The organism is Rheinheimera riviphila (assembly GCF_004005945.1).
GTDB lineage: Bacteria > Pseudomonadota > Gammaproteobacteria > Enterobacterales > Alteromonadaceae > Pararheinheimera > Pararheinheimera riviphila.
Map to the genome: position 1 here is coordinate 57,672 of NZ_SACS01000001.1, position 57,671 is coordinate 115,342.

Genomic DNA, 57,671 nt, shown 5'->3' on the forward strand with positions numbered 1-57,671 from the left:
CAGGGTTTTACTTACACTGAAAAAAACAATGCACTGGCGGTTTCAGGTCAACTAAGTTTGGCGGGTAAAAACTTCCCGCTCGAGCAAGCCCGAGCTGGTTATGATTTCTCGGCTGGATTTATGCGCCGGCAGACTAATTGGCGCTGGGCGTCGATCAATTCGGTGCATGAAGGCAAAGCCTTTGGCCTGAATCTGGCGGCCGGTGTCAATGAAACCGGCCTCTGTGAAAATGCGATGTGGTTTGATGGGGATATTCAACATCTAAGCCCGGCACAGTTCAGGTTTGACCGCTATAACCAACAGAGTCGCTGGCAGGTAAGCACTTTATGTGATGAACTGGAGCTTGAATTCACGCCGTTGTTTTGCCGGCAGGAAAAAGTGCAGGCGGGTTTACTGGCCAGTAATTTCCGTCAATATGTCGGGCATTATCAAGGTGAAATTCGCTTGCGTGATGGCCAGGTGCTAAAGCTCAACCAATGCCTGGGTTTGGCGGAAGATCATTACGCCAAATGGTAATAGATTCAACCTAACTTATTGTTTAATATATTTTTAACCCGAATAATTACAAGGAGTAGCCGATGAAAATATCAACCCGTGCCGGAATCAGCAGCAAGACTGCACTATTGCCAGTTGCCGCTGTGTTTGCCCTGCTGCTCAGTGGCTGTTCACCAAAAGAAGTCGGCGATGTCAGTCTCGGCCTTTTTACCACCAAAGATATTAAAATTCAGACCTTTAACGACCCGGCCATTGCTGGTGTGACCTGCCATATCAGCCATGTTGAAGCCAATCTCGATTTAGCTGATCCATCTGATATGGCGATAGCCTGCCGCCAGACCGGCGAAATCACTGCCGCGATGCTGAGTAAAATTGATAAATCCAAATCCGGGGAAGTGATTTTTTCCACTTCAAAAAGCATCTTGTTTAAGCACCTGAAAATTCGTCGGATTTTTGATGCTGACAATAAAACTTTGGTGTATTTGTCTTATTCCACCAAAGAAAGTGCCGGTAGTGACAAACACTCGCTGACCACGGTACCGCTGTGGGGCAGTCAGGCGTGGCAAGAGCTGGAGCAGGCGACAGCCGTCACCAAATAACAGCCTGTTTTCACTGGTTCCGACGGCCGCAGGCTCAAACGACGAATGAGCTAAACACAACCTACAAAAAAGCCGGTATTGCTTGCGCGCTACCGGCTTTTTTCATTCATCGACGACCCAATTACAACTTGTAAATATTGTCGGCAGCGTCGCGGTCAATCAGCTTAATCAACGGATCTACCCCAACAAACTTCGCCTCTTTACTGACAATAATCTCCAGTTTGTTTTCGCCACTTTTCAGCAGATGTTTCTGGTTATACAGCTGCTTCGGCTGCTCGGCGAACTCATCCGGGTCTTGATCAAACACCCCAATGTCAATCAGTTCCGACAAGGGTTGTTCAGTTTCGACACCTTTACCATCGGCGGTCAGTTTCGCCGCATGAATGGTCAGCGTCAGTTTCAGCTGGCCGTCCGACAACTCCTCGCGCTTCACGTCTTTTAGGCGCAAATCAAATAGCGTGATATTGACAAACAAATCGTCAATAAAGGCCTGATCCTGCGCGTTGACACCGGCTTTTAAGTGGCGAACCAAATCCAACGTGGTTGGATAAGGCGTTTGTTTATACTGGAATTCCTGCAAAAAGTTTTTGAGGTTCTGGTCCAGCACCGTAACGCCCAACCGGTCTTTCAGTGACATCATCACCACTGAGCCTTTGCGGTAATGGATATAACCCTGATTTTCAGCACGTAACAATGGCATTTCTTCCACTTGCTCGCCGCCCCGATCCCGCAGGTAACGGTCCAGCTCATACTTCAGGAATTTACGCAGTTTTACTTCGCCATACTTGCGTTCCATCACCCGTAGCGCGCTGTATTGCGCCAGCGTTTCCGGAATGACTGCACTACCCTGCACATTAGCGCTGCCGACCTGATGACCCCACCACTGATGCGCCATTTCATGTGCGGTCACGTAATAAGGCATGTCAATTTCGTCGTCATCGCGCAAATCGCTGATAAAGCCAATTTGCTCGGAAAAAGGCACGGTATTGGCAAAAGCCTGGGCAAAACTGCGATAACCAGGGAACTCGATGATCCGTAACTGCCGATGCTGGTAAGGGCCAAAAGCACTGTTAAAGTAGTCAAGCGAGTCTTTGAGCGACATCAGCATCCGGTCGACGTTCCAGTGGTGATCCGGATGGTAATACACTTCCATCGACACGCCCTGATACAGCTCTTTTTTCACCGCCAGCCTTGCAGATAAGAATGAATAGAAGTTAAACATCGGCTTATCCATCTTGTAATGGAAATATTTCCTGCCATTTTCCAGCCATTCTTTTTGCAGATAACCTGGCGCAATCGCGATTTGATCCGGTGCTGTCGACACCGTCATTTCGAACTGAATAAAGTCTTCGCCACGGCCAAAACCGCTTTCGTTATAGCGACTGCTGTCTTCAAGTTTAAAAGCACGCTGCACTGGCGCTAAGTCACGTTTGCTGCGCTCATGTCGTGCCTGTAACTCCATGCCAGGCTGATAACCAAACTGCGGCAACAACTCAGAATTGTTGATAAAAGTGCCGTTTTCGACCAAAGCAGTATCAACATTACTATCCACAAAACCCGGAGTCTGCCGTACTAAACTGATCTCAACGTTTGTCACAGCCCCCGGCGCCAATGGCGTCGCAAATTCCAGCCAGGCGGTATTAAATCGAGTGTCCACCGCCGACAAAGTTCCGCCCGGCACTTTAATCGTGACGTCACGGCTATATTGCGGCAAATGTACCAACATTTTGCTGATAGGCAGGCTGAACTTGTTGCTCATTTGCTGCACCACCGTCGCCCGCACCAGCCGTTGTTCCGGTACGATATCGACAGTGGCTTTAACATCAGTCGCGACCAGAATTGGGTCGTCCTGATGTTTTTTCAGCATTTTCTCGTAATCGGCCTGAATATCCATTTGCTGTTCAGCAGTCGAAAACTGGTTTAACACCCTGGTGTTGTAGTAAATCCAGCTACCGGTTCCGACAAACATCACTAAGCCCAGCGCCATCGCCAACTGACCTTTGCGGCCAATTTGATAACGGAATAACCGGCCACGGGTTTGCAGACTTTGCGCCGGTCCGCGCTGATAAAAGCCATAACCCAACACAAACAAGCCCAGTACCAGCCCGGCCCAGTACAGCATGTACCAACTATGGCTTTCTAAGGTCCAACCAAAGCGGTTTAAATCAGAAAATGGTGCCGAGGGTGAGAAGCCAAAATGGTACATCCGATGACTAAAACCCCAGGAATCCAGCACCAGGGTGGTGACAAAATACACCACAAAAATCAGCATCCCGACGTATTTATTTGGGCTCAGCACCTGAATCACAAAGGCAAGAACCACCAGCATCATCGACGGCAATAGCTGGAAATAACCAAGTCGGATCAGATACTGACTGATATCCAGCGTCTGCATGCCATTCAGTAGTTGGTAGCTCAGCGTGGTTAGCATAAAGACGCCATACAGCACCGCCATCAACAACCAGACCGCCGTCAGTTTGGATAACCAAAACACCATATTTGACACCGGCAGACTGTCGACGATGTCGCCAATACCGGCAGAACGTTCACGCCAGACCACCTCGGCACAATAATAAATGGTGATGATGATAAACAATAAACCGGTTGATTCGGTGATCACGTCCACCATGGTTTGAGTCAAAGGCCAATCGGCAGTACCGTAAAATCCTTGTGGATCAATCAGCGGTGCAATCAGATTAAAAATGCAGAACAAACCGAGAATAATAAACGGCATGCTGAAAAATACCTGACGCATTTCAAAGCCGGTACGCAGTACAAACTGTTGCCAGAACGAGGATTGTCCGGCGGCAGTTTTCAGCACCGACAATGCAAATTCCGGCGCCACCAGCGCTGCTTTAGCTTTTTTGCCAGCCGCTTTAGCCGCCAGCGTTAATTGGCCAAACATCCCGCCAAAAGCCACTATCAGCACTACACCAACACTGATCCAAATCAGCCGGTTGTAGAGCACAACACCGCTGAAACTCATCAACTGGCTGTTTTTGTCGTGGATAGTCCAATAACGGGCCACGTCGGCAAAGGTGCGCAGGCCAAACGGGTCCAATAATGCCGCCAAAGTACGGTAAGCAGGTTCACGACTGAAATTACCGGCGATCACATAAAGCACAAATACCGCCACGGCCACCAGATACATCGCCATCATCGAACGGAATTTGTTGGCAATGGCAAAAAACAGCGCCGACAACACAAACAAGGTCGGCAGCGAAAACATCAAAAATGCCTGGATATAATACGCCAAAACCGTTGGACCAAAGCGTTCCTGATCGACCCATGGCATTAGCGATCCAATCAAAGTCCCCAGCGGCACAAAAGCAAATACCAACGCGACGACAGCATAAGAACCGATAAACCGACCCAGTTGATATTGCCAGCTGACCAGCGGTTTGCTGTACACCAGCTCCTCCATTTGACTGGCATTGTTGCGAAGTGCGGTACTGCCGACAAAGTTCACCACCAGAAACATCGAAAAAATCGACATCACCAGCAATGTCTGACTAATGGCAAAAGGGCCATTACCCCAGACTTCACCACCACCGCCGATCTGCACAGATTCGGAGGAAGCAGCAAAAAACGTCATTAAAAAGAACAACAGGGACGTCACATAAAACGATGGCTGGCGCAGGTAATAACGCCATTCAAAGCGGATAAGTTGCCAAAGCATGGTGAATTCCTCAGGCTGACTGCCGCTGACGTGAATTAAACAAGGTGGAGAAATACACGTCTTCCAGCCCGGCCGGCGTCGCGTCAAACCCTTGCGGTTGCGATATGGCGAACACGTTCAGCACAGTGCGACCTGCAAACAAGCGTTTGGAAATCACTGGTAATTGTTGCTCCAGCTCAACCGCTTCCGCTTGCGACACCGTTTTACTCCAGACCTGGCCTTGCAGCTCGTCTACCAGTTTTAATGGCTCGCCTTGTAGTAAAATTTGCCCACCGGCCAACACGGCCATTTGAGGACAAAGTTCAGCCACGTCATCAACGATATGGGTGGATAAAATAATCACTTTTTCTTCGCCCAGACTCACCAGTAAATTGTGAAATCTGTTGCGTTCTTCCGGATCCAGACCGGCGGTAGGTTCATCGACGATCAACAGTTTCGGATCGCCCAGCAACGCCTGCGCGATACCAAAACGCTGGCGCATCCCACCAGAGAAGCTGCTGACCGCTTTGTCTTTATGTTGAAATAAGTTGGTATGGGCCAATAACGCATTCACCGTTTCATGACGGGATTTTTTCTCAGCTAAGCCTTTAAGCACCGCCAGATGATCAAGTAAATCAAAAGCGCTGATCCTTGGATAAACATTAAAATCTTGTGGCAGATAACCCAGAGTGCGGCGCAGCGCATTCGGGTTTTGTAACACATCAATACCATCAAAATTGATGGTGCCGGTATCGGCGCTTTGTAAGGTGGCGATGGTGCGCATCAGGCTGGATTTACCGGCGCCATTCGGGCCTAACAGCCCGTACATGCCTTTGGGAATATTCAGGCTGACATCGGCCAATGCTTTAACGCCATTGCCGTAAGTTTTCGATAGGTTTTTGATTTCTAACATGCTTCTTCCTGGCTGCTGTTTGAAGTGATGACAAAAAATATGCTGTATGGTCAAAAATGCCGACCGCAACTCGCGCACAAGTCACGACTGAATTTCACCTGATAGCAGAATGCCAGAGCGGCGTGAAATCACCAAAGCAAAATATTTACAAAGTATTTCAGTTTGTTTCAAAAGTGGCAGTCTTTGCTTGAGTCAAGACCCGGAGCGCGATTAAGATACTTTGCAAACACAAGGGGTGCGAATGACCAAGCCACTGATTTTATTGATAGAAGACAATCGAGAAGTACGACTGAGTGCGCGTTTTATTCTTGAGGATCATGGCTTTAGCATCACGGAGCTGGAAAGCCCGACACAGGCAATTGAGTATCTACAAACGCAGTCTGCTGCTTTAATTTTGCTTGATATGAATTTTGCGCTGGATACCACTTCAGGCGAAGAAGGATTACGTTTTCTACGCTGGTTGCAACAGCAGCCGCACAATATTCCGGTCGTCGCGATGACGGCTTGGTCCAATACACAGCTTGTAGTGCAGGCAATGCAGCTAGGCGCTGGCGACTTTATCGAAAAACCCTGGCAAAACCAGCGCTTGGTGCAAGTGATTTCGCAGCAGCTTAAGCTCAAAGAATTGCAGCAAAAAAACCAGCAGTTAAGCTCAGCCCTTCACGATAACGAACCCGAGTTGGTGTGGCAAAGTGCCACCATGCAACGGCTGATGCAGCAATTACAGGCCGTAGCCACCAGCGACGCTCATATTCTGCTGACCGGTGAAAATGGCACTGGCAAAAGTCAGCTGGCGCAGTTTATTCATCGCCATTCTGGCCGCAAAGCTGCGCCTTTAATCAGCGTCAATATGGGGGCCATTCCGGAAACCTTGTTTGAAAGTGAGATGTTCGGCCATAAAAAAGGGGCGTTTACTGACGCCAAAGAACAGCGCATTGGCCGTTTTACGCTGGCACAAGGTGGCTCGTTATTTCTGGACGAAATCGCCAGTTTGCCGTTGCCACAACAAGCCAAATTATTACGGGTGCTGGAATCGGGGCATTACGAAGTGCTGGGTTCTAGTGTCACTGAACAAAGTGATGTACGGTTACTGAGCGCCAGTAATGGCAACTTCACGCAGCTCATCAGCGATGGGTTGTTTCGACAAGATTTGTACTACCGTTTGAATACACTGGAGTTTCGGGTGCCGGCACTACGGGAACGGCCGGAGGATATTGTGCCGCTGGTGCGGTTTTTCCTGCAAAAGCATGGCCTGCGTTATCAGAAAACGGCGTTGCGGTTATCGCCTGCCGCCGAAAAACAACTGCAAGCCTATGGCTGGCCCGGCAATATCCGCGAATTAAGCCATCTGATCGAACGCGCGGTGTTGTTGTGTCAGGATACGGTGATTGAACCTGCGGATCTGGCGTTGCCAAAGCAGGTGAGTGCAATGTCCGCGAACGAACACGATACGCAGCAACTGCCGATGATGACGTTGGAACAAGCAGAATTACAGTTGGTTCGCCAGGCTTTAGGTCACTGTCAGGGCAATAAACAAAAAACCGCTGATCTGCTGGGTATTACTAAATCGTCCTTGTATCGCAGACTGGAAAAGTATGGCCTGGAGCAATATGGCGCCGAGTGATATGGACAAGAGTAAAATGGCCAAGAGCTTTAAAACTTTGTCTTTTCACTCGCTGGAAGCCAGCAGCCGATGGCACTCTTTGCTACTGCTGGTGGTAAGCTGCTCGCTGGCGTTGCTGGCAAGTTGGACCTGGCCGCACTGGTGGATTTGGCTCGCGGCAACCCTGCTGCTGTTTCTGCTCAATCGCCAGCAATATCTAGCCCGAAAACGCTTATTAGCCGCCTTTAATCGCGCCAGCGTACAGCTGGAAGCCTTGCAGAATCAGGATTACAGCTTACAGGCCAAACCAGCGTTTCAAACTGGCATCGCCGCGACTTTTCAAAGTCAATTGCAACAACTTGGCGAGCAATTGCAACAACGGAAAAGTTTTTTCGATGAACAGCAGTTTTTACTGTACCGGCTGATCGACCAGCTGAATACACCGATCTTAGTCTTTGATCACAAACAACAACTTAGCTACGCCAACAGTGAATTTAACCATTTATTTGGCCGACCTTGGCAGAGTTTGCGCCATGCCTCGGCGGCGTTACTGGGGCTTTCCAGCGAACCGAACTGGCATTTTGTTGACCAAAGCCGCCAACGACAATGGCAAATCCGCCATAGCCGTTTTTTGGACCAAGGTCAGCGCCATCAATTATTGGTGTTTATCAATATTCAGGCGGCACTACGCGAAACCGAACTACAGGCCTGGCAACAGCTGATCCGGGTGCTCAGTCATGAAATTCGTAACTCGTTAACACCGGTGTTGGCGTTATCTGAGTATCTGAAAAGCAAACTGCCGGCTGGGCGGGAACAGGAAGCTCTGGACGTCATTAGCCAGCGCAGCCAACACTTGCAAGATTTTGTTGGCCGTTATAGCGAGCTGAACAAACCGCTACTAGTCCAGCTCCAGCAGCTGCAGGCCAGCCGATTGGTGACGGCATTGCAATTGTTATTCAAGGAACAGCAGCTCCAAGCAAAAGGCGAAGACTTGGAGTTTTGCAGCGATGGCATGCTGCTGCAACAGGTGCTGATTAATCTGCTGAAAAACGCTATTGAAGCCGGTAGCCCAAGCGGCACTATTGAGCTGTCGTTCCGCCAGCTAGATAGCAGTATTGAAATCTGTCTGCTGGATCAAGGACAGGGTATTGCCAATCCACAAGATTTATTCGTCCCCTTTTATAGTACTAAACCAACTGGTCAAGGCATTGGGTTAGTGCTATGTCAGCAAATCATCGAACAAATCGGCGGCCAATTGCACCTTAGTAACAGAACCGACGGCAAAACCGGCGCCTGCGCCCGGATCTTGCTTTCGCGTCCGGTTTCGGATTAGGCCGTCCGAAATCGGACGGTTCGGCACTTCACCATGAAGCCAACCCGAATATACCCTTAAATATCAATGAATTAACTTATGGCATAAGCCTTGCTATTTTTAGTGAGTTAGCGAGAACGCAGTGTTCTGACCATTGTTTCAAACGCCAGAGTCAGACTGCGCATTGATTTTCTATTTAGAAATAAAGGTTTAACCAGATGGACGTACAAAAAACCAAAGCAACATCAGCCTGGAAAAAGCCATGGGTGTTGCTGGTCGCCGCAGGCTCGCTGGTGCTGGTTGGCACTTTAGTCGCATCCCCTACCCACCGCTACAAAATTGAAAAATCCCAACTGTTATTTGGTGAAGTCAAACGCGGTGATTTACAGGTAACGGTCGATGGTTATGGTGTACTGCGCTCAGACAAGCAAAAGCTAATCAGTGCGTTGTCAGCTGCGACTGTCGAAGAAGTAGTGTTAAAACCAGGCGCTGTCGTCAAAGCGGACGATGTGATTTTGCGGTTGAGCGACCCGGAATTGCTACAAGATATCGAAGCCGCCAGTATGGCGACCAGTCAGGAGCGCGCCAATTTACGCCGCCAACAACTGACCAATCAACGCGAATATCTGACCGAAGAAGGCCGTTTTGCTGAACTCAACGCCAACTATCAGATGGTTGCCCTGCGCCATACCGCGGAGGAAGATATGGCGAAAAAAGGCATTGTGTCGCAACTGAGTTTTCAAACCACGGTGCTGCAAAAAGCCCAACTGGCAGAGCAAGTCACACTGCAAAAAAACCGGTTAAAACAGTTACAGTTGGTGAATCAGGAAGCGCTGACCATTTCGCAGGAGCAACTGAATCAGGCGATTGCCCGCGAGTCACAACTACGGCAACGGCTGGAACGGCTGACGGTACGTGCCGGTATTGCAGGTGTGTTACAGCGGCTGCCGGTTGAGCTTGGCCAAAGCGTCACCGCCGGGCAGGAACTGGCGCTGGTCGGCAGTACCGCCGATTTAGTCGCGTTGGTGCGGGTGTCGCAAAGTAAAGCTGAACAAATTCAACCGGGGCAAAAAGCCCGCATTAATACCAGACGCGAACAAGCCGACGCTATTGTCAGCCGGGTCACGCCACAAGTGGTTGAAGGCACCATCGAAGTAGAACTGCAGTTCACCGAAGCAGTGCCGACCTCCGCGCGGCCGGAACTAAACATCGACGCGCAGATTTTCACGGCAGCGCTCAGCGATACGCTGTACGTCGAGCGGCCGGTCAATTTACAAAGCCACAGCGCCGGTTCGTTATTTAAGCTTTCCGCTGATGGCCAGAATTTAACTGCCACTTCACTGCAATTTGGCGAAGAAGCCGGTCGTTTTTTACAAATCCAGCAAGGTGCTGCGGTGGGTGAACAGCTGGTGCTGTCCGATATGACGCTGTACCGCGATGCTGACAGCATCCATCTGTTGCAATAATTTGCTTCACATTTTCCAAAGGAATGATCATGCGCGAACAAAAAATCAATATGCAAGGCATCACCAAAGTCTACGCCACTGACGAAATGGAAACCCATGCTTTGCGCGGTATCGATTTGGCGATTTATGCCGGCGATTTTGTGTCGATTTGCGGCCCGTCCGGCTGTGGTAAATCCACTTTATTGTCCTTGTTGGGACTGCTGGATATGCCAAGCGGTGGCAGTTATCAGATTGAAGGTAAAGAAGTCAGTGGTCTTAGCCTTAGCGAAGCGGCCTATATCCGCAATGAAAAAATTGGTTTTATCTTTCAGTCATTTAACTTAATTGACGAACTGACAGTGTTTGACAATGTGGCTTTGCCTTTACGTTATCGCCGCCAAACTGTGCCTAAAGCCGAGCTGGAAGCGCGGGTGATGGCCTGCCTGAAAACCGTGGATATGACACATAGAGCCGGCCATCGACCAAACCAGCTTTCGGGTGGTCAGCAACAACGCATTGCCATCGCCCGCGCGTTGGTCGGCTCGCCTGCCCTGCTACTGGTCGATGAACCAACCGGTAACCTCGATTCCAGAAATGGCGACGCGGTGATGGATATGTTGTGTGAGCTCAATAATAACGGCACCACGCTGTGTATGGTGACGCACGACCCACGTTACGCCGATATGGCCAGTCGTAAATTGCATTTACTGGATGGTCGCATTCTGGATGCCGATGGCACGCCGTTACAGCAAACTTCACGGCCTGAACCAACGATCCCGCCATTACTGCAGGTCGCACCATGATTGTCGGCTATCACCTATGGCTGCTGCATAGCCTGTTATTGCCAACAGTGTTGCTGGCTGCGGCGATGTTGTGGCCGACGCCAAATGATCTATACCCAAAATCATTGAAGATTCGGGTAGGCGACGAAGGAGCGAGACCCCAGGAGCATAGTAGTCCTATGTGACTGGGGCGAGCGACTGAAGACAACAACCCCGAATATTCAAGGATGAAGGGTATAAACGAAACTGAGATTTTGACAAAAGGATGAACCAATGATGTCCATCTATACATTACAAGGACAATAAGATGCTGCGTTTTTCACTTTATCCCTGGTTTCAGACGGCATCACTTTTGCTGCGCCGCCAGCAGTTGTATGCGCTGACCATTATTTTAACCCTTGGCCTGACGCTAGGTGCATTGGTTGCCACTTTTAATCTGAATTATCAGCTATTTATGGCACCGTTACCCTACCCAGATGCCGAGCGGCTGCAGTTAGTGCGCGGTAGTCAATGGCAGCAAGACAAACAGGTCGCCGCCGAATGGCTGCCGGCGCAAGGGCAGCTGGATGTTTACCGCCAAAACTGGCCGGAAGTAGAAAGCAAAGCGCTGCACAATATCGGGATTGATGTAGCACAAAATCTGCCCGGCAACCCGTCCTTTAACGTCGGTTATATCACCCCGGAATTTTTGCCGATGTTTGACGCGCCACTGGCGCTTGGCCGCCACTTCAGCCCAAATGAAGGGTTGGACAGCCAGGTGCCGGTAGCGGTGCTGAGTTATCAGGTCTGGCAACAGCATTTTGCGGGCGATCCGGCGGTGCTTGGCAAAACCCTGCAATTTCGCGGCGTGTCTTTTACCGTGGTTGGCGTGCTCGCTGAGCGTTTTGTCGAGCCGGTATTGGCCGCGCCTGGCTGGTCGACCGATCTTTGGCTTAGCTACGACTTTCACGATGTCGGTACGCCCAACTGGAGTTTTAGCAGCAATCAAATCCATCTGCTACTGAAACTCAAAGCTGACGCCAATCCACAGCAACTAGCACATAGTTTTGAACAATGGGCGGCACCGGAATTTGCAGCAGCCAATCAGAGCAACGCTTTTCTGAAAAATAGCACTGTGCGCTGGCGTCTTGAGCCGGTGCGCAGCCGGATTTTGGGCGACGCTGCAGGTCTTAGTCTGAGCTTATTGGCGGGCAGTTTACTGCTGTGCGCTATTGCCATTGCCAATATTGCCAATCTGGTGCTTGGACGGGCGATGGCGCAGCAAAGATCACTGACTATACGCATTGCGCTGGGTGCGCGTGCGTCGCATCTGTTTCGCCAATATTTGCTGGAATTTTCAGTGCTGGCCATTCCGGCTTTGCTGCTGTGCCTGAGTGTGGCAGAGGCTTGTTATCAGAGTTTACAGGCAGGTTATGCCGGGCCTTTGCCACGGTTGCAGGAACTAGGCAGTGGCACTTTCAGTGTGCTATTTGCGATTGGCCTGTTGATTGTACTTTGCCTGACGCTGGCGCTGTGGCTGACCCGACAGCTGAATTACCGCCAGCTGCAACAAAGTCTGCAGCAAAGTGGTAAAGGTTCGGCAGTGCAAGTATCCGGACGCACCCGCCAATTGCTATTGATGTCGCAAACGCTGTTTTGTTTGGTCACGTTGATTTATTGCAGCCAGATTTTTGTGCAGGCGCTGGCCAAATTACGCCAGCCGTCCGGGCTTGATTTACAAACCTATCAGGTGGCACTGACCCAAGGATCGTTACTGGCAAGTTCGCAAAATGAAGAGCGTCGGCAGTTGTTTGTACAAGCCGCTGAAGCGGTAAAAGCGCAAAGCAACGCACAACTGGTTGGTATCGGTGGTTACCCGCCAATCTCCTTCTGGCAAGCCGGGTTTCCCATGACATCGGTCAGCCAGCACGCCGATCAATCCGCACCTGCCCCAACTTATCGGTATAACGGTGACGCTGCATATCTGACTGCACTCGGACTTACCTTGCAAAGTGGCGAGACATTCAGTCCGCAACAAGTACAAAATCAGGAAAGCGTGGTGTTGATCAGCCAAAGTCTGGCCCGGCGGCTGGCGGCAGATTTGAGTACAGGTGTGAGTGCTGGTGTTGATACCACAGGCAATGATCCCATTCGTACCATGCTGGACAAACCGTTGTACCTGCGCGGCGCCACCTCGCCAAGCCGGATCATTGGTGTAGTCAGCGATCTAACCCTGCCCGGTCAAGCCGATAGCGCCGCGGTTTACACCCCAGCGACACCAACAGCCTTTCCACATTTGCTGGTCAGGTTGCCCGATGGCCAAAGCCTCAGCCGTGAGCTGGTGAATCAGGCGTTGGCGCAAGTGCATCCACAACTCAAAGTTTTCCGTTTTCACGCCAGTGCTGAAATTTTTGCCAGCCATACCCAGGATGCCAAAGTGGCAACAGTGGTCACCGCCGGTTTGTCGTTACTGGCGTTAGCACTGGCTGGCCTTGGCATTTTTGCGGTTATTCGCACGCAAATTCAGTTACGCCAATATGAACTAGCAGTGCGCCAATCACTGGGTGCACGGCCGAAGCATTTGCTGCAGCTAACGTTACTAGACAGTTTAAAGCCTTTGTTATGGGCGGTGTTGGTGCTGGTTGTTAGTTATAGCGCTTTGCAACTGAGTCTGAATTTTGGGTGGGTCTTTGGTTTTGCAGAGCAGCTAAAAATAGCCCCGCTGAATGCGATATTAGCGCTATTGACGGTGCTGCTGCTCACAACGCTGATTGTTGTTGGCTGCATGCGGCCGTTATTAACCCGGCCGGTGGTTCACGCATTGCGTGGTTCGACTATGTAACCAGTGCTGAAAGTGCGAAGTCGTCTGACCAACGACTTCGTGAAAATTGCCCCAGCCAAAACTTATGCATAGAATGGACATAATCAAAACAAGGAAATTAAAGCAAGGAAATCAAGCTGATGAATGATTGCGTTTTCAAATTTTCACTGCATATTGGGAAGACTCTTCCCCGGCGCAGTCTAATGATGCTGGTCGTTGGTAGCTTGTGGCTAACTGGTTGCAGCCAAACAAATACCGTCAATACCTTATCAACTGTGCAACAACCACTGACTGCCGATGGCCGCTTTAAAAATCTCTATCCGGGTGAAAAAAGCTATCCGCTTACTTGTCAGCAGGATTGTTATTTACCGCAGGCAACCTTGTCTTGTAAGACCGATGCTCCGGCCGAACAATGCCGTTATACCGGGCCGCAACAATGGCCGGAACTTGATACCGGTTTTACCCTAAGGTGGCTTGGCCACGCCAGTTTTCAAATTCAGACCCGCGATGGCCAGCAGTTATTGCTGGATCCTGTTTTAGAGCAATTTGATTGGCCGGTGAACTGGGCGTTTTGGCTGAGTGAAGGTTTTAACCGGCAGCTGCCAGCAGCTTTATCAGAGCAAGAGCTGGCCGCCACTGACGCGGTGTTGTATTCGCATATTCATTACGATCATTTAAATAAATCAGATATCAGACGCTTAGGTGCCAAGCCGCACTATCTGGTGCCGCTGGCAGTGGCAGAGCATTTGCCACAACAACAGCTGCAGATCACCGAAATGGCCTGGTATAGCCAAATGCAACTTGGCGCGTTAAAAGTGCATGCGCTGCCGGCACATCACTTCAGTAACCGCATCTGGGTGCCGTTTTTATATGAAGATTTCGGTGACAGTTCCTGGAATGGCTGGCTGCTGGAATTCAACGGTAAAAAGTTATTTTTCGCCGGAGATACCGGTTATTCGCAACACTTTGCCGATATCCAACAGAAATATGGCGACATCGATATCTGTTTGTTACCCATCGCGTCTTACCATCACGACACCGATGGCGACTGGTATCGGTATGTCCACAACACACCCGAAGATGCGCTCAGTGCGGCCGTAGATTTGGGCTGTAAAGTGATGATCCCCTGGGGGTATGGCAACGCTAGCTGGAAAATGGGCGATCACAGCAGCCATGCTCCGCTTCAGCGATTGCTCACGATGCAGCAGCGCCTACAAGGTCAACCACAAGGCCTGGTGCCGCTGTTGATCCTTAATGAAGGCGACAAGGTAAAACTCTAGCGTAATGTTAACTCAGCCCCCATATTTTACAACTGTGCCCATTGTCGCAACAGATTGTGATAGTGGCCGGTCAGGCTGAGCACTTCGGTGCTGTCGCCGACTTGCTGGCGCAGCGCTTGAATAGTGCGATCCAGTTCAAATAACATCGCACGTTGTTGATCGTCTTTCACCATACTCTGGGTCCAGAAAAAGCTGCAAACCCGCTCGCCGCGTGTCACAGGTTTCACTTGGTGCAGGCTGCTTGATGGATAGACAATTAAATCACCGGCCGGAAGTTTCACTTCGTGTGCGCCATAAGTGTCCAGCACCTGTAACTCACCGCCGTCATAATCGTCAGGCTCAGTCAGAAACAAGGTTGACGAGACATCAGTGCGCAAACTTAAGGTGCTGCCGGGTAAAATCCGGATCGCGCCATCGACGTGCAAACCATAATGCTCCCCGCCGCTATAACTGTTAAACAGCGGCGGTACGGTGCGATATGGCAGCGCAACCGCTAAAAACTGTGGATGTTGATAGAGCTTTTGCAGAATATATTCGCCAAGCTGGCGTGCCAACGGACTATCGACCGGCAGCTGACGATTTTGCTTCACTTGCGCACCTTGTGGCCCGACCGTCGCCCGGCCATCGCCCCATTCGCCCGCCGCCAGCAATTGGCGCATCTGACTGACTTCGGCTTTGCTCAGAAATTCCGGAATTTGTAACATCATAAAAGATCGGCCTTTTTATTCGAAAGAAGCACAAGTACAACCACCTATCGCCAATGTAGAGCATGTCGAGGATGTTCAAATACACAGAAACCAAAAAGCCGGGATCAAGGTTTTCCCTGATCCCGGCACTGCGAACGCTGAGGCGTAAAACCCCACAGTCCGGCGCTTAGCGCGCTAGATTTACATCCACTCCTTAGAACGCAACATTCACACCCAGTTTGGCCGAGCGTGGGGTGCCCTGATGGAAACGTGAGCCGCCATTGTTCAGACTGCCAATATATTCTTCATCCAACAGGTTATACAGGTTAAATTGCACTGTCACTTCCGGCGTCACCGCATAAGATGCCATCGCGTCAACCACCCAATAATCAGGTACTTGCAGCACTGAACTGGTAGCAGGATTCAGGTTGGTGGTATTAGAGCGAGCGACCGAATCCATGTAACGGACACCACCACCGATGCTGAAATTATGCTGACGGTAAGTACTCCACAGCGTGAAGGTCGTTTTTGGTGTCCACTGGATCACGGCGCCATCAGTCGGTGACGTCGCAAACCGGGCGCCACGGGTGATTTTTGGATCCAACAACGCCAGACCAGCACTCAGTTCCAGGCTATCAAGCGGCATGCCAACTAACCCCAGCTCCACACCTTTGACGGTTTTTTCACCGATAGGCACATAAGTATTGACGTCGTCGCGCACCAGCTCGTTTTTATTGACGCTTTTAAAGACTGCGGCGGTCGCAAACAGTTTTTCGTTGCGCAAATTCCACTTGGTGCCAAGTTCCAGATTGCTGCCTTTTTGCGGTTCCAATGCCGGGTTATTCTGGTTGGTAGCAGAACTGCTGAGCTGGAAGCTGGTGCCACCTGGTGGTAATTGGGATGTCGCGTAACTTAAATACACCGAACCATCTTTGTTCGGTTTGTAGTTAGTGCCAATTTTGTAGCTTAACAGGTTGTCAGAAGCCTGTTCATGGCTACCAATTTTGGTGCCGACCGGTACCGTTTGCGGTGTAGCAACAGCCTGCAGGGTAATGTTATCGGTGGTGGTATTGTAATGCTCGGCCCGAACGCCCGCGGTTAATTGCCATTGTGCATTCAAATCAATGGTATCCATCGCATAAATGGCAGCGGTATCGGTCGAACCTTCAGCTTTGGCGCCAGTTAACACCACCGGAGCAAACACATCGGCAGTCGATGGGTTATACAAATTCGCAGCAACCTGCGTCACCCCGGTTGGCATACCTTTGGTGTAATTCAGCTGACTTTCGTAACTGAACTCAACGCCGGAAGCCACAGTGTGCTGCAGACCACCGACGTTGAAGCTTGCCTTCAGATTCGTTTGGTTAATTAAAATCTGGTTTTTCTGATCTTTGCCCTGACGTGAACGGGCAACCGTCCAGGTCGCAGGATCATTTTTGGTCGCAGCCGGGAAAGCCAGCGCGTTGACACCGGTTAACACATAATCCTGTGTCGCCACGCCATAACGTGAGGTGTTGGTTAAGGTCACGTTTTCAGTGAAATCGTGTTCTACACGTAGTGTCAGCATATCCGCCAGCACATGGTCATAATCGGCAGCTGAACCATAAAAATTGCTGCGATCCACCGCGGTTAAAGCCGGACCACCGCCTTGTGGGAAAGCGGCAGCATAAGTGCTGCTGTAAAAACCTTCCTCGCCAACTGTAGGTAAACCGCCATCCTGAATATTATCTTGTTGCATATGTAACAGGTTTAACACAGTACGGGTTTGGGTGTTGATGCCAAAAGCCAGTGAAGCGGCCAGACCGGTGCTGTTGTTTTCAACCACATCACGGTTTGGCACACCGCTGTCCTGACGCATTACGTTCACCCGAATGGCGGCGTTTTCGATCGCCAGACTACGGTTGACGTCGGCAGTCACCCGTTTATGTGAGCCAGAGCCAATAGTCGCAGTACCGGTGCTGGAATCTTCCAGACTAGCCATTTTTGTACCCATGTTGACATAACCAGACGAGCTGCTGCGGCCGTTATCAACGCCAGCCGGGCCTTTGGCGATTTCAACCATATCGGTGTTAAACACATCGCGGCTGATGGTCCCTAAATCGCGGATGCTATCGACATAGATGCTGCCCTGCGTATCAAAACCACGCATAAAAATGGAATCGCCGGTCGCGGTATTACCGTTTTCACCCATCAGCATGGTGATGCCCGGTGTGTTACGCAAAGTGTCGCTTAAGCTGACGGCAGCCTGTTGTTGGAACAGTTCTTTTTTAACCACCACGATGGTTTGTGGGGTATCCACCAGCGCCTGAGTCTGTTTTGGCGAACTGGCTTTTTTGGCGATAAATTCAGGCTCGATGCTATCGGCCTTTACTTCAACTTCAGCCAGCTTACCGGCTTTGGTGGTGTCATTGCTTTGTGCTGCCATCGACATTGCCGGAATGGCCAGCAGTAACGCCGAAGCCAGTGCAGTCTTGGTCATAGAATGTTTTTTCGCCTGAATAAACGCCATGTTGCCTTTTCCTTGAATAAGTTGACGTCAATACAGGACGCCGGTTTGTCTGGTCGGGAGACGATGAAAATCGCGGCGGATCTTATCGATAACCATTCGCATATGCAAATGATTTTCATTTGTGGGGAAAAATAACACATGACTTCAGGTTGCTGTCAGCAGGGTTCATCGAAAAATTACCAAGTGTGGATAAAGGGGAAAATCAAAACATCGCGGCGCGTAATGGCGGTCTCCGCTCAGACAAGTAACAATCAGGGCGATTTAGTGGCTTTTGCAGAGGGTAAAAACTGAGTCTTGTGGCGTTGCAATTGTTGATTAAATTTTTGAATTAACTTGCGGTTTTTTGGATTGGCTAAAAACACCAGGTGCAGACTTTTATGCTCACGCAGGCTTTGACTAAATTGCACCTTACCCGCGGCAGCGGCTTTCACATCGGCGTCATACTTCAGCAGATACTGCAGCACCCGTTTGTCGATAACCGCCGCATCCAGCTCACCACGCGCCACCTGTAATACATTGTCTTTATCGGTGCTGTTTATTTTCGGTCGCAATGTATTCGCCGCAATTAACCGGTCGAGCTCGGTCATGTTCAGATAATCCTGCACCACGCCAAAGCGGTAGTTGGCCAGCGCCAGAAAGTTGGTCAGTAGCAGAGGTTTTTCCACTGACTCGACCAAACCAAGCTCGCTGTAGCCAATAGCACCGGATAATAATAACTTCGGGTCTTGCAGCGGATATTCCGGATAATAAGCCAGATGCCCGTTCACCCCGCTGACCACCTGATTGACCGCATTAGTCCAGGGCAAAAAATCGACCTGCAGCTGGTAGCCAATTTCGGCAAACACCTGTCGCAGCAGATCGGTGGTTTCGCCACCTTCGGGCAACCCAGCGCCGGTATAAGGCGCCCAGTCGAGACTGGTAAGCCGCATTATTTCCCCGGTCGCAGCGCCTTTGTTCGCGGACGTACTGTGTTTAGAAAGTTGATCGGGCGCAGCCAGACTCATGGTGCTACTCAGCCCAAGCAGTACTATCAATATTGACCTTCGCCACACCAGCTGCACCCGTCTCATGTTGCCAGATGGCCTCCTTTTTTGGCTTGCATCATTGGCGCCAGCCTGGTGAATACTGTAATAGCTGGCGTAAATCACCAATTTTAGCTGCGCAATTTCGCCAGTTGATTGTCAATTTCGGTGGTGATCTGTTCGATCGCCTGGCTGATATTCAAATTCGTGCCGGACAGCTGATTCAAATCACGGGTCGCATCATCAATGGCGGTAATGTTGCGGTTAATTTCTTCGCTGACCTGATTTTGCTCTTCTGCCGCTGCAGCCACCTGAAAGGCGTTGTCGGCGATGGTTGAAATACCGGCGGTAGCTGCTGACAGCTGGGTATAGGAACTTTCGGCTTCCACCAGGGTGGTGCTGACTTTGTTGGTATTGGCAGTGATTTGACTGACGGTATTCGCCACTTGTTGTTGCAAGCCATGAATAAGATTTTTAATTTCATCAGTCGAGCTGTGCGTACGCGCCGCTAAAGATCGCACTTCATCGGCGACTACCGCAAAACCACGGCCTTGCTCGCCGGCCCTTGCGGCTTCAATTGCGGCGTTCAGTGCCAGCAGATTGGTTTGCTCGGCAATCGCCTGAATGGTTTCGATAATGCCGTTAATTTGTTGACTGCTGTTGGACACGGTTTGCACCGCCTGTCGGGTTTGTTCAAATTCACCAGCGACATTTTTAAAAGCGCCGACCGTATTTTGAAACAGCTGATTAGCAGCGGTTAAAGCGGCTAATGAGCTCTGCGCGCCCTCAGCGGTACGACCGGCTAAACTGGCGACTTCATGGGCTGTTGCAGTCATCTGGTGCATGGCAGAAGCGACATTCTGTACTTCAGCCGCCTGTAAATTGGTGGCCTGATTAGTCTGGCCGCTGACGCCAACCAACTGCTGACATTGTTGCTGTAACTGACCGGAGTTTTGTTTCAGCGCCAGGATCATTTGCCGCAGTTTGGCGGTAAAGGCATTAAAACCTTCCGCCATATCCCGTAATTCCTGGTCGCGACTGCTGGCCAATTGCCGGGTTAAATCGCCTTCTGATCCCGCCAGTTCTTTCATCAACTGGCTCATATCAACAATCGGCTGCGTTGCTGATTTTAACCAAACCGCGGTCAGCAACACAAAACCTGCCAGCAGCACTAAGCCCAAGATAATCATCTGCGCTGTGGTCGCCGCTGCATCTTCAGACAACTGCGCCGACAGCTGATTCGCCACGCTCAGCGCAACCTCTTTGGGCACCGCAATCACCACTTGCCAGTCGGCGTTGGCAGCTTCAACACTTAATTTGCGGCTGATCACAAAATCCTGCTGATAGGTCGATAACTGCGCCTGATGGTCGGCCAGATGGCGGCTGAAGTCGCGATCCAAATCAGGCAGCGGCTGGCCAAGTTTGTCCGGAAAACTGTTACTGGCCAGCAGCAAACCAAATTTACTGACCAGGTAAATCCGCGCTTTGCCATCGTAAAGATGCTCGGCTTGTTTCTGTAACAAGGTTTGCAGTACTGGCAGATTCATATCGACCCCAGAGACACCTCGAAATTCGCCTGCTGCCAGCACCGGATAGACCAAGGACGTCAACAGCACTGAATTGCCTGGTGTTATTTCCCATAAATAGGGTTCCATCAAACAAGGTTTTTTCTGATCGCGGCTGCATAAATACCACTCCGCTTCACGGATGCCATGCTGATTTTTTTTATCGGCATACTTCACCGCCGGATCCGGTACCTGCACAAATTTCACGCCACCGTTTTCGCGCACCCAATAAACTTCCATGCTGCCGGTTTTGGAACTGTGCGACTGCGCCAGCGAAAAATTGCTGTCGGCATTGTCATAACCATTCGGCTCAAACTGACCAAACAACGAGCTGATGCCACTGTTGGCACTTAACAGTTCACCGGCCATTTGCTGCACTTGCTCGCGACTGTACGGCGGTTGTTTGCTGCCATGGGCGGTGGCACTCAGCACGGCCGAGAAGTATTTGGCGAGGTCAAAGTTTCGGTTGATCAGCGCTTCTGTTTCAAAGGCGATCGCCGCCGCAGCTTCGTTTAAGGTTTGCTCGGCTTGTTGCTGCATCGACTTACTGAGTGCGGTGGTGGCGGAATCGTTATTGCGACTCATCGAATACCAGCCAACGCCAGTCATCACACTGATACTAATGGCAACAAACAGTGCCACGCCAAAGGTTAACTTAAATCGCAGAGAGCTTAATTGCATCAAAATACCTGCCTATACGTCATTAATTTTTATGAATATTCAGAACTGAAAAGTCCGCGCCACTGATAACGATATTTTGGCATCACCATAAAATGGCAACGAATAATCGGTATCATCAAAGGCCAAAGTCCAGTTAAAACCCAAGCCACTGACCAGATAAGCAATCCGCCAATGATGGTAAGTGCCGTCGGTATCACGCAGGAATTTGTCCGTTTGGGTCGAGGTTGAGCGATCGGCAGTCAGCAATAAACTGCCGTTTTCATGTAGCGGAATGGTATGAAATAACGCCACGATATAATGACCACCGCCAGCACCAAAATAGTCGGACGCGTACCAATAACCAAGTTTAGTATTGTGATAAGTCAACTTGACGTACGCTTCGGGGAAATTAAACGCCTCACTATTGGCGTTGCTGTCGCCATGGTAGGTGTATTGCGCCACACCGACATCAATCAGCCAGTCGTCATTAAGCTGGTGCCAGTAACCAACAGTGGCGTCAAATTCGAGATCGGTACCGGGTGAAAACTTAATATTCGACGCCCAAAGCCCGGCATACCAGCCATCGCCACTACTCCAATCCAGACTGGGCTGCAGCGCCGGGTCGTGGTCGGTTAAAGTAATACCGTTAAACAAATAATTCGAAGTGTAAGTGACGGTTGAGCTGACATCAGCCTGGCAATGTACTGAAATCAGAGAACAAAATGCAAAAAGGACAGTGGCGGGATGTCGCAGCATCAATTTTCTCCGGAAGGAAGTGACAACAGAACAGCAGACTAAAGGTATAGCAGGGGAAAACCGGTATTAGCCAGTGAAGCGGGAAAATAAACGGGATTGATGTCAGCTAAATATCTGAATTAGAAACAAAACCAAGATCGACCGTAGGGCATCACTCATCGCGACAGGTACGCCGGACGATGAGTTGACGCTACTCGGCTTGATGGCGGACTACCTCCGGTGAGTCCGCCCTACTTTTCCCCTTAAAATTAAGAGGTTCCGTAGGGCGCTACTCACCGCGTCAGGTACGCCGAATGACGCTACTCACCGCGTCAGCGGTAATACGCCGAATAACGCCACTAACCACATCAACAACAATTAGCTACCCTGTTTATCGGTATGACGCATATGCGGGAACAAAATCACGTCGCGGATGCTTGGCGCGTTAGCCAGTAACATCACCAGGCGATCAATCCCAATACCCTGGCCTGCGGTTGGTGGTAAACCGTGTTCCAGTGCAGTGACGTAATCTTCGTCATAGAACATCGCTTCATCATCACCAGCGGCTTTTTGGGCTACTTGCTCATGGAAGCGTGCAGCTTGATCTTCAGCGTCATTTAACTCGCTAAAACCATTGCCTAATTCACGGCCGCCGATGAAAAATTCAAAGCGGTCAGTGATTTCCGGATTGTGGTCGTTACGACGGGCCAATGGCGAAATCTCAGCCGGGTATTCAGTGATAAAAGTGGGTTGTAACAGCTTGGTTTCGACCAATTCGTCAAACACTTCCATCAGAATACGGCCGTGGCCATAGTTGGCTTTGACTTCAATGCCAAGCGATTTAGCAAATGCCGCCACTGCTTCGCGCGTGGTTAATTGCTCAATCTTCACTTCCGGGTTGTAGTGCAGAATTGATTCCGTCACTGACATCCGCGCAAACGGCTGGCCAAAATCAAAGGTATGACCCTGATACGGCACTTCGGTTGTACCCAACACCGACAACGCCAGACCGCGGAATAACTCTTCAGTTAAGTCCATCAGGTCGTTGTAATCGGCATAAGCCCAATAGAATTCCAGCATGGTAAATTCTGGGTTGTGACGGGTTGAAACACCTTCATTACGGAAGTTACGGTTCAGCTCAAACACTTTTTCAAACCCACCAACCACCAGCCGCTTTAAGTACAGCTCTGGCGCAATACGCAGGAACATTTGCATATCCAGCGCATTGTGGTGCGTTTCAAACGGACGGGCCGAAGCGCCACCCGGAATACTTTGCAGCATTGGGGTTTCGACTTCTAAAAAGCCTTTGCTGTTAAAAAACTGGCGAATATAAGCCACGGTTTTGGAACGGATTAAAAAGGTTTTGCGCGACTCGTCGTTGACGATTAAATCTAAATAACGCTGACGATAACAAGCTTCCTGATCGGTTAAACCGTGGAACTTGTCCGGCAGTGGCCGTAAGGCTTTGGTCAGTAAACGGATTTCGTCTAACCATACTGTTAACTCACCAGTCTGGGTTTTAAACAGGGTACCGCTACCACCAACGATATCGCCTAAGTCCCACTTTTTAAAACCTTCGTTGTAGACGTTTTCCGGCAGGCTATCGCGCGCCACGTACAACTGCAATTTGCCGCCAACATCCTGAATGGTGGTGAAACTGGCTTTACCCATAATGCGACGCAGCATCATCCGGCCAGCCACAGTCACCCGGACTTTTTTCTCTTCCAGTTCTTCTTTGGTCAGATGCTCATACTCTGCATGGATCTGATCCGAAATGGCATCACGGCGAAAGTCATTTGGAAAGGCATTGCCAAGTTCACGCAACCCAGCCAGCTTATGTTTACGCTCAGCAATCAGTTTATTGACGTCCTGGTGTTCTTCAAGAGGAGTATTCTGTTCTGACATAATAAGTTCCTGATTTTAAGCGAAAATTACAAACCGGCTTTTAAGCTGGCTTCAATAAATTTGTCGAGGTCACCGTCCAATACCGACTGGGTATTGCGGGTTTCCACGCCGGTGCGCAAATCTTTGATCCGCGAGTCATCCAGCACATAAGAGCGGATTTGACTGCCCCAGCCGATATCCGACTTGGTATCTTCCAGCGCTTGTTTTTCGGCGTTTTGTTTTTGTAATTCAAACTCATACAGCTTGGCGCGCAGTTGCTTATAAGCATTGTCGCGGTTTTTATGCTGCGAGCGGTCGTTCTGACACTGCACCACAATATTGGTCGGTAAGTGAGTGATCCGTACCGCAGAGTCGGTTCTGTTCACGTGCTGACCACCGGCGCCTGATGCGCGATAGGTATCAATCCGTAAATCGGCAGGATTGATATCAATTTCGATATCGTCGTCCACTTCAGGGGAGACAAACACTGACGCGAAAGATGTGTGGCGGCGGTTACCCGAGTCAAACGGGCTTTTGCGCACTAAGCGGTGGACGCCGGTTTCAGTGCGTAACCAGCCGTAAGCATATTCACCGGTAAATTTGATGGTACAACCTTTGATACCGGCGACGTCGCCGTCAGTGACTTCGTATAGTTCAGGTTTAAAGCCTTTGGCATCACCCCAACGCAGGTACATCCGCATCAGCATGCTGGCCCAGTCCTGCGCTTCAGTACCGCCGGAGCCGGACTGAATATCCAGGTAACAATCGCTTGGATCGCTTTGGCCGGAAAACATCCGGCGGAATTCCAGTTTAGCCAGTTGTGCTTCTAAATCAGCGAGTTCGGTTTGCGCTTCAACAAAGGTATCTTCGTCTTCGGCTTCAACGGCGAGTTCAACCAAACCGGCCACATCTTCGAGGCCTTGATCCAGTTTATCGATGGTATTAACGATTTGCTCCAGCGCCGAACGCTCCTTGCCTAAGGCCTGGGCTTTTTCCGGATTGTTCCAGACATTGGAGTCTTCGAGCTCGCGGGAAACTTCTTCTAACTTTTCTTTCTTGGCATCGTAGTCAAAGATACCCCCGAAGCACATTAGTGCGTTCAGCTAAGTCTTTGATACTGTTATAAACTGGATTGACTTCAAACATGATTTTTAATGGCGCCTTAAAAATAAGGCGGCAATTGTAGCAAAATTTCAGCAGCAGGTGCAGCCTTTTCCTGCCGGTAGACGTCCGGATCGCCGATGAAATTTATCGCGTTGCGGTAGCTCGTTAAGACAACAACGGAAATTGCACATAAAAACAAGCGCCTTGCCCTGGCACCGAATCAAAACCAATGCTGCCCTGCATCGATTCGGTCAGTTGTTTTGACAATGCCAGCCCCAGCCCGGTGCCGCCTTTTTGCCTGGCGTCACTGCTGTCGGCCTGCGAAAACCTCTGAAAAATAAGCGGTTTAAACTCATCAGGAATTCCCGGACCTTGATCCTGCACCATAATTTTCAGCCGTTGCTGTTGGCGCTGCAACAGAATTTGTACCGTACTTTGTGGCGGGGAAAACTTCACCGCATTAGAAATTAAATTCGCCATGATCTGGGCAAAACGTAATTTATCAATTTGAACGTGCCACAACTCAGCGCCGGCGTCCGCCGACAGTTGCAAGGTGACCGCGCGCTGGTGCCCATAATGGAGATTGTCGGCGACGCATTGTTCGACCAGCGCCAACAGCGGCTCCGACTGCAATTCAAACTGCATCATGCCCGCCGACAACTTTTCGATATCGAGTAAGTCGTTGATAAGACTGGTAAGCCGCTGACAATTGTTATTCGCCAGCTGCAGCATGTGCTGCACCTGCGTCGGTAATTCGCCTAACACACCGGACGACACCAATCCCAGCGCACCACTGATTGAGGTTAACGGGGTACGTAGTTCATGGCTGACGGTCGACACAAATTCCCGTTTTAACTGCTCCAGCTGCTGTCGTTCGGTAATATCCTGCGCTGAGGCATACACTTTGCTAGTGGCCGGATCGCGGATCGACGACCATTGCAACGTCAGATAATGGCCGTCTTTGTGCCGGTAACGATTGATAAATCCTGAAGCGGCCTGACCTTGCTGCATTTCAGTGACCACATCTTCAGTTGGTTCTAAATCGGCCGGATGAATAAATTGGGTAAAAGGCCGGCTTAGTAACTCGGCTTCGCTGTAGCCGGTGATCCGGCAAAACGCCGCATTCACCCGTTCGAAATAATTTTGATCGTTGGCGATACACAGTACATCACGCGATAAAGTGAAAAACTGCTGTAACTCGCAGCGCAGTTGTTGTTGCGCCGTCACATCCTGCACTGAACCGATCAATCTGGCGGCGGAATCACCTACCGAAGTGGTCCATTTCGCCACTTCATGAACCCAGCGGATACTGCCATCGGGCAACACAATCCGGTGCATCACATTGTGCTCACCGCCTGCTTCTGCCAGCGCTTCACTTTGCCTGACCAGAGCCCGGTCTTCCGGATGGAGCTGTTGATAAAATAGAGTTCTGCTCGGCGAAAAATTGGCTGCAGAGACGCCAAAAATTTCGTACACCATTGGCGACCACCAAAGTTCATCGCTTCCCATATTGGCTTCCCAAAAACCAATCCGGGCATGACGGCTGGCCATTTCCTGCCGCTCCAGTAACAGCTGATAATCCCGTTGCAACGCCAGATGCTGGCTAAAGGTGTGCACGGTACTGGCCACCGATGCCATTGCCGTAACAAAATGCTGCTCATCAATGCTCCACTGCCGTGGCGTACTGACCTGCTCGATACAAATAACCCCGCACAACCCTTGTTCCGATTGGATCACCGCATCCAGCATCGAACAAATACCGGCCGATTGCAGATAACCATCGTTAAACTCCGCTGTGGCGGGATGCGTAGCGGCATCAAAAGCGGCGATCAGAACATCCTCGGACAGCGCTTGAAAATACTTTGGATAATGACTGCGCTGCAAACAAACGCCATTCAGATGTGATTTGTTTTTATATTCAAATAAATCAATGCACTGCAGCACATCGACCGCACTAAACAACCACACGCTGACCCGGTCAGCATACAGCGCATGGCTGATTTGTTCGGTCAAAAAACGCCAGGCTTGTTGGGTATCACTGGCGAACAACAACGGGGATGCAAGAATTTTCGTTTGTAGCGCCAGTAATTGCCGACCTTGGCGAGGCGCAGCAGTGGTGTTGCCAGAAGATGCCGATGACGGTTGCGTCATGAGAAACGTTAACTCTGCGGTTTTGCGGATTGGGTTATTAGGTGTAGCAGGAGGCCAGATACACAGCAAGCCCAACCTCATGCCAGGAACAAAGCGGCAACGACCAGACGCTGCTGCTTTGTCACCGGGCCAACTAGAGGGCCGTCATCTGCCGGACCAACAATTGCAGGTTTTGCTGATCACGAAAATCATTGATATCGAGCTGATACGCCAGCTGCACTTGCTGCACATTGGCATTGGGCCAGGTTTTATTGTCGGCATTAAACCAAATCGCATCCACCAATGTGCCATCGCTGGCCTGTAACATCATTTTCAGATGTTTATCCGCCAGCATCCGTTGTTGCACTAACTTAAAACGACCTTCAAATACCGGCTCCGGGAACGATTGCCCCCAAGGCCCGGCTTGTTGCAGGATGCCGGCCATTGCTACCGTCAGATCACTGCTCGCCAGCTCGCCATCGGTGTAAATTACCGCAGTCAGCAGCTCAGGGGTCAGATATTTTTTAGCGATAAAATTCAGCGCCAACTGGAAAGTTTCCAGCCGATCTTCGGCAATGGTCAAACCCGCCGCCATCGCATGGCCACCAAATTTTTTAATCAGTCCTGGATACTGACTGGAAATTTCTTCCAGTAAATCACGGATATGCACGCCGTGAATGGATCGCGCCGAACCTTTTAATTCACCTTCATCACCCTGGGCGAAAGCAATCACCGGTCGGTGATACAACTCTTTGACGCGCCCTGCCAGAATACCAATCACCCCCTGATGCCAGTCGGCCTGGTATAGACACAAACAATCGGGTAGCTGATCTTGGGTAAAAGATAATTTTTGCAAAAAAGCTAAAGCTTCGGCTTGCATCCCTTGTTCAATTTCGCGCCGTTCGACGTTTAAGCTATCCAGCTCAGCCGCTAAGCGGCGGGCAACATTGATATCCGGCGCCAGCAAACAAGAAATGCCAATCGACATATCATCCAGCCTGCCGGCCGCATTGAGCCTCGGCGCCAGTGAAAAACCAAAATCGCTGGCGGTCAGTTTTTCCGCTTTGCGATTGGCAACGTCGATCAGGGCCTGAATACCTGGCCGTACTTTGCCAGCGCGAATACGCTGCAAGCCCTGATGCACCAAAATACGATTGTTGCTGTCCAGCGGGACGACGTCGGCCACAGTGCCAAGTGCAACTAAATCCAATAGTTCGGCCAGGTTTGGCTCGGCTATAGTTGCAAAATCTCCGCGTTCGCGCAGAGCAGAGCGTAGCGCCAGCAACAGATAAAACGCTACACCAACACCGGCCAAGGCTTTACTTGGGAATTCACAGCCTGGCTGATTTGGATTGACGATGGCGTCAGCCGCCGGTAGTTCGTTGCCGGCCAGATGGTGGTCAGTGACCAGTACTTTCACGCCGGCTTTTTTGGCCAGCGCCACACCTTCAATCGCCGAAATACCGTTGTCGACGGTGATGATGAGCTCCGCACCTTGCGCCACGGCCAGTTCGGCCATTTGGGGCGACAGGCCATAACCAAAGGCAAAACGGTTGGGGACCAGATATTCCAGATGTTTAAAGCCAAAGGCTTTCAGCCCGGCTAATAACACGGCGGTACTGGTGGCGCCATCGGCATCAAAGTCGCCGACAATCACAATTTGTTGTTGTTGATCAAGCGCCTGGGTTAACAACGCCACCGCATCATTGATGCCTTTGAGCGCCGTAAATGGCAGTAAGTTAGCGGCGGAGCGTTGCAACTCTTCCGGCAAGCCAATCCCACGATGGGCATAAACACGTTGCAACACCGGATGCACCGGTAACGCAAAAGCGGCGCTACTTTGCACCGTCCTTTGCTGGAGTTGTTTTAGCCGAAAGGTCATGTCGCTGCGCCATTAACGAGCATTTAAAGTCGCAACCAACGCCGCAGCAGGCTGATATCCCGGAATTAAGGTCCCGTCGGCCAGTACGATGGCCGGGGTGCCGCTGATGCCAAAACTCTGACCAAGATTATATTGATCGGCCACAGTGTTTTTACATTGGGCAATGGTCACTTTGTCACCGGCTTTGGCTGTATTCATCGCCTGTTGCGGGTTTTTCGCACACCAGATGGATTGCAATTCAGTGTAAGTCTCACTGGAAACACCACCGCGCGGGAACGCCAGATAACGCACGGTAATGCCTTGATCTAAATAGGTTTGAATTTCAGTGTGTAACTTGCGGCAATAACCGCAGCTGGTATCCGTGAATACCGTAATAACGTGCTTTTCATCTTTGGCTTTGTATTCGATCACCGAACTTTGCATCGCCTTAATCCCTGACTTGCGAACTTCCTGCAGGATTTTATCGTTGACCAGTTGCTTGTTGGTTAAATCGTAAATGTTGCCTTCAATCAGAAACTGTCCCTGATTGGCCGCGAAAAACAAACCTTTGTCGGTTAATACTTGCTGCACACCCGGAATGACGGAATCGGCTACTGAATTCACTTTTAAGCCAACCTGCGCCAATTCGGCTTTCAGTTTAGCGTGATCGTCGGATACGGTTGCGGCAGCCAATGAACCTGCTGCGAATGCCAGCATCAAACCTGCTACGACTTTTTTCATCATTTAATTCCTGTATATATAAAACCATCAGCCACGAGGATGATGTTGTTGATGGATCTGTTGCAAGCGCAATTGCGCTATATGGGTGTAAATTTGCGTTGTCGACAAATCACTGTGCCCGAGCAACATCTGTACGACCCGCAAATCGGCCCCATGATTCAATAAATGGGTGGCAAAAGCGTGTCTTAAGGTATGGGGTGACAACGGCGTCGAGATTGCCGCCACCTGCGCATAAAATTTAATCCGGTGCCAAAAGGTTTGCCGGGTCATCTGAGTACCACGTTGGCTTGGAAACAGCACATCACTTTGGGTGCTTAACAACAAACCACGACCTTGCGCCAGATAACGTTGTAGCCATTCTACCGCGACTTCACCAATTGGCACCAGCCGCTCTTTGCTGCCTTTTCCGGTCACCCGAATCACACCCTGCCGTAGATTAAGCTGTTGCATGGTCAGCGTCACTAATTCGCTCACCCGCAAACCGGCAGCGTATAACAATTCCAGCATCACTTTATCGCGAAACTGAATTAAATCATTGACATCCGGAGCTGATAACAAGGCATCAACGTCTGCTTCCGATAAAGATTTGGGTAACGACAAACCGATTTTTGGATTGAGTAACGAAGCAATTGGATTGTCGCTGATCTGGTGGCTTTGGTGCAGCCACTGATAAAAATTACGCAGACTACTGAGCGTTCTGGCGGTGCTACGCGGCTGCATACCGGCGTCATGGCGGTGCGCCAGGTATTGATTCAGGACATCAGCGCTGGCCTGGCACAACAGCCGTTCATGACGCTGCAGAAAAAAGGCAAACTTCCGTAAATCGGTACCATAAGCCGCCAACGTATGTTCACTGACGCCTTTTTCCAGCCACAGTTGATCCAGATATTGCTGGATCAACGCGGCTTCAGCTGCTGGTAGCTGTGGCACCACGGCGCCCTGCTTCGGTCGGCCTTTTGCGGTCAGACGTGTCATTGTTCGTTCCCTTGCACCAGTGTGCGTTGCAACCCAAAGCGCCCGGATAATCGGCCATGATCAAACCGGACGGCGCTTTCTGCCACAGCATGCTTCTGCTAAACTGCCGCCCATCCGATCAAGCCTGCTGCTGAGTTTGTTATGTCGTTAAAAATCGCCGTGTTTTATGGCTCAACCACTTGTTATACCGAAATGACCGCCGAAAAAATTCAGGCCCTGTTAGCGGTGGACCCGGCGTTACCGGCTGGCAGCAGTGTAACACTCCATAATCTGAAACAGCAGCCTCTGGCGACGATGGTCGAATATGACGTGCTGATCCTGGGGATTTCGACCTGGGATTTTGGCGAACTGCAGGAAGATTGGGAAGCGCATTGGGATGACATTGCTGCTGTTGATCTGTCTGGAAAAATAGTGGCGATTTACGGTATGGGCGATCAGTTGGGGTATGCCGAATGGTTTGTCGATGCCATTGGCATGCTACACCAAGCTATCAGTGACCAACCCTGTCAGCGCATCGGTTTCTGGTCGACTGAAGGCTACGAATTTATCAAATCCAAAGCGGTCACTGACGATGGGGAATGGTTTTATGGTTTGGCACTGGATGAAGAAAACCAGTATGACCAGACTGACCAGCGGTTGTCGTTGTGGCTAAATCAAATTGTCGAAGAAATAACCGAGCTGCAATAAACATTTAATCGCACGACGAACAGCGGGGTTTTATCGACTAAAACCATGCTGTGCAGAAAAAGACCACAAATGTTAAAAAACACTTGCACTCTAAATTAGCATTGCATAGAATGCCTACCATTGAAGGGCAAGTCAGCTGAAAAGCTGAACACGCAAAGCTTCGGGTCTACAGGTAAATCAATCATTTACCCACGACGGCCGAGCTACCATCGTTCAAAGCGATGTAAAACATATCCTTATTGATATGCCTGCGTGTTCTGCTTCGACTTGCCTTTTCTGACCAAATTTTTGTTCAAGTAACAAACAACTTTAGGATCCGGAGCTGGCTATGAAATTGAAATTTTTACCTCTGATTGCTGTGTTTGCAACCCCACTTTTCGCAACTTCTGCCAGCGCCAATGATCAGGTGGCTGAATCAATTTGTGCTTACATTGCTGCAAACGACAAAAACAGCCTGCGTAAAACATTATCTGATAGCCGTATCCGCATCAAAAACGTTTATGACGGTGTGAGCTGTGACGGCCTGCCGATGATCCGGTTTGCCATCAAAAACAACGCTGCTGATGCCGCTGAATTTATCATCAAACAGTTACCAGGCAGCTTCGTCGCCAAAATGGGTGACTCTGAGTGGGCAGCCAGCAATGGTTTTGCTGCTTCACCAATTCTGGAAGCGATCAAAGCGCGTAGCGCCAGCTAAGTCAGAATTAGCTTGTTAAAAAAAGGCGCTGCGGCGCCTTTTTTATTGATTAAGATTGCAGCCAATTCACCACAGCAGGCGTAGCCCGAACCAATTGCCACTGCTCACAACCGTTAAATGCCGCATAGTCAGCCAACGCCTGCCTGAGTGCCTGACGTAAACCATCGCTCAGCCCTGTTGTTTTGTTTAACATCAGTCCTTCGTTAAATACCAAATGCTGTACCAATAACACTTTTTCGGCCCGCACCGCTTTTACGTCCATCTGCCCTATCAATTGTTGCCGATACAAAATCGGTAAACTGTAATAACCAATTTTGCGTTTTTCCGCTGGTACATAAACTTCAATCTGATAATCAAAATCGAACCAGTGCTGTAAACGTTGACGCTGGATCACTAAATTATCAAAGGGGTTCAACAAACTCACTTTGCGCGATACCGGCGCTAGTTCCGGCAAATTTTGCGGATAAAAATACCGCTGGCCCTGCAGCATAAAACTGCCCAGTTCACCACCCGCTTGCCGTTCCAGCAATTGCTGCTGCACTTCTGGCTTTAATCCAGCGCGTAAATAACTGATTTGTGTACTACTGCCACAACCATGGCTTTGCAGGTAACGGTCAATCAGATAGGCGACAAATTCTTCGCAGGAAGGCACCCGCAGATCCAGCCCGGCTGGCAACACCCGCTCGGTTAAATCAAACACTTTTTGAAACTTTTCGCGGCGAAGTACCATCAATTCGCCTTGCATAAACAGCTGCTCCAGCGCTTGTTTGGCCGGTTGCCAGTCCCACCAGGGGCCGTTTTTCTGTGCGGTCGCGGTAAAATCACTGGCTTTAAGCGGGCCTTCCGCCGTGATCCGTTGGCGCACCAGCTGCATCATCTGATGATCAGGCGCAAACCAGTGTTTTTTCCCTTGCTGCAATTGTTGTTTGCGAAACAGACTAAAGCGAAAATCCTGCATCGGCAGATAAGCCGCGGCATGTGACCAGTACTCAAAGATTTTGCGCTCGGCCATTAACTCATCAAGCCACTGCGGCTGATAATTGGCGATGCGGCTTTGTAGCACATGATGGTGCGCCCGCTCGACCACATTAATCGAATCAATCTGCACATAACCAAGCTGCTCGATGGTGGCGAGCGTGGCGGCTTTGCCTCGTCTTTGCTGATGGAGACCTTGCTGCTGTAAATTCAGCTGCACCCATTGCTCTGGACTTAACGGCATACTTGACATGAATTGTGCTATTCCCTGTATTTGGTTAAAAGGTGCGGTTAAACATTGCCCTGCACAGCTGCGGCTAAAACTTCAGATAAAAATCACGCAGTAACGCCCGGTACTCATCACTATAACTACCGTCAAAGGCATGGATCAGCAACTGCTCGCTGACCCTTTCATCCACTGACGAAGGCGACCGACGACTTAAACTAAATAAACAGCGCAGTGGCGGTTTGCCTGCCTTACTTTGCACCCAACATTGCCGCAACAACACCCAGCCCGATTGTTGTGCCAGCATGATCATTTGCGCGGCGCCTGCGGTTGGCAACACCAAACTGAATACACCGTCAGGCGTTAGCAAATCAGCTGCAACATTGAGTAAATCGGCAAAAGACAAGGTATCGGTGTGCCGCGCCTGGTTGCGTTTTGGATCGGCGGCTTTGAGACTATCGACAAAAAATGGCGGATTACTGATGACGAGATGGTAGCGCCGGTCAGACGGATGGTCAGCACTGGCCGGATAGGTTAGAATGTCGCCTTTGATCAGACGGATCCTGGCGCTCCAAGGGCTTTGCCGGAAATTTTCTGCGGCAACAGCAGCAGCTGAAGAGTCCAGTTCAATCGCGTCGAGGATCATCGCAGCCTGCTGCTGGCAACGCTGCGCCAGCATCAACGTCAGAATACCGCTGCCAGTACCGATATCCAGGATAGCCCCGGCCGCAGGCAACTGCGTCCAGGCACCTAACAGCAAGGCATCGGTGCTGACTTTCATCGCACAATCGCGGTGATCAACATAAAATTGTTTACAACGAAAACCTGTGCTCATCACCAGCCCGGGACCGAAAAAATCACCACGCAGTAGCTTATTGGGCTGCTGCCAATTGCCTGCAGTGTAAGGCATCTACAGCGCGCTTGTCAGCCTGTAAGGTGCAAAGCTGTTCTGGCACGACTAAAGTTAATTTGTTTATTTAAGAGATAAGGTACTGTGACTGTGACTGAAGAAATCAGCCAAGCCGAAATAACCTCCTTCAACGATTTTCAGTTTGACGACGACGTCAACAAAGCGCTGAGTTTTGCAGGTTTTGTCAAACCAACCAGCATTCAGCAACTGGCGATCCCACCGGCGATGGAAGGTCGGGATATTCTGGCGAGCGCCCCGACCGGTACTGGTAAAACTTTGGCATTTTTATTACCAGCCATTCAATACCTGATTGATTTCCCGCGCCGTGATCCAGGGTTTGCCCGGGTGTTGATCATGACGCCAACCCGCGAACTGGCGTTTCAGATTTTTGAACAAATCAAAGTGCTGACCCAATTTACCGGCCTGAATGTTGGTGTGATCACCGGCGGTATTAACTACGGCAGCCACAAAGAAACCTTAGAGAAAAACAACGACTTGCTGGTGGCAACACCGGGCCGGTTGATTGAATATCTGAATGAAGAAAGTTTTCAGGCCGACGAAGTTGAAGTGCTGATCTTAGATGAAGCCGACCGCATGCTGGACATGGGGTTTGTCGGCGAGATGGACCGCATTATCGTTGAAGCCAAACGCCGTCGCCAAACCATGCTGATTTCCGCCACGCTGGAAGGTGTTGCGATCAGTCGTTTTGCCACCCGTGCGCTAAAAGAGCCACTGTTACTTGAAGCCGCACCACCGCGCCGTGAAATGGGTAAAATCACCCAGTGGATCCATTTAGCCGACGATGGCGAACACAAACTAGCGTTGTTGCTGCACCTGTTAAAACAGCCGGAAATGACCAAAGTCATCGTGTTTATCAAAACACGCGAACGTTTGGCCACGTTAACCGGGCAATTAGAAGCTGCTGGCATTAAAACCTGCTGGTTACAAGGCGAAATGCCACAAGACAAACGAATGACTGCGGTATCGCGTTTTAGCGCCGGTCAGGTGCGGATTTTATTAGCCACCGACATTGCCGCCCGCGGTCTGGATATCGACGATATCAGCCATGTGATTAACTTCGACATGCCACGCACCGCCGATATTTATATTCACCGCATCGGCCGCACTGGTCGTGCCGGTAAAAAAGGCATCGCAATTTCACTGGTTGAAGCGCATGACATCGGCATCGTTGGCAAAGTCGAACGTTACACCGAACAAGCGCTCAAACGCCGGGTGATTGAAGAATTACGGCCAAAACACAAAGAAGCCAAGGCGCCAGGCAAAACCAAAAAGCCAAAGACAGTGGCTAAGAAAAAAGCCCTGAAAAAAGCGGCCAAAGCCCGCGGTTAATACTCCCCTTCAATATCCAAAATCATTGGTGAAAAAGGGGGCGGAGCTAATTGCAAACAATTAGCTCCGCCCCCTTTTCGTTTTTACAGCATCCAGGCGTAACTAAACTTCATAAACACCGACCGCTCAGCGCGGGTGAGATCCTGAACTTCGTCGTCGCTAAATGCATTGTCGCTGTAGCCAGCAAAGAATAAGGTCTGTGGGTTGAGCTTATAGGAATACAGCAGCTGCGAGCCCAGGGTTTTCGAACGTTCGGTGACCTCGCCGGTGTTATTCAACGGGTTTTGCTCGATATCGGAATAAATCAGCGCCAGCCGTAAAAAACTGCGCACCGAAAATTGATAGCTCAGCCGCAAGTCCGTCAGGTTGGCGGTAAATACTTCCGCCGAATCCGCGTCCAACGTCCGGTAAATATGCCGCGCCTGAATTTGCATATGCGCGTCGACGTTCCATTTCAGCTCAGGCGCCAGTTCTAAACCATCACCGAGCCGGTTGTTGCGAAAGTCGAGTTTCTTCCCCGTTTCACCTTCAAATCCAAGAAATACTCCGGAGTACGGCTGCATTTCGGCACCGGCGCTGAAGGTATGTTCGGTGAATAGCTGACTATTGCCATCAACGATGAGACGGCCGTCATCCAAACGGCTGCCAACGCGATCGCGCTTGGTTAAACCCACAAAACCATAAGATTGCGCAGCGCCCCACAATTGCACTTCCATCTCAGCTTCTTTTTCTAACAGCTCGCCGTCGGTGTTGTGGGTAATATCCCAGTCACTCCAGAGTTGCAGCCGGTTCCACCAGGGGCTGTCGGAAAACCATTGATAGGTCGCGCCGTGCGTTTGTTTGGTAAAATCGGTTTGTGGCTGATAGCCCATGTCGGCACGGAAATTCTCGCCCATCGCCTGATAACGGCTGTACCAGCTCCAGTCACGGTTTTCATGTTGATAGTCCAGATATTGTGAACCATCGTTGATCCGGTCAGCCGATGCCCGCAGCGCCGCTTCGCCACCCAGCTGTGCCGAGAGCGCTGCCGGATATTCACTGTCACTATGCAACACCTGCGCTATCAACCGGTTTTGATCATTCCACTGATATTTCGCGTCCAGGCCATGCACAAAGTTATGATAATCATCAGATTGACGTAAGGTGCTGATCCAGCCCACCGATAATTCCGGCGTTAAATCGTTGCGATACCGCAGCACGGCGTTTTCACTTTTTTGATCCAAAAAGGCGATGTCGGAGCTGATGTTGCCCGGCACAATAAAGGTGGTGGTTTTATCGTTGGCGGCAAAAAATGCAAACGACTGCTGTTCATGACGCCCGGTCAGCTTCACCCCGGCATCCGGCGACGACACATTACGGGTATAAACTAAATCTAATGGCGACGAAAAGTAGTCGGCGTTATCAAGGAAAAATGTCCGCTTTTCGTCAAAAAACAACGCAAAGGTATCATTGACCGAAACCTGCGCTTCGTCGGCTTCAACCTGCGAAAAATCAGGGTTTAAGGTAGCGTTAAAGCTGATATCCGGGGTAATGCCCCATTTCACATCCAGACTCGGTTCCAGATTATTCTCTGTTTGCCAGTCGCCTTTGCTATTAGCCGCGACATCACGTTGCTGGCTCGCTCCCATCACGACTGACGGCACCAGGGTAAAATGGTTACTTTGTTTAGCACCGGCAAAACCGGTCGCATCCGACATTTGACAAATCCAACACGGATTGGCTCGTTCAATTTTATTGCTGGAGATCCGATGCCGCACATCACGCGGATAAAACCGCAGTAGCTCCAACTTCCATTTTTGGCTCGCCAGCCGGTCGTTAAAATTCAGCATCCGCAGTGGGATCGCCACTTCCACTTGATAACCGGTGGCGGTGACTTTACCGGCACTGTGCCAAATCCCGTCCCAGGCATCACTTTCCGATTTGGTGATTTCATTTTCAATCGCATCGGCCTGTACGCCAAACGGATTGATAAAAAACTGATAAGCCAGCTTGCTGTCGTTGTAAGTATCGAGTTTGAGGCCGACGTTATCGTCGTCCCAGATTTTGTCGCGGTCACGATAAAACGCACGGATTTGCGTTGGGTCCGGATCTTCAGCGATAAACGAAATATAGAAAAACTCGCCATCTTCCATCACATAAGCGGTGGTTTTCACTGGCGCCGGGGTATTTTCAGCCGGCCAGGTATCATAAACAATCTCGACGGCAGTCGCTTGTTGCCAGGCCGGTTCAGATAAATCGGCATCGATCACAATGCTGCCGCTGGCTTTTGGAATATGGATATCTGCGGCCTGACTGGGATGAAACCACAGGCTGCCAAGCACCAGCATACAACGACAGAAATGAGTCATTAGGGGTGTTATATCGTTCATTGGATCTCGTTAATTTATTGTGCGAAAGTCGTCGCGCCACACTCAACGCGACACTATAAAGACCGGCACCACGCTTTACAAATTGATGCGTCCAAGCAGCATATTCTGTCGACCAAGACAAAGCCGCACAGAGGCGGCTTTGGGGGCTTTAACTTAACTATCTGATTTAATTATAAAGAAGAGAATTACCTTTCCCAATAAGCTTCTTCTAAACTATCTTCTTTTTCCGGCAAGCCGCGGGACAAGCGTGGCGCGTTTTGCACCAGAATGGCGTAGCTGACCCGGTTGGCGTATTTACAAATTTGGGCAAAAGATGAATAAGCTAAATACGGCAGTTCATGTTTACTCGACAGCGGCAGCGCATGCCGATGGTAATAATTGGCGGCAATATCGTGCAAAATGGCCGCTAAAGCGCCATCTCCAGCACCATTGGTATTTTTAATCCGCTCCGGCCCACCTAAATAGGGGTCGATATGCGAATACACTTTCACTGGGTTTTTGCAGTGCTGTTTTTGCACCGGGCGGCTGAATTCAAATTGGTTATAGTCGGCGATGGTGCCGGATTTAATCGGATTGGTGGTTTCGCGTTTGCCTGGTTCATCGGTGTACCCACACAAATACAAACCTTCAGGACCGGCCGTCACCAACACCATATCGGTCAGTTCCAGCACGGCTTCAGCGGCCTGCAATGGGTCAGCAAAACCAGTTAAAGCTTCAGCTTCCAGCTCGTTCATCGCCAGCACATCAACATATTCACGCACCGTGGCCAGAATCAGCTCACGATGTTCTTCCACCAGATGTTTGGTGCCAAGGCTCATCACCACTGGTACCCCGTGCTTTTTGGCCACTTCCAGCAATCGTTGCATCGCTTGTTGGATCGGCTGGCCGCTGGCGCGCAGTGGATAAGCACTGACCACTACCGCTGCTGCTTTGGCGATAATATCTTCCGGAATATAAGCCGGCGTCAGCGCATCCATTTCACCCGGATCAATCACAAAAGTCCGTTCACCGTCCGGCGTAATCATGGTGATGCCACGGCCAACATCGCCGTGCACCCCTTGCAAATGGTTCATATCGACTTTCGAGCTGGTGTGACATAAATAATGATAAGCCGGACTACCCAGCGCAATACTGGCCGACATCACGCCCAGCAACACCGATTTATCGTCAGCAAGCACCGAATAGTTGTGAATGGTATTGCCGATGGTGCCACCGGCGAAATGGTCAGAAATAGCGCCGTTTTGCACCAGTTCCTGATAAATCTGATCGGCCTTACCGTGTTCAACTAAGTTAGATAAACCCTTGCCAATCTTGTACTTTTCTAAAAACTCGTCCGAGACATTGGCGATCACATCAACGATGGTTTGATCTAAACCCACCACATAAGTGTCCAGTTCTGGCCGCACTTCGAAGCTTGGGAGTTGTAGTTTTGGTTGGGAAACCGGGAAATAGTGCTTCAGTTTACGGCGGCCGGGAAATTTCATGCTGGATTCTCAGAGAAGGTCAGGCCAGTATTTTAGCAAAACTGGCTGTAAAAGCGCAGCCGCAATTTTGCGGCTGCAAGCATTAAGCGTTTTGATTGGGAGTTTTGGGTTACTGCTGTTGGTTACGCATCCGCCAAACGGCGCAAAAATACCAGTTCGCTATCTGATGATGCTGCGGCATTAAACTGATAACCACCCAGGTTAAAATCTTTCAGCCCTGATGGCTGATCGATCTGCTCAGTGATGACATACCGTGCCATCAAGCCGCGGGCTTTTTTGGCGAAAAAGCTGATAATTTTATAATCTCCGTTTTTAAAATCGCGAAATTGCACCTTCACCACCGGCCGTGCCAGCAGTTTTGGCCGTACCACTTTAAAGTATTCCTGCGACGCTAAATCCAACAGCAGTGGCGCGTTTAATTGCTCCAGCTGCTGATTAAGCTCGTTGGTGACGATATCGCCCCAAAACTGGTACAGGTTCTGGCCGCGTTTATTGGCAAGCGAAGTACCCATTTCCAGCCGATACGGTTGCATCAAATCTAATGGTTTTAATACACCGTACAGGCCACTTAAAATGCGCAGTTTTTGCTGGGCATACTGCAGCTGGTCGGCAGTTAAAGTGGCGGCGTCCAAGCCTTGATACACATCACCGTTAAAAGCAAACAACGCTGGTTTGGCGTTTTCAGCGGTAAAGGGCAATTGCCATTCGGTAAATCGGGCAGCATTCAAACCCGCCAGTTTGTCGCTGATATGCATCAGTTCAGAGAGTTGTAATGGCTTGAGTTTGCGACAAACTTTGATCAATTCACTGCTATGTGCCAGCAAGGTCGGTTGCGTCGCCAAAACAGCGGGGGCGGGAGTCTGATAATCTAAATCTTTTGCCGGAGATACAACCATTAACATCGATGTGAGCCTTTGCTGAGAAAGTGCGAAGCTTAAAAACCGCGAAGCTTAGAAACCGCGAAAAGCCGGCACTATAGCAAATTTATGCCGGTTCAGGCCAGTTTGCGCTCGCTCAGGCCAGTTGCAACAACGAGTTCAGCTCTTTCATCACCGCCTGAAACCGGCGTTGATTTACATCCGACAACTCACTTTGTTCGAGGATCACCACACAACGGCGTGCGAGGCGAGCGCTGTCTTTATTTACGCCACCAATTTTACTGATGGTTTGCAGCAGATTCAGCGCCAGACTTGGGTTGTAAGGCATATAGTCAAAGGCTTTATTAAAAAACTCCAACGCCCGGCCGAAATAACCATTCTGGTAAGCATCGAGGCCATCATTGTTCAGAGTTTTAATTTCTTCACGTAAATTGTCATGTTGTTTATGTTCTTGCTGAATCAGCACCGTCAGCGTATTGGCCAATAAATCTTCGTGATTGACCACTTCACTGAGTTTTTCCATATATTCATCGGAACGGGACAAATTACCGGCTTCAAAATAGGCCTTGGCTTTGTCCAGGCATGCTTCGACCGACAAAGTCCGGCCGCCTTCAGCCACATCACTTTTGACCAGCAACTCGCGGGCCTCGTCGATATTGCCTTTGAGCATATGAATGCGCGCCCGCACTGCCAGCTCTTCATGAATATAGGTTTCGAGTGAGAATCTTTTGCAGATATTGCCCAAAATTTCATCGGCCTTTTTCAGCAACCTGGCCTGTTCCAGTTTGTTCACGTCTTTGGCCTGCTCGATAATCGCCCGCACATAATTCAGGAAATTGTCCGGCGTGTCGTAAATGGAATAACGTGCGGCATTGAGCAACCTTGCATACACCTTCACCGTGTCTTCTTTTAAACCGTTAATTTCCGCCAGATTGGCCAGTGCTTTTTGCCGCTGATAGTTTTTGGGCGATAATTTGGTGACTTCACTTAAGGTTTCATAAGCGTCTTTGAGCAACTGCCGTTTGATAAATAACCGCGCTAACCAATCCAGCGCTTCAACTTTGGTTTCGTCCATCCGCGACAATTCACGCAGTTCAAACTCCGCTTCCAGCCAGCGCTGCTGACAAAAACGCGCAATCGCCAGGCCTAAACGAGCCCAGGCATAATCACGGCGGGTCAGAATATGGCCATAAAGTTGCTCGGCGGCCTGAAAATGTTCCATTTGCAGCAATAATTCTCCTTTGAGACGGACCGCAAAAATGGCAAAATCGGGGTCAGATTTAATCACGGTTTCACAGGAGTTGGCGGCTTCGACAAACAACCCCTGATGAATTTCATCATAGGCTTTGGCCAAGGATGTCTTAATCTGCAAGGCACGCAACAGGCGCTTTTCCAGCTGAATAAAGGTAAAAGGTTTCAGTAAATAGCTGTCAGGTTGCAGTTCCACCACGCCGTGCACTATCTGCCGCTGGCTTTCGGCGCTGATAATCAAATAACAACATGAGCTTTTTAATAAACTCAAATGACGCAGTGCTTCAAATAACTGATAACCGTCTTTACCTTCGCCGAGACTAAAATCGGACAGGATAAAGTCATATTCAACTTCGGTACAATTGGCGATAGCGGCATTGGCGTCGGACACAGCTGCAATATGTTCGAAACCTATTTTTTGTAGCATGCTTTTGATTGACGCGCGGACAGGATCACAGTCATCGACGACCAGGACTTTTTTGTTTTTGTAGAATTTCGGCGTCAACGTCATTACGGCCTTAACAAATCAGAATATCAGGTGGACGGTGTCAGGCTGGCATCACGTAAAAGTGATAAAACTACTATAGTAACACGATAAAAATTGAGCAACTGTTTGGCAGGAATTCAACATTTACCCGCATTATTTGTTGTAATATTCCTACAAATAAATAGAATCGAAAGCAATTTCAGCATTTAGCTGACCAATAAATGGTAATTAAACAATATGAGCACATTATTAGCCCAACTAAAAGCGGTGACGACCGTCGTCGTCGACAGCGGTGATTTAAACGCCATCGAACAATTCCGGCCGGTTGACGCGACAACCAACCCTTCTTTATTACTCAATGCCAGTCAGTTGGAGTTCGCCAAGCCTTTGTTGGCACAGGCTGCAGCATACGCCAAAGCCAAGGCAACGGTTCAGACCGCACAACTGAGTCTGGCTTCAGATAAATTCGCGGTTGATGTCGGCACGGCCATCAGCAAACTGGTGCCGGGTCGTGTTTCAACTGAAGTTGATGCCCGTTTAAGCTTTGATACCGAGGCCACTATTGCCAAAGCGCTGCAGCTGGTTGCGCTTTATCAGGAAAATGGCGTTGGCAAAGATAAAATTCTGATCAAAATTGCCTCCACCTGGGAAGGCATTCAAGCAGCCCGTGTGCTGGAGCAACAGGGCATTCAATGTAACCTAACCTTGTTATTCCATATGTGTCAGGCTCGCGCCTGCGCCGAAGCTGGTGTGTTCCTGATTTCACCATTTGTGGGCCGTATTCTGGACTGGTACAAAGCCAGCACCGGCCAAAGTTACGATGCTGAAACTGACCCTGGCGTCATTTCAGTCCGGGAAATTTACCGTTATTTCAAACAACATGGCCACAGCACTATCGTGATGGGCGCGAGTTTCCGCAATATCGGTGAAGTACTGGCGCTGGCTGGATGTGACCGTTTAACCATCGCACCGCCATTGCTGGACGAGCTGGATAAACAAAGGGGTGAATTGACGGTGTACCTCAAAGACACTGGCGCGACCACCGCAAAACCGGCCAGTTTGACCGAAACCGAATTCCGCTGGGCACTGAACGAAGATGCGATGGCGACTGAAAAGCTGGCAGAAGGCATCCGTAAATTTGCCATCGACCAACGTAAACTGGAACAGGTGATTAGTCTGGCGCTGCAATGATCCAGGCCCGACACACCCCACATCACGCACAAGGAGTTTAGAATGCCGTCTGCAGTTTGGCGCGATTTGGCGCAACTTGCGAAACAACCATTAAACCTGCGGCAGGAATTTGCTGCGGATCCTGAGCGCGCGACGCGTTATGCGCTGAACGCCTGTGGTATTGAACTGGATTATTCTAAAAACCTGATTAACGACGCCATCTGGCAACATTTGCTTGGCATGGCGCAACAAAGTGAATTAACGAGCAAACGGGCACAGATGTTTGCCGGTGATAAAATCAACAGCTCCGAGCAACGCAGTGTCTGGCACACCGCCCTGCGCGCGCCGTTGTCGGCCAATCTGACGTTAGATGATGCCGATATCAGCGCCGAAATCAGTGCCTGCCATGCGCAGATGTTTGCATTAGTCGAGCAACTGAACAGTCTGCAATATTCCGGTTACACCGGCGAGCCCATCACCGATTTAATCTGGATTGGCATTGGAGGCTCGTTATTGGGCCCGCAGATGGCGGTTGAAGCCTTAACGCCTTACAACATCAGCCCGCTGCAAATTCATTTTGCCGGCAATATTGACGGTGCTGTGGTCAGTGATGTGGTGAAAGGTCTGGACCCAGCAACAACGCTGGTGTTTGTGGCGTCAAAGTCTTTTGGTACTGAAGAAACCAAACAAAACGCGCTGGCTATTCGACAGTGGTTCACCGACAACGGCGCCGATCAAGCCGCCATTGCCCGGCATTTTTGGGCGACCTCGTCGAATATCAAAGCCGCTGCTGAATTTGGTATCGAAAGCGACCATATTCTGCCGATGTGGGATTGGGTCGGTGGCCGTTATTCGTTATGGTCAGCCATTGGTTTACCACTGTGTCTGATGCTTGGCACCGTGCAATTTAATCAGCTACTCGCTGGCGCGCATGCCATGGATCAACATTTCCAGCAGGCTCCGCTTGCTGAAAATATGCCGGTGATTTTGGCTTTACTGGGCGTCTGGTATATCAATGGTTTAGGTTGTCAGACCCAGGCATTGTTACCGTACAGCCACTATCTGCGTTTGTTGCCTTCTTATGTGCAGCAGCTGGATATGGAAAGTAACGGCAAAGGCGTTGATATCGCAGGGGACACTTTAACTGCGGCCACGGCGCCGGTGATCTGGGGCGATGCTGGGACCAACGGCCAACATGCTTACCATCAGTTATTACATCAAAGTGCGTTAGCGGTGCCTGCTGATTTTATCCTGCCGGTGAAACCAGCCCATGATCTGCAGGATCATCACCACCGCTTAGCCGCCCATTGTTTTGCCCAGACGCAAGCATTGATGCAAGGGAAAACGCTGGACGAAGCCACCAATGAAGTTTTGGCTGCCGGCGGCACAGCGGCGCAGGCTGCAGAACTTGCGCCGCATAAAGTATCGCCAGGCAATAAACCAAGCAATACTTTGTTGTTGCCTGAACTGTCGCCATTTTATTTAGGCGCGTTATTGGCGTTGTACGAGCATAAAGTGTTTGTGCAAGGGGTGCTTTGGAATATCAATTCCTTTGACCAATGGGGCGTCGAGCTTGGTAAACAACTGTCGACACCGATTTATCAGGTGCTGTCGGGGCAGAAAACACATCCCTTTGATGCATCGACCGAGCGATTGATTAAGCTGTTTCAGCAGTAATCTCTCAATCCGGTTGTATTCAACGAAGGCCACGTCGATGTGGCCTTTTTTTATGCTGTAAATTCAGGTTCGTATCACAAGCTCTCGGTAAAAAACCACCGTTTCAGGTACTCCCTAGCCGACATTGATCGCCAATTGTTCATTTTGAATTCATTTTTCTGTCATCTGACTATTTTAATTTGTCACAAAGTGTGATATCAATTTTGGCGATAATAACAACAACTCAGCGAGGTGCAGTATGGAAAGCTTTGAGGACTTACTGAACATGTTGGAGCGTCCAGCCGCGAAAAGCAGTCGAGCGGTGAAGCGCAAATGGCGCGAAATCGAGGCCGTCAAAGAACGGCAGAGATTACGCAAAGAGCTGGAAGACATAGACTTTAGTTTCGACGACGACCTGATTGAACAGCTGATGTGACCCCTTAAAGCCCTCCCGATTCCGGTGGGCTTTTTTGTTTTTAGCATTCAGCGAACCGCACCATAATGACTGCAGCTCAAAGGCTGCGGTCATTATCTATGATGATTCGTTACTGCCAACAGGTTGGCGTTCTCACCTATCCACAATGAAGTGGACTGCGATGACCACTATACCTGCCACTGTATCGCTACTTTTCCCTGCGCAACTAACCACTGATTGGCCGCGGCAAAATGGCCACAACCCAAAAAGCCCCGATGGGCCGACAAGGGCGACGGATGCGGCGCAGTCAGGATATGGTGTTTGCGACCATCAATCAGTTTTTGTTTTTTGATGGCGTGTGAACCCCAGAGCAAAAACACCACCGGTTCAGACTTATCGCTGATCGCACGAATAACGTTATCGGTAAATTGCTCCCAGCCTAAATGCCGGTGCGAATTCGGCTGATTCGCGATAACGGTCAGCACGGTATTGAGCAGCAACACACCTTGCGTCGCCCAACTTTCCAGACAACCATGTTTGGGCATCTGAAAATCCGGAGACTCCAACGCCAGCTCTTTGTACATGTTACGCAGCGAAGGCGGAATGGCGACGCCGGGACGCACCGAAAAGGATAAACCATGCGCCTGATTTGGCCCGTGATACGGGTCCTGGCCAATAATCACCACTTTCAGATTGGCAAAATCGGTCAGTTTAAAGGCTGAAAACACGTCAGCTTCCGGCGGGTAAATCACTTCACCGGCAGCGCGCGCTTGCTTTACTGCGTCAATGGTTTGCTGAAAATAAGGCTGAGATTTCTCAGCCCCAATCACATCATGCCAACTTAGATGCACTATCGAATTCCTTGAGCGAGAGTCGGGTAACCCTAGAGCGTGTTGACCTTTGGTGTATGAATTTTGTTCAACCGAGAACCGCCTGTCCACCACAGGCACCGCGAAGTACGCGGCTCCCGTTTGAACCCTTCGGGCAGCGCTTGGCTGACCTTTCTGCGGCGTTATCGCCCGCTCATGTAGAACAACTACATATCGCGGGCGATGCCTTGCATAAAAGCCAGCCAAACTGCTGCAAAACTATCCACCAATGGTCAACACGCTCTAGTTATCTGAAGCTATCGCTGCAAGTAACCAACAACTACTTTTCCAGCGACAACAGAACTTTGCGCAATTCTACAAAATCCGCAGCCATATCAACAGCTAAACTTGCCTCACCGGCAACAGCGGCCAGCGCAGGCGGTAATGCAATTGGATTCCCGAGAATATTCTCAACCTGCTCTTTAAATTTTGCCGGATGGGCGGTGCCTAAAAAGATACCAAATTCATCAGGTTGCAGCTCACGCTTTAATGCACGGTAGGCAACTGCAGCGTGTGGCTCGCTTAAATAACCCAGCTGGGCAAGCTGGCGCATCGCCAGTTGAGTGTCTTCTTCATCGACCATGGTCGTCACCAAATCACTGCGCTGAATGACACCTTGTGCCAGCAAATCTTCCACCCGCGGCCAATTGTTTGGCGCACTGACGTCCATCGCGTTGGATAAAGTCGCGACGGTCGGCTTGACCTGCCAGTCGCCACTTTGCCAATAACGCGGCACCGTATCATTGGCATTGGTGGCGGCAATCATCCGTTTAATCGGCAAACCGAGCACCTTGGCAATCAGGCCCGCGGTGACGTTACCAAAGTTGCCACTTGGCACTGAAATCACAATATTGTGGCGTTTGTCAGCAGGCACCTGCGCCACAGCTTCAAAGTAATAACAAATTTGCGCAAATAAACGACTGATATTAATTGAGTTCGCTGAGTTGATATTCAGGCGTTTGACTAAATCGCGGTCATTAAACACTTCTTTGACTAAAGCCTGACACTGGTCAAAATCGCCATCAACCGCCAGCGTATGAATGTTTTTACCCAAAGTGGTGAACAGTTTTTCCTGCAGCACGCTGATTTTACCTTTCGGGAATAAAATCACCACTTCAGCGCCAGGACGCTGGTAGAACGCATGCGCTACGGCGGCACCAGTGTCACCAGAGGTTGCGGTAACAATGGTGGTATTGGTCACGCCAGAGCGCTGCTGTGACGCCATCAACGCGCGCGCCATAAAACGACCACCAAAATCTTTAAAGGCTAAAGTCGGGCCATGGAACAGCTCCAGACAAGCCACATCTTCAGTCACCGCTGCTAAAGGCGCACCAAAAGCAAAAGCTTCAGCCACCAAGGCTGATAATTCCGCTTCCGGCAATTCATCACCAATCAGCGCCTGTAAAATAGCGGCGCTACGTTTGGCAAAAGGCTGCGCCAATAGAGTTTCGACTTCGAGCTTTGGCCAGCTATCCGGGAAAAACAACCCTTGTTGCTCGCCTAGGCCAATCCGTACAGCTTCTAAAAAACTCACTTGCTGACTCGGCACTTTGATATTTCTTAACTGCATGTCACTGAATCCTGTTTTAAGTACTACTTACAAAAATTGTATTTAAGTCTGGCGTTTATTCGAGGAGCACCCGGGCACCGACTGTGGCCAAAGTGCAAATATGGGTCATCGCATCCTGGTTTTTTTCATAATGTTGCCGGAAATAGGCGGCAGCAAATTCGGCCTGTTGATCGTTCTGACAGACCGCAAACAAGGTCGGCCCGGCACCGGAAATACCAACATGGCCAATGCCTTCCGCCGTCAACGCTGCTCGAATAGCCGTAAGCTCTGGAATAAGCGGCAACCGTGCTGGCTCAGCCACCAAATCCTGCAGCGCGGCAAAAGCTTCGGTTTCATCCTGGCAATACAAAGCGCTGACAAACCGCGACAGCATATTGGCAAAGCGGATGCTGTGCTTCAGGCTCAGCTCTTTAGGCATCACTTCGCGCGCCGCTTTGGTCGACAGCACTGTGCCCGGATAACAAAGCACTACTTGCCAGTGTGGGAACCACGGCAAAGGCCGGCACAACAACGGGCTTTCCGGCAGCATCAGCAATAAGCCACCGTATAATGAAGGCGCGACATTGTCGTAATGCACAGCGCCACTGACGCCACCTTCACAAACAGCCGTTAGTTGCAGCAGCTCAAAATCCGATAACGGTTTACCGAAATAATCGTTGAAGGCATAACAGGCCACCACAATCGAGCAAGCGCTGGAGCCCAAACCACTGCCGACCGGTAGGTGCTTTTTCAGGTGTAGCTTTAACCGAGGCAACGTTTTACCGACCTTTTGTTCAAAGGCGTAAAAGCATTTGATCACCAGATTGTCGGTCACATCGCCCGGCAACTGATGCACATAACGTCCGGAAAGGCGCAGCGATAATTCCGCCGCTTCGCCTTCAATCACCAGCTCATCCCCCAATAACTCACCATTTTTTGGCGCAAACGCAGCGCCCAGTAAGTCAAACCCAACCGAAAAATTGCCGGTTGAAGCTGGTGCAAAATACGACTTCATCGTTACATCTCCTGCTGCCAGCCAAGGGTTCGCATCACATCACCAAACACCCCAGCCGCCGTCACCGCAGCACCGGCGCCATAACCACGCAGTACAAACGGGATCGGCTGGTAATAGCGGGTGTGAATGGCCAGCGCATTTTCGCCATCTTTGACTTTGGCCAGTGGATGATTGCTATCCAGCGCTTTGACTGACACCTTGCATTTGCCTTGCTCAATTTCACCGATGTAACGCAGCACCTTACCTTGTGCCGCTGCTGCCGCCACTTTGTCGGCAAACCAGCTGTCGAGCTCTGGCAGCTGTTGCATAAAATCGCTGACATTGCTGCCCGGCGCAAAATCTGTCGGTAACACGGATTCGACCGTTACATCAGTTAAATCCAGTTGCATGCCGGCTTCACGGGCTAAAATCAACAACTTACGCGCAACGTCCATGCCGGATAAATCATCACGTGGATCAGGTTCGGTAAAACCCAGCGCCTTGGCTTTGGCGGTGACATCAGACAGTTTGACGCCCTGCTCCAGCTCACCAAACATATAAGATAACGAACCAGATAAAATACCTTCAAACGCCATCAATTCATCACCGGCATTGAGCAGTCCCTGCAAGGTATCGATCACCGGCAAACCGGCGCCAACAGTGGTTTCGTACAGGAAACGGCGACGGTTTTTCTGCGCCACGCTCCGCAGTTCGCGGTAGTACTCCAGACTCGCGGTATTGGCTTTTTTGTTGGGCGTCACCACATGGAAACCAGCAGCTAAGAAGTTAGCATATTGCATCGCCACTGGCTCAGCGCTGGTGCAATCGATCAGCACCGGGTTGGTTAGGTGATGGTCTTGCACAAACTGCGTCAGCGCCGCCAGGCTAAACTGGGCTTTTTGATCAGTGATGCGCTGCTGCCAGTTGCTTAAATCGATGCCCTGACCATCTAAGAGCAATGCTTTGGAATTGGCGATACCGTACACCGTCAACCGCACGTTGCGTTGTTTTAAGAACTGCTGCTGGCGCTGAAACTGCGCCAGTAATTCGCTACCGACCACGCCACAACCGACCAAAAACACGTCGATACTTGGCACATGGCTGAAAAAGTTTTCATGACAAACTTTCACTGCATTACGACAGGCTTTTTGCTCGACCACTGCGGAAATAGAACGCTCAGACGAATCCTGCGCAATCGCCACTACATTGACCCGGGCTTGTGATAACGAAGCAAAAAACTTCGCGGCCACGCCACGGTGCTGGCGCATGCCATCGCCGACCAGACTGACAATTGCCATATCCGACTGAATGGACAACGGCCGTAACAACTTGCCTTGCAGCTCCAGCTCGAACTCGGTTTCCAGCGCTTGTTTCGCCACGCCTAAATCCAGCTGCGCCACACAAAAGCTAATGCTGAATTCACTGGAGGATTGGGTAATTAAACTCACCGACACCTGCTCGCGCGCCATAGTGGCAAACACCCTTGACGCCATACCCACCACGCCTTTCAGGCCAGGGCCAGATACGGTGATCAACGCCAGATGCTCCAGACTGGAAATGCCTTTCACCAGTGAATCACCGTTGTTATTGGCATCAATACAGGTGCCTGGCGCCGCCGGGTTTAAGGTGTTTTTGATATAACAAGGAATTTGGTAACGCGCTAACGGGCCGATGGTTTTTGGATGCAATACTTTGGCTCCAAAATACGACAGCTCCATCGCTTCGTCGTACGACAAATGGTCAATCAACTGCGCTTGTTTCACCTGCCGTGGATCGGCGCTATACACACCATCGACATCGGTCCAAATTTCACAAACGCTAGCGCGTAGACTAGCCGCGACTATCGCTGCTGAATAATCCGAACCGTTGCGACCCAGCAGGCATAATTCACCTTTGGCGTTGCTGGAAACAAAGCCCGCCATCACCAATACCTGGACTGACTGTGGTACCGCTTTGATCGCGGCTGCCAACGCTGTTTCAGAGGCCGGTATATCTGCCACCGCGTTTAAAAAGTCGCCCTGACTTTTCACACACTGTACTGAGTCCAGTGCCGCCGTCTGAATATGCAGCCCTTGCAGCAATCCAGTCATCAGCGCGACACTAAACTGCTCACCTAAACCGAGGATCCTGGCTTTGATGTGATCCGGACAATACTGTAATAAAGCAACACCCTGCAGCTGGGCCGCAAGTGTCGCAAACTGTGCTTCCCGCACCTGGCTTAAAGCGTGATTGGCCGCTGCTGACAACTGCGCTTGCGCTTGTTGCTGCAGGCCAGACAACCGTTGTTGCCATTGCTGCAACACCGGCAAATAGTCGGTGCCCAGAAAAGCCAGGTCGGTCAGTTCCACCAACATATTGGTGACACCCTGCGGCGCAGACAGTACCAGCGCAATAGGTTCTGCGCTAAGTTGTTGTTTTACAATGCCAGCAACTTCCAAAAATCGTTCAACTGACGCTAACGACGAGCCCCCAAACTTCAGCACCTTCATCTGTTCTCTCCTGTAAGAAACGCAAAAGGCCCGTGACTGGTGAGGTCACGGGCCTTTTTCAAGACAATACGCCGCCGACCTCCTACCCCGCAGGGTTGGTGGTAATAATCGTGGTGGTTGTATTGTTATTTTTATATTTCATGACGCTCATATGCTCAAAGTTTTAGACGTCTGTCAATCTAAATGTGTAGCACGCATCTTGTTTTTTGTAGTTAAACTAACATTTATACCCAAAATCATTGAAGATTCGGGTAGGCGGCAACTGAACGAATCCCCAGGAGCTTAGCAGTTCTAAGTGACTGGGGTGAGCGAAGGCGGCCAACAACCCCGAATCTTCAAGGATGACGGGTATATTGTCGTTGAACGGCAGAACAAGCGGTGTTGAACAGCAATGGCCGCTCAGAAAAAACACTTTTTGTTTCTGTTCACTATATGTTTCAGTTCACTATTTATCTTAATTCACTTTCTTCTGATATTCGGTTTCACCGGCCAGATAACTGCAGACCCGGTTGCGGCCGGCACGTTTGGCGTTATACAGCGCCATATCGGCACAGCGGATCACATCATCATGTAATAAGTGTTGTTTTGGCAGCAGTTCCGCCACGCCCATACTGATGCTGGCACGAATGGTTTGCTGGTTAAACAACATCGGATATTCAGCCACTGCCTGACAAATTCGCTCCGCCACTTCGACCGCACCTTCTAGACCGGTATCCGGCAGAATGATGCCAAATTCTTCACCACCATAACGGCCGAACAAATCAGAATCACGCAGCAAACTGCTGATAAAAGATGCCAGCTGGATCAACACAAAATCGCCACCCAAATGGCCATACTTGTCATTGAGATCTTTGAATTTATCCAGATCAAACAAAATCAATGACAACGGGTGATGATAACGCTGCGCCCGATGAATTTCCTGCTTCAGCTGCTCTTCCCAATACCGGCGATTCAGCACTTTCGTCAGGCCGTCCTGCCTATTCGCCCGCTCCAGTTCAATCAGCGTTTTACTTAAATGCTGCTGATAAACAAAGGCATCGGTAGCGTCTTCAATCAGAATGCAGATCAGTGGCTGGTCGGTCTGATCGGAAACGAGCGGCAACATGCTGCAGTTTTGCGCCATGTATTGGCTACTGCTGGTGATGGGTCTTAAATGCGGTAACTTAAAAATATACTGTCGCTGTTCCCAACTGCTGAAGGCTGGCGTGTTCAAATCCAGCACGCTCATCAGCTTTCGTTTCAGCCAGGCTTCAGGTAAATCGGCAAATACCGAAAAAATCGATTTGCCCTGCACTTCGGATAATTGCACCGAGGCATGTCGTTCAATAAAGGCATTCAGATAGTGGATCTGATATTCGTCGTCGATCACAATCACGCCACTATTGAGTTGCGCCAGAATTGGACTACTTAACCAGGCATGCGACATCAATAGTCTTCCAGGATCCGATCAAGAATACGTTGGATATTGGTGACGGCTTCGCCTGGGATCAGCAAAATCATGTCGCAATTAAAGGAGTGGTCAACCAGCTGATAGCTGATGTCAACTTTCAGCGCATGTTCCCAGTGAAACGAGGTATTGCGCAATAAACTCGACATATCGCCTTTCACCGAAGACAACACCCGTGGCGCGCTGTAAGACAGGCTATTTTCGATTTGATCGGCTAAACCGTTTAAGAAGGTGGTGGTTAGAATAGAGCTGATATCGGTCAACATTTCAATTTCAGAAACATCGCCCACTTCATAACCCAGTAACGCCGAAATCTTATGGGCGTTTTCCATTTGATACAGCACGATGGCTTCACCACGAACGCCTTCATTACCGAAAAACCCCTGGCTGACCAGTGCGGCTTCGGTATCCTGATAGCGGTTTTCAAATTCAGCAGGGATATGGCTGGCACCAACTAAGGCGATCGAGGGTACTTGCAAATGCACAAAAGTATTGAGAAACCGGGCAAGTTTATCACTGGCCAGTCCCATCGCCACATTGATGATTTCCTGCAGACAATCGCGTTGTTCTTCGCTGAATCCCAAAGTACTCATATCAATCCATACTGTTTTAAAATGCTGTGCAGTTTGTCTTCATTGACCGGCTTATGAATAAAAGCTAAAGCGCCGAGTTCCATCACCCGCTTTTTCATCTCAGGTTGGATATCAGCAGAAATGACAATGACAAAACAGTCGATGCTTTCGGCTTTGATTGCTTCCAGCACACCAATGCCATCGAGCTCAGGCATGGTTAAATCGAGAAAAACCAGCCCAATTTCCTGTGCACGTAATATCGTCAGTGCTTCTAAACCGTTACCGGCAGTCTGAAATTCAGCGTCAAAAGATTCAGGTAAACTCTTGCGCACTTGTTTACGCGCCAACAACGAGTCATCACAAATAAGCACTGGCAAAGCCATTCGGTACAGCCTCAATTAATTCTAATTATTCTGCGAAGTTACGGGCAAAATATAACCAGTAACCCCAGCTAATGCAACAGATACCCACAAATTGCCGGTCCAAATTTGCGGTTATTAACAACCTTGCTTTAATTTTCAGCAAACCGGAAATTCAGCTATAGTTGCCAGTGGAAAATGACTTGAATCCGTGTCTCAAAACAATGGCTTGCATCACGCCAAACCGCAAAACAAGTAAATACCGGAACTAAATCTGACATTTCTATTTTAATTGTTGTTTTTTTTAGCTAATTTTACAGCACCGGATGGATATCCCAAGCTGAAATCACAGGTAGTCAGATGCAGCAAAAAAGTTTATCAAGGAAACTGCTGACCAAAGTGTTGTCAGTTTATTTTGTTTTAACCTTTGTCGTCACACTTGGGCAGATCGTCGCCGAGTATTTCAATACTAAAAATCATATCAACGGCGAACTGGCCACGCTGCAACAAACCATCTCTGGCAGCTTAACCCGGGCCATCTGGGAGCTGAACACGACTCAGGCGCTGATTATCGCCGATGGCTTGTTAGCTATCCCATCGATTGAAGGTATTATCGTGCGTGATGACAGTGGCGCCGTCATTACCCAATTAGGTCAATACATCGACATCAGCGAGCGGTACAGCAATCAGCTGGTGAAAGAAGGCGTCAGACTGACCGAGCAAAAATCCGGTCTATTTGGTTATACCTTCCCGCTGATTTTTGAATTTTCCGGCCGCGCCACGCAAGTCGGCGATGTCACCTTGTTTTCCAGCCGCACCATCGTGCTGGATCGGATCAAAATCGGTATCTATTTCCTGATCGGCAATGCGCTGCTGAAAACCACTTTTTTAATCATTCTGTTTCTGATCGCCTTTCGCCGACAATTGACCCTGCCACTGGCTGAACTCACCCAACAAATTGAAGAACTGGAACTGGATAACCTTGATGGCGCCAAAGTTGAAATTCAACACGGCGACACCAACGAACTGAGCGTGATGGCAGATGCCTTTAACCGCCTGATCGCCCGGGTACAGGATTACAAAGGGCAGCTGGAAAACACCCAAAAACAACTACTACAATCGAACGAAAAGCTCGATCAGCACAATCTGATTTTAGAGCAGGAAGTTGCCCGTAAAACGTCCGGCCTTAGCCAAGCGATGATGGACTTACAGCAACAAAAACAAGAGCTTGAAGTCAAGCAACAAGCACTTCGTGAAGAAATAGAGCGTCGTCGTCACACCGAAGAAGCCTTGCGTGGTAAACAAACCGAACTGGAAAAATTAGTCACCGATTTACGCCAGGCGCAAGACCGGCTGGTGCAATCGGAAAAAATGGCGGCACTCGGTGGTTTGGTCGCTGGTATTACCCATGAAGTGAATACGCCGGTTGGTATTGGCGTCACTGCGACCAGCTTCCTCGCCGAAAAACTAGCCGCGCTGGAACATGCCTATCAGGAAAAAAGCCTGTCGCCAAAAGCGCTGGAGCATTTTATTGAAGAAGCCAAACAAGGCACTGAGTTACTGAACACCAATCTGATCCGCGCTTCTGAACTCATAGCCAGCTTTAAACAAATCGCGGTTGACCAAACCAGCGAAGCAATCAGAACCATCCAACTGGCTGATTATCTGAATGAAATTATTCGTAGCTTGCAGCCACATTTTAAAAAGACCAAACATCATATTGAAGTGAATTGTCCGGAAAACCTGATCCTGAGCTGTCCGGCTGGTGCTATTTCGCAAATTTTCACCAACCTGTTGATGAACTCCCTGATCCACGGTTTTGAAGAGATGACGGAAGGCAATATCAATATCACAGTCGTTGATGAAGGCAATGTGGTCGATATCAATTATGCCGACAACGGTAAAGGCTTAACGCCGGAGCAACTGGAGAAATTGTTCCATCCGTTTTTTACTACCAAGCGTGACCAAGGCGGCAGCGGTCTTGGCACCCATATTACTTACAACCTGGTGCGCCAAACCCTGGCCGGCAGCATCCAGGTGAAAAGCGAACTTGGCCATGGTTTGGCTTACCATATCCGCTTTCCGAAGGTGCTGAAGCGCTAAAACAAGGATGACCACTGGCACGTTGCCGGAACATTGAACAGCTGTGTTGTTGGTGGCCATGAAGCTGTTGTGCCGCATCGGGTAATCGGTATACTGGCTTTTTTTGCAAAAGAGTCAGTTCTATTATGTGGTTTAAAAATCTGCGTGTTTATAAAATTACCGAAGCCTTAAATCTGGAACCAGAAGCCTTAGAACGTGCGCTGACCGAACATAAATTCAGTCCCTGTACCGGACAAGAAGCAGTCCGGATGGGCTTTACCTACCCGCTGCATCACAGCATTAAGCAGTATCATCACCAGCAGCAACACTTGCACCTTTTCGCGGTAAAACGTCAGGAAAAAGTGCTGCCTGCCGCAGTCATCAATGAAGAATTGCAGCCAAAAATTGACGCGCTGGAAATGGAAAAAGGCCGACCGCTCGGTCGCAAAGAAAAGCAGGCGCTCAAAGAAGAACTTATTCAAGCACTGTTGCCACGGGCATTTAGCCGCTCTACAGTGACCACTGCACTTTATGATGCTGAAAATCAATGGTTTATCGTCAACAGCAGTTCAGCAGGTAAAGCTGAAGATGTGCTGAGTTTAGTGCGCAAAGCACTGGGTTCGTTGCCGGCACTACCGTGGATTGATAACAATCAACTGAATCTGGCGATGCAACAGTGGTTAACGGATCAGGATTTACCCACCGGTTTTAAATTAGGTAATGAAGCTGAATTAAAGGCTCCGGATGAAGAAGGCGCCAAAGTAAAATTCAGCAACCATCTGCTGACGGCGGCCGAAGTGCAAAGTCATCTCGAAGACAAGCTGGTGACGAAACTGGAGTTCGTGGTTGAAGGTCAGGCGAGTTTTATGGTCTGTGACGACGGCGGCCTGAAAAAGCTGCGTTTCCATGAAGTGCTGGCCAATCAGAATGACGAGTTAGGCTGGGATGATATCGTACTGCGCCTTGATGCCGATTTGCTGGTGATGGCGAATGAACTGGCGGTATTACTTAAATCGTTGCAGCAGGCGGTCACGCCAGCGGCTTAAGCTGATATCGCAGCCAGTGAGCCGATGCAGATACTGCAACTCACTGGCTGTTTTTCGGATTTTCGAATCAAAGCTTAGCATCAAACCTTTGCATCAAACAAACAGGGCTTTTGCTTCGTTATAAGCCAACGCAATGACAGGCTCCTGCATAAATGCGCTGGTACTGATTAACCCGACCTGCACATAAGCATCCAGTAATTTATCCTGCTCCCGCCGATCCCGATAATAATTGGCTGCAATCAGCCCCAGCCGGATAAAGTCGGCATAGCTGACATGTCCTTCGAATTCAGTCAGTTGCCAGCGATGCACCACATCAATAAAGGTGTCTGAAAACTCCCAGCTGCGTAAAATCGCTTCGCCAATCGGCGATGAAAACTCATCAATCGCCCGCAATAAAAATGTTTCTTCACCAAAAACTTGCGGGTGTTTTTCCGCCTCAGCCAAAATCGGCAATACCCCAATCCGGTGAATAAGCGCCGCCAGCGTCAGGGTATCCAGATTCAGATTGTCGTGTTTATGCTTGGGTAAATATGCTTGCAGACAGGCCATGGCTACACAGGTGACATGCACAGTATCACGCCACAATTCAGCCATTTTGGCGGCGATTTCCGGTGTATGGCTGACAAACAGCTGCTCCAGCGCCATGGCGGTTGCAATATTTTTCACCTGACTCAAACCGATCCGGGTCACCGCCTGATTCACGGTCGACACCTTAATACTGCGTCCGATAAAAGCACTGTTGGCAATTTTGATCATCCGCGCCGCCAACGCCGGATCCAACGAAATCACTTCAGCCATCGCATGCAGATTGATATCCGGATCATCGGCGGCCTGGCGTACCCGGACAGCGATTTCCGGCAAGGTGGGCAGCACCAACATATTGGTGGCCAGTTTTGCCATTAACAGGGTAACTAATGCATTTTCGGCTGACATAACCCATCCTGTCCCAT

The 57,671-nt window shown here is 49.9% G+C and carries 44 protein-coding genes and 1 riboswitch (2 of these 45 cut by a window edge); of the genes, 16 read left to right on the forward strand and 28 right to left on the reverse strand.

All coding sequences use genetic code 11. The annotated features are described in order from the left end of the window. Window positions 1–516 carry the 3' portion of a DUF2804 domain-containing protein gene (locus EOE67_RS00265; RefSeq protein WP_127697066.1) on the forward strand. The gene continues 513 nt to the left of window position 1, outside the view, so the window shows 516 of its 1,029 coding nt (coding positions 514–1,029); its start codon lies beyond the left edge, outside the window; the stop codon is at window positions 514–516. Between the two features lie 62 nt (window positions 517–578). Continuing rightward, a complete protein-coding gene (locus EOE67_RS00270; protein ID WP_127697067.1) occupies window positions 579–1,094 on the forward strand; it encodes a CreA family protein in 516 nt (171 codons plus the stop codon). A gap of 121 nt (window positions 1,095–1,215) precedes the next feature. Here EOE67_RS00270 and EOE67_RS00275 read toward each other — a convergent pair whose 3' ends face one another. After that, entirely contained in the window at window positions 1,216–4,773 is a 3,558-nt protein-coding gene (locus EOE67_RS00275; RefSeq protein ID WP_127697068.1) for an ABC transporter permease/M1 family aminopeptidase, read from the reverse strand. Window positions 4,774–4,783: 10 nt separating this feature from the next. After that, entirely contained in the window at window positions 4,784–5,665 is an 882-nt protein-coding gene (locus tag EOE67_RS00280; protein ID WP_127697069.1) for an ABC transporter ATP-binding protein, read from the reverse strand. Between the two features lie 241 nt (window positions 5,666–5,906). Here EOE67_RS00280 and EOE67_RS00285 point away from each other — a divergent pair, with 241 nt between their 5' ends. The 6 genes from EOE67_RS00285 (at window position 5,907) to EOE67_RS00310 (ending at window position 14,887) form a co-directional block, all read left to right on the forward strand. Further along, window positions 5,907–7,289 (forward strand): sigma-54-dependent transcriptional regulator, encoded by a 1,383-nt coding sequence (locus tag EOE67_RS00285; RefSeq protein ID WP_127697070.1) that lies wholly within the window; start codon window positions 5,907–5,909, stop codon window positions 7,287–7,289. Between the two features lies 1 nt (window position 7,290). After that, window positions 7,291–8,601: a sensor histidine kinase gene (locus tag EOE67_RS00290; RefSeq protein ID WP_164852170.1), complete on the forward strand. Its 1,311-nt coding sequence runs from the start codon at window positions 7,291–7,293 to the stop codon at window positions 8,599–8,601. A gap of 197 nt (window positions 8,602–8,798) precedes the next feature. Then, a complete protein-coding gene (locus tag EOE67_RS00295; RefSeq protein WP_127697072.1) occupies window positions 8,799–10,046 on the forward strand; it encodes an HlyD family secretion protein in 1,248 nt (415 codons plus the stop codon). Between the two features lie 29 nt (window positions 10,047–10,075). Then, on the forward strand, window positions 10,076–10,828 hold the full coding sequence (locus EOE67_RS00300) for an ABC transporter ATP-binding protein (RefSeq protein WP_127697073.1): 753 nt from the start codon (window positions 10,076–10,078) through the stop codon (window positions 10,826–10,828). 286 nt (window positions 10,829–11,114) lie between these two features. Next, window positions 11,115–13,628, forward strand: coding sequence for an ABC transporter permease (locus EOE67_RS00305; protein WP_127697074.1), 2,514 nt, complete (start codon window positions 11,115–11,117; stop codon window positions 13,626–13,628). A 182-nt stretch (window positions 13,629–13,810) separates the two neighbouring features. Next, window positions 13,811–14,887: an MBL fold metallo-hydrolase gene (locus EOE67_RS00310; RefSeq protein WP_127697075.1), complete on the forward strand. Its 1,077-nt coding sequence runs from the start codon at window positions 13,811–13,813 to the stop codon at window positions 14,885–14,887. Window positions 14,888–14,913: 26 nt separating this feature from the next. Here the strand turns inward: EOE67_RS00310 and EOE67_RS00315 are convergent, their stop codons facing one another. The 11 genes from EOE67_RS00315 to xerD all read right to left on the reverse strand — a co-directional run bounded on the left by EOE67_RS00315 (window position 14,914) and on the right by xerD (window position 30,759). After that, a complete protein-coding gene (locus EOE67_RS00315; protein ID WP_127697076.1) occupies window positions 14,914–15,594 on the reverse strand; it encodes a Fe2+-dependent dioxygenase in 681 nt (226 codons plus the stop codon). Between the two features lie 193 nt (window positions 15,595–15,787). Further along, on the reverse strand, window positions 15,788–18,082 hold the full coding sequence (locus EOE67_RS00320; RefSeq protein WP_127697077.1) for a catecholate siderophore receptor Fiu: 2,295 nt from the start codon (window positions 18,080–18,082) through the stop codon (window positions 15,788–15,790). A gap of 251 nt (window positions 18,083–18,333) precedes the next feature. Further along, complete coding sequence (locus EOE67_RS00325; protein WP_164852171.1) at window positions 18,334–19,011, reverse strand: substrate-binding periplasmic protein; 678 nt, start codon at window positions 19,009–19,011, stop codon at window positions 18,334–18,336. 224 nt (window positions 19,012–19,235) lie between these two features. Then, window positions 19,236–21,350 (reverse strand): methyl-accepting chemotaxis protein, encoded by a 2,115-nt coding sequence (locus EOE67_RS00330; RefSeq protein WP_127697079.1) that lies wholly within the window; start codon window positions 21,348–21,350, stop codon window positions 19,236–19,238. Between the two features lie 39 nt (window positions 21,351–21,389). Further along, a complete protein-coding gene (locus EOE67_RS00335) occupies window positions 21,390–22,085 on the reverse strand; it encodes a TorF family putative porin (protein WP_127697080.1) in 696 nt (231 codons plus the stop codon). A gap of 357 nt (window positions 22,086–22,442) precedes the next feature. Further along, entirely contained in the window at window positions 22,443–23,969 is a 1,527-nt protein-coding gene (gene lysS / locus EOE67_RS00340; protein ID WP_127697081.1) for a lysine--tRNA ligase, read from the reverse strand. A gap of 26 nt (window positions 23,970–23,995) precedes the next feature. After that, window positions 23,996–25,094 (reverse strand): peptide chain release factor 2 gene (prfB, locus tag EOE67_RS00345; RefSeq protein WP_164852172.1). Its coding sequence is split into 2 segments (ribosomal slippage): window positions 23,996–25,018 and window positions 25,020–25,094, totalling 1,098 coding nucleotides; the frame shifts between segments, so codons are not numbered across the junction. A gap of 123 nt (window positions 25,095–25,217) precedes the next feature. After that, a complete protein-coding gene (locus EOE67_RS00350) occupies window positions 25,218–27,203 on the reverse strand; it encodes a sensor histidine kinase (protein ID WP_164852173.1) in 1,986 nt (661 codons plus the stop codon). A 133-nt stretch (window positions 27,204–27,336) separates the two neighbouring features. Further along, window positions 27,337–29,064 (reverse strand): single-stranded-DNA-specific exonuclease RecJ, encoded by a 1,728-nt coding sequence (gene recJ, locus EOE67_RS00355; RefSeq protein WP_127697084.1) that lies wholly within the window; start codon window positions 29,062–29,064, stop codon window positions 27,337–27,339. A gap of 12 nt (window positions 29,065–29,076) precedes the next feature. After that, window positions 29,077–29,784, reverse strand: a complete 708-nt coding sequence (gene dsbC, locus EOE67_RS00360; RefSeq protein ID WP_206099387.1) for a bifunctional protein-disulfide isomerase/oxidoreductase DsbC — start codon at window positions 29,782–29,784, stop codon at window positions 29,077–29,079. A gap of 27 nt (window positions 29,785–29,811) precedes the next feature. Continuing rightward, a complete protein-coding gene (xerD, locus tag EOE67_RS00365; RefSeq protein ID WP_127697086.1) occupies window positions 29,812–30,759 on the reverse strand; it encodes a site-specific tyrosine recombinase XerD in 948 nt (315 codons plus the stop codon). Window positions 30,760–30,900: 141 nt separating this feature from the next. Between xerD and fldB the strand changes: the two genes are divergently transcribed. Then, window positions 30,901–31,446, forward strand: a complete 546-nt coding sequence (gene fldB, locus EOE67_RS00370) for a flavodoxin FldB (protein WP_127697087.1) — start codon at window positions 30,901–30,903, stop codon at window positions 31,444–31,446. 116 nt (window positions 31,447–31,562) lie between these two features. Then, a riboswitch (cyclic di-GMP riboswitch) is annotated at window positions 31,563–31,657 on the forward strand. Window positions 31,658–31,774: 117 nt separating this feature from the next. Continuing rightward, on the forward strand, window positions 31,775–32,143 hold the full coding sequence (locus tag EOE67_RS00375; RefSeq protein ID WP_127697088.1) for a DUF3718 domain-containing protein: 369 nt from the start codon (window positions 31,775–31,777) through the stop codon (window positions 32,141–32,143). Between the two features lie 49 nt (window positions 32,144–32,192). Here EOE67_RS00375 and EOE67_RS00380 read toward each other — a convergent pair whose 3' ends face one another. Continuing rightward, the gene (locus tag EOE67_RS00380) at window positions 32,193–33,371 is read right to left on the reverse strand and encodes a winged helix-turn-helix domain-containing protein (protein ID WP_127697089.1); all 1,179 of its coding nucleotides are present in this window, start codon (window positions 33,369–33,371) and stop codon (window positions 32,193–32,195) included. 64 nt (window positions 33,372–33,435) lie between these two features. Continuing rightward, the gene (locus EOE67_RS00385) at window positions 33,436–34,179 is read right to left on the reverse strand and encodes a tRNA1(Val) (adenine(37)-N6)-methyltransferase (protein WP_127697090.1); all 744 of its coding nucleotides are present in this window, start codon (window positions 34,177–34,179) and stop codon (window positions 33,436–33,438) included. Window positions 34,180–34,344: 165 nt separating this feature from the next. Here EOE67_RS00385 and srmB point away from each other — a divergent pair, with 165 nt between their 5' ends. Beyond that, entirely contained in the window at window positions 34,345–35,604 is a 1,260-nt protein-coding gene (srmB, locus tag EOE67_RS00390; protein WP_231916751.1) for an ATP-dependent RNA helicase SrmB, read from the forward strand. 83 nt (window positions 35,605–35,687) lie between these two features. On the opposite strand, the gene EOE67_RS00395 is transcribed toward srmB, so the two are convergent. From EOE67_RS00395 to EOE67_RS00410, 4 genes are all read right to left on the reverse strand, one after another. Next, complete coding sequence (locus EOE67_RS00395; protein ID WP_127697091.1) at window positions 35,688–37,973, reverse strand: carbohydrate binding family 9 domain-containing protein; 2,286 nt, start codon at window positions 37,971–37,973, stop codon at window positions 35,688–35,690. 185 nt (window positions 37,974–38,158) lie between these two features. After that, a complete protein-coding gene (locus tag EOE67_RS00400; protein ID WP_127697092.1) occupies window positions 38,159–39,457 on the reverse strand; it encodes an inosine/guanosine kinase in 1,299 nt (432 codons plus the stop codon). A 122-nt stretch (window positions 39,458–39,579) separates the two neighbouring features. Beyond that, complete coding sequence (gene yaaA / locus EOE67_RS00405) at window positions 39,580–40,359, reverse strand: peroxide stress protein YaaA (RefSeq protein WP_127697093.1); 780 nt, start codon at window positions 40,357–40,359, stop codon at window positions 39,580–39,582. Window positions 40,360–40,471: 112 nt separating this feature from the next. Further along, window positions 40,472–42,097 carry a response regulator gene (locus EOE67_RS00410; protein WP_127697094.1) on the reverse strand — a complete coding sequence of 542 codons (1,626 nt, stop codon included), beginning with the start codon at window positions 42,095–42,097 and terminating at the stop codon, window positions 40,472–40,474. Between the two features lie 213 nt (window positions 42,098–42,310). On the opposite strand from EOE67_RS00410, the gene tal reads away from it, so the two are divergent. From tal to EOE67_RS00425, 3 genes are all read left to right on the forward strand, one after another. Further along, complete coding sequence (tal, locus tag EOE67_RS00415; protein WP_127697095.1) at window positions 42,311–43,264, forward strand: transaldolase; 954 nt, start codon at window positions 42,311–42,313, stop codon at window positions 43,262–43,264. A gap of 42 nt (window positions 43,265–43,306) precedes the next feature. Further along, window positions 43,307–44,920 (forward strand): glucose-6-phosphate isomerase, encoded by a 1,614-nt coding sequence (pgi, locus tag EOE67_RS00420; RefSeq protein WP_127697096.1) that lies wholly within the window; start codon window positions 43,307–43,309, stop codon window positions 44,918–44,920. Between the two features lie 238 nt (window positions 44,921–45,158). Further along, a complete protein-coding gene (locus tag EOE67_RS00425; RefSeq protein WP_082971827.1) occupies window positions 45,159–45,335 on the forward strand; it encodes a DUF3545 family protein in 177 nt (58 codons plus the stop codon). 167 nt (window positions 45,336–45,502) lie between these two features. Here the strand turns inward: EOE67_RS00425 and ung are convergent, their stop codons facing one another. The 7 genes from ung to EOE67_RS00460 all read right to left on the reverse strand — a co-directional run bounded on the left by ung (window position 45,503) and on the right by EOE67_RS00460 (window position 53,617). Next, window positions 45,503–46,165: a uracil-DNA glycosylase gene (ung, locus tag EOE67_RS00430; protein ID WP_127697097.1), complete on the reverse strand. Its 663-nt coding sequence runs from the start codon at window positions 46,163–46,165 to the stop codon at window positions 45,503–45,505. A 298-nt stretch (window positions 46,166–46,463) separates the two neighbouring features. Then, complete coding sequence (gene thrC, locus EOE67_RS00435) at window positions 46,464–47,753, reverse strand: threonine synthase (RefSeq protein ID WP_127697098.1); 1,290 nt, start codon at window positions 47,751–47,753, stop codon at window positions 46,464–46,466. A 55-nt stretch (window positions 47,754–47,808) separates the two neighbouring features. Continuing rightward, a complete protein-coding gene (gene thrB / locus EOE67_RS00440; protein WP_127697099.1) occupies window positions 47,809–48,747 on the reverse strand; it encodes a homoserine kinase in 939 nt (312 codons plus the stop codon). 2 nt (window positions 48,748–48,749) lie between these two features. Beyond that, window positions 48,750–51,215: a bifunctional aspartate kinase/homoserine dehydrogenase I gene (gene thrA, locus EOE67_RS00445; RefSeq protein WP_127697100.1), complete on the reverse strand. Its 2,466-nt coding sequence runs from the start codon at window positions 51,213–51,215 to the stop codon at window positions 48,750–48,752. Between the two features lie 454 nt (window positions 51,216–51,669). Continuing rightward, complete coding sequence (locus tag EOE67_RS00450) at window positions 51,670–52,641, reverse strand: sensor domain-containing diguanylate cyclase (protein ID WP_127697101.1); 972 nt, start codon at window positions 52,639–52,641, stop codon at window positions 51,670–51,672. Then, window positions 52,641–53,255, reverse strand: a complete 615-nt coding sequence (locus EOE67_RS00455) for a chemotaxis protein (protein ID WP_127697102.1) — start codon at window positions 53,253–53,255, stop codon at window positions 52,641–52,643. Before EOE67_RS00455 ends, EOE67_RS00450 begins: the two co-directional genes overlap by 1 nt. Next, window positions 53,252–53,617, reverse strand: coding sequence for a response regulator (locus EOE67_RS00460; RefSeq protein ID WP_127697103.1), 366 nt, complete (start codon window positions 53,615–53,617; stop codon window positions 53,252–53,254). The genes EOE67_RS00455 and EOE67_RS00460 overlap by 4 nt, the downstream gene beginning before the upstream one ends. A 336-nt stretch (window positions 53,618–53,953) precedes the next feature. Here EOE67_RS00460 and EOE67_RS00465 point away from each other — a divergent pair, with 336 nt between their 5' ends. Both EOE67_RS00465 and EOE67_RS00470 read left to right on the forward strand, forming a co-directional pair. After that, window positions 53,954–55,696, forward strand: coding sequence for an ATP-binding protein (locus tag EOE67_RS00465; RefSeq protein ID WP_127697104.1), 1,743 nt, complete (start codon window positions 53,954–53,956; stop codon window positions 55,694–55,696). 125 nt (window positions 55,697–55,821) lie between these two features. Next, window positions 55,822–56,721, forward strand: a complete 900-nt coding sequence (locus EOE67_RS00470; RefSeq protein ID WP_127697105.1) for a recombination-associated protein RdgC — start codon at window positions 55,822–55,824, stop codon at window positions 56,719–56,721. Between the two features lie 93 nt (window positions 56,722–56,814). On the opposite strand, the gene EOE67_RS00475 is transcribed toward EOE67_RS00470, so the two are convergent. Then, window positions 56,815–57,654: an HDOD domain-containing protein gene (locus EOE67_RS00475; protein WP_127697106.1), complete on the reverse strand. Its 840-nt coding sequence runs from the start codon at window positions 57,652–57,654 to the stop codon at window positions 56,815–56,817. 16 nt (window positions 57,655–57,670) lie between these two features. Further along, a protein-coding gene (locus EOE67_RS00480) for an HIT domain-containing protein (RefSeq protein WP_127697107.1) crosses the window boundary here: on the reverse strand, window position 57,671 shows a 1-nt sliver of it. The gene runs 431 nt beyond the window's last position; a 1-nt sliver of its 432-nt coding sequence is all that appears in the window; its start codon lies beyond the right edge, outside the window — the gene reads right to left on this strand; the stop codon is cut by the window's right edge — 1 of its three bases falls inside, at window position 57,671.

Excerpts from the sequence above, each read along its gene's own strand:
- EOE67_RS00270 (WP_127697067.1), top strand. The coding sequence starts at position 579 with ATGAAAATATCAACCCGTGCCGGAATCAGCAGCAAGACTGCACTATTG.
- EOE67_RS00275 (WP_127697068.1), bottom strand. The coding sequence starts at position 4,773 with ATGCTTTGGCAACTTATCCGCTTTGAATGGCGTTATTACCTGCGCCAG.
- EOE67_RS00280 (WP_127697069.1), bottom strand. The coding sequence starts at position 5,665 with ATGTTAGAAATCAAAAACCTATCGAAAACTTACGGCAATGGCGTTAAA.
- EOE67_RS00285 (WP_127697070.1), top strand. The coding sequence starts at position 5,907 with ATGACCAAGCCACTGATTTTATTGATAGAAGACAATCGAGAAGTACGA.
- EOE67_RS00290 (WP_164852170.1), top strand. The coding sequence starts at position 7,291 with ATGGACAAGAGTAAAATGGCCAAGAGCTTTAAAACTTTGTCTTTTCAC.
- EOE67_RS00295 (WP_127697072.1), top strand. The coding sequence starts at position 8,799 with ATGGACGTACAAAAAACCAAAGCAACATCAGCCTGGAAAAAGCCATGG.
- EOE67_RS00300 (WP_127697073.1), top strand. The coding sequence starts at position 10,076 with ATGCGCGAACAAAAAATCAATATGCAAGGCATCACCAAAGTCTACGCC.
- EOE67_RS00305 (WP_127697074.1), top strand. The coding sequence starts at position 11,115 with ATGCTGCGTTTTTCACTTTATCCCTGGTTTCAGACGGCATCACTTTTG.
- EOE67_RS00310 (WP_127697075.1), top strand. The coding sequence starts at position 13,811 with ATGATGCTGGTCGTTGGTAGCTTGTGGCTAACTGGTTGCAGCCAAACA.
- EOE67_RS00315 (WP_127697076.1), bottom strand. The coding sequence starts at position 15,594 with ATGATGTTACAAATTCCGGAATTTCTGAGCAAAGCCGAAGTCAGTCAG.
- EOE67_RS00320 (WP_127697077.1), bottom strand. The coding sequence starts at position 18,082 with ATGGCGTTTATTCAGGCGAAAAAACATTCTATGACCAAGACTGCACTG.
- EOE67_RS00325 (WP_164852171.1), bottom strand. The coding sequence starts at position 19,011 with ATGCGGCTTACCAGTCTCGACTGGGCGCCTTATACCGGCGCTGGGTTG.
- EOE67_RS00330 (WP_127697079.1), bottom strand. The coding sequence starts at position 21,350 with ATGCAATTAAGCTCTCTGCGATTTAAGTTAACCTTTGGCGTGGCACTG.
- EOE67_RS00335 (WP_127697080.1), bottom strand. The coding sequence starts at position 22,085 with ATGCTGCGACATCCCGCCACTGTCCTTTTTGCATTTTGTTCTCTGATT.
- lysS (WP_127697081.1), bottom strand. The coding sequence starts at position 23,969 with ATGTCAGAACAGAATACTCCTCTTGAAGAACACCAGGACGTCAATAAA.
- EOE67_RS00350 (WP_164852173.1), bottom strand. The coding sequence starts at position 27,203 with ATGACGCAACCGTCATCGGCATCTTCTGGCAACACCACTGCTGCGCCT.
- recJ (WP_127697084.1), bottom strand. The coding sequence starts at position 29,064 with ATGACCTTTCGGCTAAAACAACTCCAGCAAAGGACGGTGCAAAGTAGC.
- dsbC (WP_206099387.1), bottom strand. The coding sequence starts at position 29,784 with ATGAAAAAAGTCGTAGCAGGTTTGATGCTGGCATTCGCAGCAGGTTCA.
- xerD (WP_127697086.1), bottom strand. The coding sequence starts at position 30,759 with ATGACACGTCTGACCGCAAAAGGCCGACCGAAGCAGGGCGCCGTGGTG.
- fldB (WP_127697087.1), top strand. The coding sequence starts at position 30,901 with ATGTCGTTAAAAATCGCCGTGTTTTATGGCTCAACCACTTGTTATACC.
- EOE67_RS00375 (WP_127697088.1), top strand. The coding sequence starts at position 31,775 with ATGAAATTGAAATTTTTACCTCTGATTGCTGTGTTTGCAACCCCACTT.
- EOE67_RS00380 (WP_127697089.1), bottom strand. The coding sequence starts at position 33,371 with ATGTCAAGTATGCCGTTAAGTCCAGAGCAATGGGTGCAGCTGAATTTA.
- EOE67_RS00385 (WP_127697090.1), bottom strand. The coding sequence starts at position 34,179 with ATGAGCACAGGTTTTCGTTGTAAACAATTTTATGTTGATCACCGCGAT.
- EOE67_RS00395 (WP_127697091.1), bottom strand. The coding sequence starts at position 37,973 with ATGAACGATATAACACCCCTAATGACTCATTTCTGTCGTTGTATGCTG.
- EOE67_RS00400 (WP_127697092.1), bottom strand. The coding sequence starts at position 39,457 with ATGAAATTTCCCGGCCGCCGTAAACTGAAGCACTATTTCCCGGTTTCC.
- yaaA (WP_127697093.1), bottom strand. The coding sequence starts at position 40,359 with ATGTTAATGGTTGTATCTCCGGCAAAAGATTTAGATTATCAGACTCCC.
- EOE67_RS00410 (WP_127697094.1), bottom strand. The coding sequence starts at position 42,097 with ATGACGTTGACGCCGAAATTCTACAAAAACAAAAAAGTCCTGGTCGTC.
- tal (WP_127697095.1), top strand. The coding sequence starts at position 42,311 with ATGAGCACATTATTAGCCCAACTAAAAGCGGTGACGACCGTCGTCGTC.
- pgi (WP_127697096.1), top strand. The coding sequence starts at position 43,307 with ATGCCGTCTGCAGTTTGGCGCGATTTGGCGCAACTTGCGAAACAACCA.
- EOE67_RS00425 (WP_082971827.1), top strand. The coding sequence starts at position 45,159 with ATGGAAAGCTTTGAGGACTTACTGAACATGTTGGAGCGTCCAGCCGCG.
- thrC (WP_127697098.1), bottom strand. The coding sequence starts at position 47,753 with ATGCAGTTAAGAAATATCAAAGTGCCGAGTCAGCAAGTGAGTTTTTTA.
- thrB (WP_127697099.1), bottom strand. The coding sequence starts at position 48,747 with ATGAAGTCGTATTTTGCACCAGCTTCAACCGGCAATTTTTCGGTTGGG.
- thrA (WP_127697100.1), bottom strand. The coding sequence starts at position 51,215 with ATGAAGGTGCTGAAGTTTGGGGGCTCGTCGTTAGCGTCAGTTGAACGA.
- EOE67_RS00450 (WP_127697101.1), bottom strand. The coding sequence starts at position 52,641 with ATGTCGCATGCCTGGTTAAGTAGTCCAATTCTGGCGCAACTCAATAGT.
- EOE67_RS00455 (WP_127697102.1), bottom strand. The coding sequence starts at position 53,255 with ATGAGTACTTTGGGATTCAGCGAAGAACAACGCGATTGTCTGCAGGAA.
- EOE67_RS00460 (WP_127697103.1), bottom strand. The coding sequence starts at position 53,617 with ATGGCTTTGCCAGTGCTTATTTGTGATGACTCGTTGTTGGCGCGTAAA.
- EOE67_RS00465 (WP_127697104.1), top strand. The coding sequence starts at position 53,954 with ATGCAGCAAAAAAGTTTATCAAGGAAACTGCTGACCAAAGTGTTGTCA.
- EOE67_RS00470 (WP_127697105.1), top strand. The coding sequence starts at position 55,822 with ATGTGGTTTAAAAATCTGCGTGTTTATAAAATTACCGAAGCCTTAAAT.
- EOE67_RS00475 (WP_127697106.1), bottom strand. The coding sequence starts at position 57,654 with ATGTCAGCCGAAAATGCATTAGTTACCCTGTTAATGGCAAAACTGGCC.